Source organism: Mucilaginibacter sp. L196 (assembly GCF_009765905.1).
Lineage (GTDB): Bacteria > Bacteroidota > Bacteroidia > Sphingobacteriales > Sphingobacteriaceae > Mucilaginibacter.
The window spans coordinates 813,923-871,593 of record NZ_LMUO01000009.1 but is presented as its reverse complement, the minus strand read 5'-3'; the positions used below and the strand labels follow the sequence as shown (position 1 = coordinate 871,593).

Genomic DNA, 57,671 nt, shown 5'->3' with positions numbered 1-57,671 from the left:
CTTGTGCTCATTTTTAACAGACAAATTATTCATTTTTGAAATCAATAATTTGGTATCGACATTTTCCGGATCGATTTTCGAAGCTTTTTCAATATACTTTTCTGCACCATCCTGATTTTCCATCGATAAATAAGTGCCCGCAATCTGATTTAAAATTTTGACATTGGTAGAGTCTGCCAAATAGCTCTTTTTTAATTGTATAACATTCTCTGTATAGGTTTTAAGTCCGTTAAGGTTTAAACCTGAAGTATTATTTGAAATTCCATAATCGATATACGGTATCGCATTTTCAGGTTGATCGTACTTTAAATACAGTACCAAAATATACCTGGCTTTCTCAAATGAAGGAGATATGGCAAATGATTTTTTAAAATTGTATAAAGCGCTTTTATCATCTTTTAGCGTCCCATCCAGTGCGGCCGCTTTCTCATATAGATCATCATTACCCGGATCTTCCAATATCAAGTTCTCAACAACATCCTTCGCTTCTTTATATCGATGATAGCCAACATAATATATATATAAGGAATTCATTGTAACACTCCAGTTAGCTTTATTAAAAACCAGGTCATAGGCAAATGTTTGTTCCGCATTGTCAGCCTTTATCGAATCCTTTGCATTTGGGTCATTGTAAGGCCAATGAGATTTAAGGTTAAATATTCGATCCATCCCCGCAATTGAATCAGTCCTGCTAACAGGCATTCTTTGAAGTAATTGCGTAAAGGACATTTCGTTGGCCCGGTCACCATCCGGCAACATTTTAGTTTTCCTGAGTTCATTATAGAATGCATCAGACATAATCGCGTAACCTTTCAAATTAGGATGGACATGGTCCAGGATAAGTTCGTTTCCTATGATATGATGATCAGCATATGATTCAAATGCACCTTTAGTATCCACCAGGTGGGTGTTCGGATATCTAAGGCATAGCTTAGTAATAATGGCATTAAATTCCTCCGGTGCCCGGAACCTCAACCCGTCAAGATCCTGAGCTTTAAGAAAATATTGCCTGGCCCGATCAAAATCCCCTCTGGCAAAACACACCTTGCCCAGATAATAATTACAAAGGGCACTCTTGTTATATTGCTTTTCCGCTTGGTTTAAATAATGGTATGCTCCTGAAAAATCATTATTATTTAAGGCCTTTAACCCTATCAAATAATTTTTTTTAAAAGCTGAAGCTGATGAATCACTCGGTTCAATACTTATAAATGGTTTTAGGTCTTTCTCATTACTTACCAGATTACTTAAAAAAACCGGAATATGTTGTTTATTAAATAGACTGAGTACCGCATCCATATTTGTTTCGAACTGGTTTACCCCTTTCTTATATAAAGCCGACTGATAAGGAATTTCTTGTTTTGCAGCCATTAACTGCATACGAGTTTCACTATGCTCCGCTTTGTCGTCGTTATGAAAGCTAGTTAAGCTTCCATAAAGGTTTGTTATTAACTGAGCGAGCTTTAACTCCCGAAGATCAAGTATAAAATTTACAATAAAACGGTTGCTGCTTATATGTTGAGTGGATGCAGCACCTAAAGCGCCATAAAATTCGTTATGTCCGGTATAAACTAATACCGCATCAGGTTCATAATTGACAACTTCTTTGGCAAAACCTAAAACAGTATAAGAGTTAACCGCAGTTAAGGAGAGATTAATGATTTCAAAGTTCTTGTCAGGAAAAGTATGCATTAAGCGATATTGCAGCCAACGGTGGAAAGACCCATTATGAAAATACGGATAACCAATGGTGGTTGATTCGCCTAAAACAAAAATACGTATAGTATTATTATCCTTTTTTTTCTTAAATGGTTCAATATTTCCTGTTGTAGCAAAATCATTGTCTGTGAAATATCTTTTCGAAGCATCCGGGTTAAATACAAGGTAATTACTATTGTCCTTGTCCGTTATAAACAAATCCAGATTATTTCCATAGTTGAATATTCTTAAGCCCAGCTCAAATAAGAATAAAATGGTTAAAGGGACCAGTAAAATACTGATCCCTTTAAATAACCTGATTTTTCTTTTGGAAAGCGCCTCTAATGATTGGGTTTTATTTTTTTTTGTCGGCATAAATTATCCCTCACTGTGAGATTAAATGTAATTAATATCCGGGATTTTGTTTCCAACTAGGATTTAATATCATTTCACTATATGGAATTGGCGCTATATATTTCTCCTGGATATTTACCCCGGGAGGAATTGCATTTTCGGAAGGGTCTCTTGCGGCAACCACTGCTGGCAGTAATTGCAGGCGCACGATATCAAACCAGCGCACACCAAACTCCCCTGCGCATTCATAAGCTCTTTCGTACACAACTGAGTCACGGAATGCTAGTTGGGATAGGCCAGGGGTTAGCGGAGCCTCACCAGCTCGTGCCCTCACCATATTAATGGCAGCATAACCAGCTGCTGTTGGTGCCCCACCCGCCATATCTGATGATTCTGCATAGTTTAACAGTACTTGTGGATACCTCATTATATCATAGGCCTTATTTGTACTTGGGTTAATAGAAAGTATAGTAGTAGCCGTTTCGCTAACCCCATCTCCATTAAGCCCAGCCCGGAATTTTTTGTAATAAGGGTGCCTCGCGTGGGTATGGGAATCATCCCATGGGTACAGGGTAAATGTTACATTGTCGGCGTTCCTTATTTTGAGTGTAGTATAAAATGTAAGGTTCGTCCTGGTACAAACGGGCGCATTTCTAAAGAAATTAAGTTCAGGATAAACATCATCCCAGCCGCTTGATCCATTTAAAGCTACTTCATCCAAAGGGACGTTAGTTGATCCGTAACTGCGCTGCGGCAAACTGGCGGCAACGTTATATTGTAATGCAAAAATGGATTCAGAACTATTATTTGTGGTAAAAACCTGATCATATGGTGTATTTAAATTGTAAACACCTGCTTGCATCACTACATTAGCTTCTGCTGCTGCTAACGCGTAATTACTGGCTTGGTTTAGCGGCCACCCTCCCATTGTTTGATACACATCAGCTAATATAGCACTGGCAGAATAAGTGCTCGGTATACCCTGTTGCAGGGTTGTACTTAACATACCTTTAGCTGTTTTTAAATCACTTATTATGGAAGCGTAAACTGAAGCCACATCAGCTCTTGGCGGCCTTGAATTCGGGTCGATAGTTCCTAAAACCAAAGGCACTTCACCAAATGTGCGTACTAAATAATAATAGCATAACCCTCTTAAAAAATAAGCCTGGCCGGCAGAAGCTGCCTTTAAAGCATCAGTGGAGTTAACTTTCTGGTAGTTGGAGATTACATTATTGGCCTGATATATACACGCCCATGGGCCTTGCCACTGCGCTTCCATACTACTGTTATCACTACCTCCGGACAACCTGTCGAAATCCCTCGAATCTTGTTTATTTAGACCGGGGTCAGTTGTAAGATCATCTGAGCCGAAATAAGATGTTTCTTTGCTTGTAAATCCCCATGAACCATCTCTGGCAAGTACAACGTACATTGCACTTACTGCGCCATCAAGATCACTTTGTGTTTTAAAATACGTAGCCGGTGTTAGCGATGCTTTCGGATCCTCCTGAAGGATTTTGTTACATCCAGAGAACATCACTAATGCCACAGATGCAAACAACATCAATTTTATCGTTTTCATTTTTTTATATTTTTTAATTTATAACTATCATCTCTTTATTTACAAACCAAGCCTGAAACCAACTGTATAAGTTCTTGGATTTGGAATTACGCCGAATTCCTGGCCCTGATCATTAGTTGTATTTCCATTAAATACCTCAGGATCATACCCCGGGTACTTGGTAATGGTAAATAAGTTCTGCCCGCTTACATATACCTCCAGATTCCTGATATGCACTCTTTTTAGCAAATCCTCTGGTATGTGATAGGCAATTGAAAGGTTTTTCAACTTGGCATAACTTGCATTGTATACGTAACGGCTACTGTTATTGTAATTATGGCTTGTTGTGCTCCATGCGGGATTATTGGTTTGATGGGCAGGAGTCCACAAGTTTTCAGGAACAGCTGCCTCAAGCTCGGCATTATTATTATCGCCTAAACCACCCCACAAATAAGCCAGTGTTTGGGAATAGATCTCGTTACCCTGTTCGCCCTGGAACATAAAGCTTAATGTAAAACGATCATAGCTAAAATCATTAATAAATCCATAGGTATATCTAGGTGTAGCATTGCCAATCGGCTGATAGTCTGCCGAAGTGTAGGCATGATCACCATTAAGATCCTGAAACTTAGCATCGCCAGGTTTCATGCCATATAAAGCAGCTTGACTGGCTTCATCCGTTTTCCAGGTACCTAAGAATTTATACCCATAAAATTCTCCTAATGGCTGGCCTACTTTAATAATACCGTAACCGTCCGAAATATTATCTAAACCTTCCAAACTTAATACCTTATTACGGTTCATAGACACGTTAAAATTGGTAGTCCATTTAAATCTAGATGTTACAACAGGTGTTCCCCCAATGGCAAATTCCAATCCCTTATTGCCAATACTGCCTATATTTTTCTGAACAGTTCCCCCACCAAGATATTGAGGTATTGGAACAGCATACAAAAGATTATTTACCTTGTTGGTGTATCCATCTGCTGTAAACGTCAGTCTACCTTTTAAAAATGCCATATCAATACTCAGATCATAAGACGTTTTAACTTCCCACTTCAGTGAAGTAGGTGCAGGTGTTCCTAAAAATGTAGCATTACTTGCCGGGCCACCATAACCGCTAAAATAATATCCGGTTGACGGATTTCCAGCTGTTGTAATTTGAGCTATACTTGAATAAGCACCAACTGATTGATTACCAGTTTGGCCATAGGTAGCCTTTATTCTTAAGTCAGAAAAGATATTAGAATTTTTTAAGAAATCTTCCTTCGCCACATCCCAACTTAAACCCAGGGATGGGAAGGAACTATATTTGTCTATCAGGTGTGAAGACCCATCGTCACGTATACTGGCTGCTAATTCATACTTACCTTTATATGAATAAATTGCACGGGCAAAGTACGATATCAAAGCATCAGCACTATAACCGGATGAAGTTTGCTGAGTACCGCCCAGTGCCAGATTATAATAGCCTAAACTATACGTAGACAGGTTGGTTGATTTTGCCTGGAAGTTTACATTTTCATCCTGAGATTGTTCATATCCTGCTGTAATATTGAAGGAATGATCTCCAAGAGTCTTTTTATATGTAAGATAATTACTGGTTAAATATCCGTGAGACTTATTATAATTATCCTGGGCATAATCTGAACCGCTTACGTAATTAGCTGTTCCGGGGCCATAGACTTGTTGCTGAAGATCCGACCCAATTGAATACACGTCATTCGATGTAAAGGTTAAATCGTTAATGATACGATAAGTAAAGGATACCTGTCCGTTCAAATTTGTTTGGGAATCATCACTAGCCTGGCTAAGCGCCTGAGCAATTGGGTTAGGTTGTATAGATCCATATTGAGAACTTTGCACGAATGTACCATCCGGGTTACGAATCGGAGACAAAGGGCTCCATTCTGCTGCCTGATTGAATGGATCACCTAAACCACCACCATAAGTATTGTTATGGCTCTGAGGAAGACTTGCAGTTATGTAAATCTTCAGATCCATTCGGTCATTTATTTTGGTATCGAGTGTGCTTTTAAAGCGTGTTTGCTTATACCACTGGTTAAGAATAAGGCCTGGCTGGTCCAGATAATTCAGGGAAACACGATAGGTGGTTTTATCTGATCCTCCTGAAACATCCAGCTGATAATTCTCAACCGTTGGCTTCACCTGTAAAGCCCGCTGCCAATCGGTACCACCATTTGTCTTATACGCATCGAGTTGGGCCTGTGTAAACGGTTCAGCGGTGCCTACAGCAGCGTTTTGCGCATTAACTGAACGTGCAAAGTCATAGGCATCCATCAGATCCAGCTCTTTCGGGATCTCAGCCTTTTGTATCCAAGTACTAAAATTGATTTGGGTTTTACCGGACTGCCCCGTTTTTGTTGTGATCAGAATGACCCCATTTGACCCTCTAGATCCATAAATAGCAGTAGCAGCAGCGTCTTTTAATACTTCGACTGACGCGACATCATTTACATTCACATCACCACCAGCGCCAATGTTGCCATCGATGACAAACAAAGGCCCCGTTCCGCCCGTAATGGTATTAACACCACGGATAATAATACTTGGCCCCTGGCCCGGCTGCCCGCTTTGGCTAGTAACAGCTACGCCTGAAACCGTTCCCTGCAATGCCTGGGATACATTATCCAATGGCCGTTTTGCAATCTCTTTAGCGGATACACTGCCATAGGAACCCACAATATCGCTCCTTTTTTGCGAGCCATAACCTATTGCAACTACTTCATTTAAGGTAGTCGCCGCTTCTTCCATCACTACATTTATATTAACCTGTCCGTTGAGCGGGATCCTTCGTGGCGTATAGCCAACAAAGGTAAATAGAAGTACGGCGTCAGCATCCGCGTTCAATCGAAAATTACCCTGGCTGTCAGAAATAGTGCCTAGATTTGTTCCTTCAACCCTAACAGTTACTCCAGGAATGGGCTCTCCCTTACTATCTTTAATTTTTCCACTTATTGCAACCTGCTGATGAGGTGAAATTGATATTTCACTTTTTCCAAGCGCTAATGCTGCATAGCTTCCAAATGTCATGCACCATAGAAATAGCATAAATAAAAGTTTTTTCATTCTGTTTAAATTTGGTTAAGAAAATTGGTTAGTAATTGTTTATCGAAAGTAGAATTACCCAATTAATAAACTATTAACAAAAGATTAATGACTGCAATAATTAAAACAGAAATAACTAACTGAAAATAAGATAATTAAGTAAAACACATTTATAAATTATATTAATTTAATAGTTCGACATTATTAAAGCGTGAAGAGAATAAGTAAAAATCTATTAATTTACATATACTACATTCTTTTAATCTTGTAATAACACTTGTAAATATTGATATACGCTAATCTTAATACAGATTTGTAGCGCTGTATTTATTATAAATTATTGTTCAGATTTTAATAATAAATTCTTCTTTATCAAGCCCGGTCAGAATGATCCAACCAGGCTTAGCAACAGTAAACTTATATTATTATTAATGAGACTACTGACTGCCCCAATTTTTATTGGGCTTAGGCCCCATTTCTAATTCAAGATCGCCACCTGCAATTAATTGCTCATGTGTAAACCATGGTGTATTTAAGGGTTCCCCGTTAAATTTGGCGCTTTGTATGTATTTATTCTTAACTGAACAGTTGTTAGCAATCATAGTAAACTGCTTTCCATTAGGGAGAGCGATTGCAACTTTTTTAAATACTGGACTTCCGATAGTATACAATGGTATTCCAGGGGTAACAGGATAAAATCCCATGGAGGAAAACACTACGAACGCTGACATACCACCACCATCCTCATCACCAGGAATACCGAAGATCGTGTCCTTAAACCATACATCCAGAAGGAACCTGACACGGTTTTGAGTCTTCCAGGGAGCATTAGTGAAATTGTAAAGGTATGGTATCATAAAACTCGGTTCATTTCCCATTGAAAATTGTCCTACTAAGCCGGTCGCATCCGGAAATTTACTCCAAAACTCATACTTACTTCTTCCCAAACCTTCACGGTATAATTGGTCAAGCTTATTTTCAAACATGGTTTTGCCACCCATAAGTGTCATTAAACCTTTCACATCATATTGCACCTGCCATAAATATGTCCAACCATTATTTTCGTCATAATAATCTCTTCCCCCCATGCCACCATCAAATTTAGGGTCAATGTTTATCCAGTGGCCTTGGGCATCCTTTGGAATAAACATTTTCACCTTATCGTTCCACAGGTTTTTATAATTAAGCGCCCGCAAACTGAATTTTTTATAGTCATCATCTTTGCCCAAATCTTTTGCCATTTGTGCAACCGCCCAATCATCATAGCTACCGCCAAGCGTTACTGCTACCGCCTGTCTTTTCTCAAAAGGGTTTACCAATGCCACCGTTTCTCCCTCTCCGGGGCGCAAGGCTGGGTAATAACCATTTTTGTAATAAAAATCATCTAAAACAGTTTTTGGCCCGTTTCTCCAGGGAAGCATAGTTGCCTGGGTTGCATTTTTCAACATTCCCTCATATGCCTTTAAACTATCAAATCCTCTTATTCCTTTACGATAATCATCAAGGATCATAATAGATGAGTGAAAAGCATTCATACAGGGGTTATCGCCAAAAAGAACAGGAAAAGTTGGCATCCATCCCCCTTGTTCGTATTGTGTTACATATGAATTAACCATATCCTGCTCCATCCCAGGATCCAGTATAACCCTAAGTGGATGCAGCGCCAGGTAAGTATCCCAAATCCAGTCATCCACATAAAACGGGCGATTACTGGTATGTATTTCTTTATCATACCCACTATAGTATTTATTATTCTCAGATATATCAACCATTCGCTCATTACAACGATACAGAGCTGTGTAAAACGATCTCTTTTGCGCTTCGGTACCACCGATAACTGTTATCTGATTGATAACTTTTGCCCAAGCCGCCTCTGCATTGTTTTTAACATTTAAAAAAGATTTATCTTTTATTTCGTTGTCAAAGTTTTCCTTAGCTTGTTCAGCGCTTATATAGGATATCGCATATCTGAATTCAACTGTATCAGGCGAGTTTGCCGGAAACGATATCCAGGCTTTAACATTAATACCGCTTGCCGAATCATTTGTATCTAATTTCCCAGCTTTAACTGTGCCTGTTTTACCAGCTGTGCTAAAAACACCATACATGTAAACTTTTATATCATTATGATAAGTTTCCATTCCCTGCATTTCGTTGCCGGTAAAATGCCAGCTACCCACACCATCATTATACAGGTTAAAAAGAAGACTTTTATTAGCTGAATTATGCGGAAAAGCAAAGCGGAACACACCGGTTTTTTTACCAGCTGTAAATTCAACATTCATGTCGTCATCAACTAGATAAGTTGAATAGTACCAGGGCCGTGTTACTTCCAAATCATGATCAAAAGTTAATTTTTGATCCCATGCCGCTATTGAAAGTGGCTTTACCGATGGTTTAAGCGCAAATACCTGACCTAAACGATGAGAAACTATAGTTAACGGAAAGCTTGAGATCTGATCGTCAATGTAATCATTTCGTTGAGGGTACATTCTTATTAGCTGGTGAGGTAATTGTACTGTCGGCCTGGTGGGTTCCAGCAATTGACCAACGTTACCAATACGCGGATCAACGTATTTCAAATTACCACCGCCAGCATTTCCATCTTCATTTTGAGCATCCGCTGTTACACTATAACAGCAAACTAATACGAGGTGTAAAACAGCTATAAATAGCCGTAAATTGTGTTTGTTCATTTATTTTGGTTTATAGAATCCTCAAGATGATCATACAATTAAACATGTTATCAATAAATAAATCGTAGTGAATACATTCGGCACTTATAATCAATTGCCTGTACACTTCAGAAGTAATCTTTTTGTTTATAATCAGTTTTAAGTATGATCAGCCGCCACATTAATTGGTTGCTTTCAGGGTGCTAATTAAACCTCAAACAGTTAATAAAAGATTAATGAAAGCATTAATAAAAAATTATTAGACATAATAATTAATATTTATTGCTGTTTTCAGGAAATAAAAAGTGGAATAAAGAAGATTATGAATGTTGTATTAAGATATCATGAAAATCTTTTTTAAAATCTTCATCATAAGTTATTTTGTACTCTTTAACAAAACTCTCAAAAGTATTTTTGGCTAAAGAGCGTTTACCTAGTGTTAATAATGCATTACACTTTAATATCATCGATTCCTCATTAACCGGATCGAAGTAAAATATAAAGTTGGCTATCTCTATTAAAAATTCAGCGTTATAGGGCTGAGACGATTGTGCATAATGAAGAAACGTATCAATTACTTCGCTTGAAATCTCCGCTTTAAAGCTATCCAGCCACTCGTGATCACTGTTTGATAAGAAATTACCGCGACGGGTTATCTCGAAAAGTAACTTTATTTTTTCCTCGTCAAGTTTCTTTTTATCCCTAACTATATGCAGGTAGTTAAAATAATCAACATAAGTTTTGTCATAATCGATATCTATTTTCCAATAACCGGTATCTTTTGATAAATGGCAATATTCCACTTTATCCAATAGTGATTTAAGCTTCGCAATATTTACCGAGCGGTTATTCCTGGCACTTTTGGCCGACTTATCAAACCAAAGTATTTCATTCAATTTTTCGGAGCTTAACCCCCTGCCCCTTTTAATAGAATATAGCAAAATAAGCAAAAACAGTTCCTTTACTAAGGGTGAAAAATGCTTTGTTATATCTATTCCGTCAGCATCAAAAACCTGTAAATCACCAAATAACAGAATTGCGTTTTTAAGCGGAATATCACTTTCATATTCGGGCGCGTCGTTTAAAGAAGTTATATGTTCAGTATCCTGCGGTTGATGTTCAACAGCAGGAATTGCGGGTTCAAAAACGGGTAAAGATTCCTCTTGAACTTTAAGGAGTTGCATTTTTCGCTTCCTGATTTTATAATATATACCGCCAGCCACAGATAGTATTAAAACTATAAATATCAGAGGATATAGCAATTTATCATTTTTCGCGAGTGACAAATTTCCGGGCATATTAATTGGCGGGCCCAATAAAGTATAAATATTGACTTTAGTTTCATCATTATCCGTTCTGAGTAAAGTAACTACAACGAATTTATTGCTTAGCGGGCAATAGTATAGATCAGCAAAGGAATGTATATCATTAAAACTATACGGTATTGCACTCGTTAAAATTTTATATGAAGGCTTATTTAAGGAGCCGCTGATAAGCTGTAGGCTAGAGTTGTATTTATTTTGAGGAAATATTAATCCGTAGTATGTTTTTTCTTTGTCATTTATAATTAGAGAGCTGGCAAAGGAAAAATCCTCGTTGTTAACTTTCAAATCGAATAGCTTTTTAAACGTTTTATCTTTCGTAGTAAAACGCATCATGCTATAAATATTTTTCGGGTTTAATATTTGCAGCCCGCTTGAATTGCCATAACCACCTATAATATAAACTGTATCACCTCTAGGGTTTACGCCTAATGCTGATAGATAACGAGGCATAAAAAAATCGCCTTTATACTTTACCTGCTGCCATTTCTGCGTTTTAAATATATATTGCTGTACTGTATTCTTGTACTGCAGAAGTCCATAACCTCCGAACAGATATAAAGAAGTATCTGTGCCTGAAATCATTTTGTTGGCATGCCAAAAATCTGTTACCTCGTTAGGTGTAAACTTTTTATCCCACGTTTTCGTTTCAAAGCTGTACCTAGCTACTGTTTTTTGATCAGGGAAAAAGTTGTATAAACTATTGTCATACTGATTATACACCGATTGATTGCCTTGGTTAAGATTTGGCTTAACAATATTAGCGCTGCTTGTCATTACCGAACTGTTTACAGAATAGTTATAAACCGAATCTTTACTGACTATATACAATATTTCTTTTTTACTGTCAAAGGCAGTACTGGCGACACCATCCACTGTGATATCCTTTGTTTTTTGCCAATTGTGATGCATTTCTGATATCCATAAGGGATTTACTACGATACCATTTTGCTGTCCAATAATCTCATGAACTATATTTCCAGTCCCTTCATCCAGTGGCCAGCTGTATTTCAACACCTTATTTTGGGTTATACTGATATTACGCAGTTTCATAGGAGGAATATCAGTTGTTGCAAATTGTTGGTAGCTATTTGTTCCAAAAAGAATTTTATAATAGCTACTTTTTTTCAAATGCAAACCGCTCTCAATAAATGTGTGATGCCCATCAAAAAGCCTGAGCTGTCCCTTTTCTACATCAAAAGTAATTCGCAGCCTGTTCCATTGATTAAAAAGCGTATTTGAAGGTATATCGAATTTTATATCCGTTAATCTATCTCCGGCAATAATATTAAAATGATCTTTAGGATTATCGGGGCTATAAACCAGATCAAAATTCTGATTGTTATCATCGATTATTCGTACGATATACCCAAAATAAGTAGCACGATAAGGCAAAAAGGAAAGATCGAAAGAAATGTCAAAATTACCATTAAGAGAAACCCCTTTTTCAGAGCACAAATCAAGTGAGGTTCGCTTATCCTGTACAACCTCATGGCTTGAAAACCCCAATCCATAATTTTGCCCAAAACAATTGTTATGCAGAACGAAAACAAAAGCAACTAAAAAAATAATTTCAAAACCCGAGTAAAGTTTTCTCATACTTAATCTAATGCTCTATGTGTATATAACGGTTGTATACACAAATCTTTTTACAGGTTTACAATTCGTGCAACCAGGTTGCGATTTCAATTAATCCAAATTTAATATTTGATATAGTAATTTCAAACTATAATAATTAATTGTTATAGTTTCAATTGCAGATCAGTTTCATTTAAAAAAATTGTATAAAAGTATGATTATCTTACAAAATATAAGTCTACATTAAAAATGAGATCGATTGTTAATATTAAAAGCAGGTTTTCCTAAAACCATCGGTGACGATTTGTACAAAAAATCAACAATTATTCATTTAGAAAAGCGGAAAAATTCAGCGGCTCGCCAAATATAAGGAACAACCATTAAAATAGATTAACCTAACAAACACTCGAATAATGACAATCAGTTTTTTATTTTTTTGCCATTTGAAAGCTGAATAGATGCCTTATAAAATAAAGCTGTGCCAAAAACATAGGCTCCGATTGCCGGAAAAACCGGGTAAAAATCAAAGGATGAAAATATATACCACGCCGACATTGCCCGCAATCCTGGTTACCGCTAGTGCCATCAATGGAGCTGAGGTACATACATTATCAAACAATACTAACTTATAAGTTTTAAACTCATAAGTTAGTATTGCAGTTATTGCTGCATTATTTCACCACTTCTCTTTCAGGCATCTTATATACCAACGGCTTTTCTCTTCTTAATATTTGAGCTGCCTGCCCGGTTAACCATAAGTATTGGTCAGATGGTTCCCCATCCAGTTTCACAAATTCGGTTGCAGAACCAGGCGCTGTTACCGGCGGATTACCACTCACCTTAAAGATAGCGGTGCCCTCGTTTATCTCATCAAACATAGCTACATATATCATTGATGCCCCTGCCGATATTGCAGTTGATAACATTTGCCAGTAAAAACGGCCGCCTTCGCGTGGTATTGATGCCACAGGCTTTACATCATCAGGAAATTCATAACGGCTCAAATTATGCCAGCTGAAACCAGGATAAACACATGGCACATAGGCTACATTATTTTCGCTACACCATTTCATATCGCCAATAACGTCATCACGGTACCTATCCATATCGTTATGCAGTAATGGCGAATAACGTTGAACGCTCCATGGTAAAACAATATCACATTTTTTAATTAACTGGTGCAAATAAGGATCATTGGTACAATCGGCTTGTAGTGTACGCCATGAATTTGGTACGCCTATCATGATGGCACAACCTCCATAAACCGGATCATTCTTCAAAAAGTCTATTAGCCTTTCAAAGCCTATATTTCGGATATTATACGGCCTGTCGGGAAAACCCACCCCCCAAATAGCTACAACAGGCTTTCCGTTAAAATGGAGATATGTTTTGGTGCCGGGCTGGTTAGTTACCTTTAGCTGATCAACCAAATATTTCCAATCTTCAATGATGCTTGAACAATCCTGGCCTGATGCACTTAACCCCGATAGATCATACATTACAGCAATTGCCCTTTTATATTTTGAGGCCGCCTCAAGCGCGTTTTTTAAAACAACCGATTCTTTCTCTTTATCTTTTCCATTGGCATTGTTAAAAAAACGCTGCACAAATACGCCGTCAACACCATATTGTTGCATCCACTTAAAATGGAGGTCGACTGTACTTTTATCTATCGAACTAAAAAAGCGTGCCTGGTCACCATTTGGTAGTTTAAAAGGTGTTGGATACGTTTTTTCATATTCGCTTACATCCGGCCACATATCAATACCCGAACGAGTTTCATCGCCATAAACATATCGGTGAGATTGTGAACCATCCCCTTCTGCCCTAAACCATCCCTGATATCCGGCCATAATTAAACCCTTATAAGTTGGGTAAAGCGTTTCTGTACTATGCTTGTTTTGTCCGAACGTTATCGCGCTCAGCAATAATAAAATGCATGAAAAGGTAAATCTGGTTTGCATAATTGATTTATATTAAATTGGTATTGGTATGCAAATAAATTCACCTTCATTAATAAATCATTAATAACTGCTTAATGCCAAAACTTAATTTGATATTTTATCAAATTAAAATGATATGATATAAACAACTATAGCAACCATATCTTATACCCGTTTTCAAAGTATACTCAACATATATATGTTAATTACTTTTAAATTTCTTGGGCCATTAATTATTTGTTAATCTCTTATTATTCGTAATGGTATAGTTTTATGAAACCAATATATCTGCCTACATAAACTTATTCAAATCAGTTACCAGTAAAACCATCTTTATGAGATTAAAGAACAACCTTCTTATTATTCTTCTAACTGTTGCCTGCTGCTCCTTTACGGGGATAAAGCACGTTTATAAATATCCTTATCAAAACCCGGCTATGCTGGTAGATGAACGTGTTGCCGACCTGGTTAGCCGGATGACTTTGATCGAAAAAATAAAGCAGCTGGATATGTTTGAAGGCAAAACGGTATCAGATATGCCAGGGCATGATGCAAGTTCTGTTTCAGTCGAAAAAATAAAACAGACTATAGGTACAACCGGCATTGGCTCTATTCACGACTTTTATCCCTTGAGCGCTGACCTTACCAATCAGATACAAAAATACGCTACTAATAATACCCGGCTGGGCATCCCGGTATTATTTATTGAGGAAGGGCTGCATGGTTATTCAGGCCTTGGAAGCACCTCATTCCCGGTGCCTATAGCCTTATCTACCGCATGGGATACTGTTCTTATACGCAAAATTGGCCATGTAATAGCAACAGAAATGCGTGCCCATGGAATAAACATGATATTGGGGCCGGTATTATGCCTGCCCCGCGACCCACGATGGGGAAGGACAGAAGAAACATATGGTGAAGACCCTTACCTTGACGCATTAAACGGCGTAGCCATGGTTAAAGGCCTGCAGGGCCGAAAATTAACCGATAACGATGCCGTACTTGCTGAGCCTAAACACTTTGCCCTACATGGCATACCCGAAGCGGGTAGCAATATTGCTGCTGTAAATATAGGTGAACGGGAAGCCAGATCATCATTCTTATATGTTTTTGAAAAAGCGGTAAAACAAGGTGGCGCATTGGGTATGATGGCTGCTTACAGCGAAATGGATGGTATACCCTGTGTAGATAATGAATGGCTCTTTAAAAATGTATTACGTAAGGAATGGGGCTTTAAAGGATTTGTGCTGTCGGATCTTGGTGCTATAAGAATGACACTGAACAGCCACCATACAGCTGCTAATGCCAGCGATGCTTTAGCACAAACATTCTCAGCCGGAATGGATATGCAGTTCTATGATTTTCCGCACGATGATTTTATCGCAGCTATGAAACTGGCCATACAAAATAAAAGCTTATCAATGGCCGACCTGAACCGTGCTGTATCTGATGTGTTAAGAGTTAAATTTAAATTGGGTTTATTTGATAATCCATATATAAACCCATCACTAACGTCAAAGGTATTTCACTCGCAACAAAATCAGGATCTAGCCTTACAGGTCGCCAGGGAGGGCATCTGTTTATTAAAAAATGACCAGCATATACTACCTTTAAGCAGCAATGTACATTCGCTTGCGGTAATTGGGCCGCTGGCAAAAAGCACTTATCTGGGCGGCTATTCCAATAATGATGACAAGGCGATATCTATTTTAGACGGGCTAAAGCAACGCGCGGGCAATTCCATTAATATTGGCTATGCAACCGGCTATGCAATTGATTCTGCAGCTAGTTTACAGGCTGATTACTTAAAAAAAGCCGTTGAGTTGGTTAATCATTCTGATGCAACTGTAGTGGTTTTGGGTGAAGATGTAAAAGAAGTGGGTGAAGGGAAAGACAGGTCGAACCTGGAGATCAATAACCTGCAAAAAAATCTTATCGAAACCATTTACAAAACAGGCAAGCCGGTTACTGTTGTATTATCAAACGGCAGGCCGCTGTGTATCAATTGGGTGGCAAAAAACATCCCGTCGATAGTTGAAGCATGGTTTGGCGGCGAAAAAGGCGGCCTTGCGGTTGCCGATATAGTGCTGGGTAACTATAATCCTTCGGGCAAATTGCCTATTACATTCCCGAGATCTACCGGCCAAATTCCCTTTTATTATAACCATAAACCCTCATCAAGGCATATTTATGTTGATCAGGATAGTACCGCATTATTCAATTTCGGGCATGGGTTGAGTTATACTACGTTCGCCTATTCAGATTTACATATCAGCCCTTTAAAGTTACCCGCTAATGGTACGGCAACCATAACTGTAACGGTTAAAAATACAGGTAATGTAGAGGGAACAGAAGTGGCACAATTATATATAAGGGATGTTATATCAAGTGTTACTACACCTGTACTATCTTTAAAAGGCTTCGACAGGATCAACCTTAAACCAGGTGAAAGCGGTACAGTAACTTTTAAACTTAATATCGAAGAATTAGCGGTTTGGAACAGGCAAATGAAACACGTTGTAGAGCCCGGTGAATTTAAGATAATGGTAGGCAGCGCTTCTGATGATATCAGGCAAAATGGCAACCTATATGTTGTTAAATAGAATGAACACATTTAACTAATTATAATCTGAAATGAATATTTCTGCAAAAATTAAATTGCCAAGTTTTTTAAAACATGCGATAGCGTGTTTGGGAATAATTAACAGGGGTATTGTATGCTGCTTTTTGTTAAGCGTGACAATAGTTAACACGGCATCGGCACAAACAGAGTCCGGTACATTTGGCAATTTAAAAACAACGTGGCGGGGAGGTTATGACCGTTATGATTTTTTAATGGATACAGCAACCCTTATCATTAAGCCAATCAAAGCTACTGAAAATGAACAGTATGGCATGACTGATACTATTAAGGGACAAGTACGTTGTATTTTAATAATGCCTAAACATGCTGCGACGGGTAACCCATGGTGCTGGCGGGGCTTTTACTGGGATCATCAGCCACAATATGAGGTTGAGCTGCTTAACCGTGGCTTTTATATCGGCTATATTAATTGCGACCCGGGCAAACAATGGGATGCATGGTATAAATTTCTTATTGATCGTGGCTTATCAGCAAAACCGGCCTTTGGTGGTATGAGCCGAGGCGGGATAAATGCTTATGCATGGTCAACAACGCATCCTGATAAAGTTTCCTGTATTTATGGAGATAATCCGGCTATACGGCCTGAAAGCATGGCAAAAATGGGAGATTTGGCTAAACGTGATATCCCGCTGCTAAATGTTTGCGGCAGCCAGGATTTTTTATATGAAACCAATACCTTACCTATTGAAACTATTTATCATCAGCTAAATGGCCGTATTACCGTGCTGATTAAAGAAGGGACAGCACATCATCCCCATAGCCTGCAAAATCCAACTATAATTGCTGATTGGATAGAAAAGAATATTCAGCCATCAGCTACCGCACCTGATTTTATTGATTCAACATTCACTAAGTCGTACTATTATAGCCTGGCTAAAACTTATAAGTACTTAAAGGAAGAGAATACGTACGCAACCTGTAGCGGGCCCGGATTTACACCATGTTATGATCGTTATGATGTAAAGCACAAAAGCTTTTATGGCACATCAACCATGGTGATTATTATTCCCAATAACCCAGCACCGGGCAAGCCATGGATTTTCCGCTCTGACAGGATTGACAGAGATGCAGTTGTAGACCAGGAGCTATTGGCAAAAGGTTATTATATTGTTGTAACCCCGCTCACCGAACAATCTGGTGCTGACAGCAGCCAATGGAATGCCACATATAAAATGCTAATCGCACATGGCTTTGCTAAAAAAGCAATAATGGAAGGTACAGGTGCTTCGGCTGGTGAAGCTTATGCATGGGCCATACAAAACCCTGATAAAGTTAGCTGCATTTACACTATAAACCCTGTTATGCGCAACCTGATGAGTAAAACTGTTCTGTTGGATAATCTGGCTCCGCTTGCCAAAGCCGGGATACCCTTGCTGAATGTTTGCGGCAGTGAGGACCCCTGGCTACAGGATAACACCCGTATAATTGAAAAGCGTTACCAACAAATGGGTGGCCATATTACCATAATAGTAAAAAAGGGCGAAGGTCATTTTTTAACTATAGATCCACAACCTGTTGTTGATTTTATAACTAAGAAAAGTTAATTGTTATATGAGAGTGAAATCACTTACGCTGTTATTAGTGTTATGTTGTAGCCTGGGATATACCAAAAATTTCCCCAATAAAGGCAGGGGTTATAAATTTAGCCATACTATCTCAAGACCGGTACTTGAAAATTATCTGGACCGTTCCATTACTATGCAAAACTTGCTTACCAATCAAAATGATTTTGATGATAACCTGCGTATGATCAAAAATATTGGTGCAAAGTTTATAGGCAGGGCTGTATGCCAATGGGGTGACGAGGCCCGCTTAATGCAAAATTTTGAAGTAGAAAAAGCACTGGCGTTAAAAGTACACAGGGCTGATCCTGATATTATTTTGCAAGCGTGCATTTTCGAAAATATAACCGACGAGATAAACCAGATTGCCATACCGGCATGGGCGTTTATAGCTTTAGGCATCCCTGTTGAGCAAAGAAAATTCCGCTATGATGATATGCTGTATACTGATGGTAGATTCAAAAACAAATGGGGTAACGGGTCAGTGCCCGATGTAAGCAGGCCTGAAACCAAGCTGCTGTTCTATTTTCTTGCCGTCTCTTACATCAATGCCGGCATTGAAGGTATCCACTTTGGGCAGGTGGAGTTGATGAACAAAAATGATAAGAATTTAGATAATTATGCCCAGATACTTGGTTTGATCAGAGCCTATGCCCACCGGCATGCCCGGCGGGGAATGGTAATATGTGATGCCCACGTTCCCGGTGGTGGTTTTGTGCGTGATGGAAAATTGTTACTGGATGTTCATGCTTTCCCGTTAAGAATAATGGAAACTACTGAAAAACCACAGGAAGCCGCTTTAAAAGTGGGCTATACTGATGCGCTGTATCTGCGCAGCAAAGGTGGTATTACACCCAGCGGCTGGAAATGCGATCACCTACCCTATTTAGTTGAATTTGATAATTATGGCGGTAGCAACCAACCCGGCCACGCAAAAGCTGCCGGAAGTTTCTTTTGGGTTTGGGGTTATGATGAGATCAGTTGGTTTGCTAACCAAGATAAACCATACCGAACTTTCTGGTTACATTATGCTTATGACTGGATACACAAAACCGATATTAACGGTCACCTGGAAATGCCCGGCAGTCGGCAAACATCAAAACTTAAACAAATGAACTGGTATCATGCCAATAATAGAAGTGCAGTTATGCCCGGCGGCCTTAGCGATGAAGATACCATACGGGATATTTGGGCGGCAGCAGAATTTTTATAATGCATTTTATAAACTATAATATAATAAACATGAAAAAAATAAGAAGACTCATCATTCTATCATTATTTATAATAACATTAGCGCCATTTTCTGACACCTGTTTTGCTCAGGATTTAGCAGAAAATCCATTTGTGCGTGACATATATACCGCTGATCCATCAGCACATGTATGGGCGGACGGCAGGTTATATGTATATCCTTCACATGATATTGCTCCTGCCAGGGGATGCGATCTAATGGATCAGTACCATGTATATTCCACTGATGATATGGTACACTGGAAAGATCATGGGGAAATTCTGCGCGCAAGCCAAGTTCCATGGGGACGTAAAGAAGGTGGCTTTATGTGGGCACCCGATTGTGCATACAAAAACGGAACGTATTATTTTTACTTCCCGCATCCAAGTGATACCAAATGGGACAACAGCTGGAAAATTGGTGTCGCAACCAGCAAAAGCCCTGCAAGCGGCTTTAAAGTGCAAGGTTATATTGAGGGGCTGGAATCAATGATTGATCCATGTGTGTTTGTTGATGATGATGGGCAGGCTTATTTTTATTATGGTGGCGGTGGCATTTGCAAGGGCGGAAAGCTTAAGGATAACATGGTAGAAATAGACGGTGAAATGAAGACAATGGAAGGTTTGCAAGATTTTCATGAGGCAACTTTTGTTCATAAAAGAAATGGTATCTATTATTTATCTTATTCCGATAACCACGATGTGGGCAATGAGAAAAACCAGATGCGATATGCTACCAGTAAAAGCCCCTTAGGCCCATGGACGTATCAAGGTATATTTATGGATGCTACGGATAGTTATACCAATCATGGTTCAATAGTAGAATTTAAGGGTCAATGGTATTCTTTTTACCATAACAGCGCGCTTTCCCATCAGGATTGGGAAAGATCAATATGCGTAGATAAGTTATATTATAATCCCGATGGTACGATTAAAAAAGTCATTCCGACAGGAAAACAAAACTAAGTCAGTACTGAGGGCAATACAAGCACCTCCGGCTTCACTAAAAAAAGCCTTCAGATTAGTTTCTGAAGGCTTTTTTTATTCTTTAGTCTTAAGGTTACATGTATAGGTATTCGAAGTTGGGAACCAAGAGCAACAGGCGAATGAACAGTTGAAATACTTAATTAACGTATTGCATAAAATCATTCCGTTCTCAAACTCTTTATAGGATTAACAATTGCTGCTTTTATAGATTCATAACTAACAGTTAGCCAGGCAACCCCCAAAGCTGCCAGGGATGCCGTGAAAAACACTAACCAGCTAACGTTTATATGATACGCGAAACCAGACAGCCAGCTATTCACCGCATACCATGAAAGCGGTATGGCTATAACTATAGCGATCAGGATTAACCTGGTGATTCCGGAGGATAATAAATAGATGAGGTTTAACACGGATGCACCTAATACTTTACGTACACCAATCTCTTTGGTACGCTGCTCGGCCATAAAGGCAGATAAACCATATAAACCCAAACAGGAGATAAAAATGCCCAGAATGGCGAACAAGTTAAAAATGTTGCCCATCTGTTGTTCTCCTTTATAAAGATTGGACAGATCCTGATCAAGGAAATCAAATTTAAAGGGGTAAGCAGGGTTGAGTTCCTGGCTTATTTTTGATAAAACCTGTATAGTTGCGCTGGTATTTCCAGGTGATGTTCTTAACACTACAAAACCACCTATCTTATTAAAGGGCATAACCAATGGCTCTATGGCCTGCTGAACAGGCTTAAAATTAAAGTCTTTTACAACACCAACAATAGTGCCCTTATTGCCCCAAAGTGTTAATGGTTTACCAATTGCGGTATTAGCATTTAAACCCATAATTCCCGCCATTTTTTCGTTAATCATGTAGCTGTTTGAATCAGTTTTAAATGCTCTTGAAAAACTTCGGCCTGCCACCAACTTCATCCTGAATGTATAGGTAAAATCCTCATTTACTGCCATTACCGGTATGGATATTTGCGAATGAGGATCTTTGCCGTCCCAGTTTACACTAACAGTCCATCCCCCCAGGTCGGTGGGTAAATCGGTAATTATGGTAAAATCGCTGGTAAGTGGATTTCTTTTTAACTCGTTTTTAAGCGCTTGCTGCTTGCCCCAGATATCACCTGTCATCGGCATATACAAGAGATTGGCCTTCTCAAAGCCGGGATTTCTATCTCTGATAAATTTAAGCTGATTGTAAATAACCACTGTACCTACCAGCAATACAATGGATACCATGAATTGGGTTACTACCAATGTGTTGCGAAACAGTAAATTACCTCCCATTGATTTTACATTTCCCTTTAGCACCTTAACCGGGTTAAAGCTGGAAAGGAACAAGGCAGGGTAGCTGCCCGAGATGAGTCCGGTTAACAAGGCAATGCCAAAAAGGCTTAACCAAAGCTTCACATCCGATATATTGATGGTAAGCTTTTTGTCGGCCAGTTGATTAAATACCGGCAGGAATAAAAGGACAATCCCCAGCGCAAGCAATAAGGATAGGAAGGAAATAAATACCGATTCGCTTAAAAACTGGAGGATCAGCTGCCCGCGTACAGCGCCTGCAACTTTGCGTAAACCAATTTCTTTGGCCCTGCGGGCTGAACGTGCAGTAGCCAGGTTCATGAAATTGATACAGGCTACTATAAGTATCAAAATAGCGATAATAAAAAAGATATTTACGTATTGTGCATTCCCGTGGCCCGGCAAATCCCCCAGTTCTTCGGGCAACAGGTGAATTTTGGTTAAGGGCTGCAATTGGAATGTGGCCTTCATATCTGCAGCATGCTTATGAAATACCTGGTTTATTTGCTTTTCCAGGCTTAATAAATTGGCAGCAGAAGGATTAAAACTCTTGTCTAATTGCAAATAGTCATAAAAATTGAAATTAGTCCATACACTATTTTTTAAATCATCATTCGTTCTGGCTAACGAGGTCATCGGAAGAATAAAGTCAAATTGGAGGTCGGAGTTAGCAGGAATATTGGCCAAAACGCCCGTTACAACCATGTTTTCTTTATTGTCTTTTCTTATTACTTTGCCAATAGGATCTTCGTTTCCGAAGTATTTTGTTGCCATTTCCTGCGTTATTAAAACGCCATCCACCTGTTTTAATGCAGTGGTACGGTCACCCTTAACCAACGGAAATGAAAACACATCCATGAAACTTGGGTCTGCATAAAACACACGTTCTTCTTCAAATTTTTTGTTGCCTGCTTCCAGCAGAGTAGTATTGCTTGGCTGTATACGAACCGTGTTTTTAACAACCGGCATTTCTGCTGCCAATCCTGCTGGCATACCTGCCGGGGTTCCCACAGTTTTAGAATCAACCAGATTACAGCTTATACGATATATCTGGTTGGCATTTTTATGGAACTTGTCGTAGCTTAATTCATTCTGTACCCAAAGCAAGATCAGGATACTTGAGGCCAGCCCTATTGCTAATCCTGTTATATTAATAATAGAATAAGCTTTATCTTTTATTATATTTCTGTAAGCAAGTTTAAAATACGTCTGCAACATAATTATGCCATTTTAGTGTGAATGCTAACATACTATTTAAAATCCATGCCATATAATTAACTAACTGAAAATAAAAAGCTTACAAATATAACTTTATAAATACCGTACGGAAACGTTACAGCAGATGTGCGATTTTATTAATGTTATCACCTGTAATTAACTCCATATCCATCACATTCTCAAAGATAACCCTCGCCGGAATAAAAAGTAAAACATAAACAAGCGGGCAGATAAGTTTTATTTTTTAGTGGATTGACTTTTATCCGACTCGTAATTTTGATTGCTTAATGTGGATGAATATAGAATGGTGTATCCTAATAGCTTGTAATACCCAAGACAGGAAACATTTTGAATAATTTAAAAACATATCAGCGTATTTAACTATTTATATGGGAGTTAAAAACGAATTACAATGAAAACCACCGGGCTTTTTGGATTATTGTTCCTGTTATTCTGGGCGATTCCCTTTCCAATGATCATGTATTATAATTTATCCATGTTTTCGGATGGAAGTACCCCGGTTATGGCATTTATGTGGCTTGGGGTATCACTATTGCTGAGCATATTGCTCTTACGCGCCCTTTTTAACAGCCTGATATTAGGTCGATTTATTGCCATCCGCAGGCTGAATAACCTGATGCAGAATGGGGAATTAAAGACTGCTAAAATTATACAAAATACAGCACTCGCGCCCGACACAACCGGTATGAATAAATACCGCCTGGTGATGGAGCTACAAAATTTTGTAGGCACTACCATCCATGAAACAATGGATATGAATGATAATAATCCGGTGCTGCACCGTTTTGATACCGGAAAAACAATAAAATTGCGGGTTGATAAAACCCTTAAAAATGTACCTTACCTACAGCTGGATGGAGCTCAGTACAATGGGCCAACCACACGCGGTTTGGCTATAGGCTCTATACTATGGCTATTTTGTGCCTCAATTATAGCAGGTTATTACATGTACAGCTACAATCGTGAAAACAACGGTACAGGCTGGCGATTCCTGGTGTGGGACCATCCGTTGGTCTTATGTCCGCTGATATTAATGGGGATCACCTTATTTCTGCGACGCGGCAAGTTTACCAAAAACCAATTGCAGCATAAATATTATGGTTACGAAACCCAGGCCCAGGTTGTAGCCGCATCGCAAACGGGAGTATATATCAATAACCGGCCGCAGGTACGGTTTGACCTGCAGTATACCGACCATAATAATAAACTGAACAGTGTAAGTTTTAAAAAAACCATAGGCATATTAGACACAGGATTAGTGCAGCAAAAAACAATTGATATTTTTTATCTGGGTAGCGATCCGCAGAATATCTGCCTTGCCAGTGAACTGACTAAATGATACCGTTAATTACCAAACTGATGAAAAAATCACTCCCGTTATATCTCGCTGTCATTCTTTCAACGATATTACTATCAGCATGTAAGCAAATTACCAAATCCATCGATGATACGCTGAACGGGCGGCCCCGGCAGAATAAAATTGATGCTTTCATGTCGTCAGAAGACGATGGTAATAGCAACACCAGTAATTTTTTGACCGATGCCAATGCACTGGCGCAGGCCGAGGCAGCATTAAGGAACCTTCCTGAGCTAAAGGGTAAAAAGATAAACGTGTATAGCGACTTGCATATGTATGATGATGGCCGCATTATGATACAAATACAAGATCCGGACACGCTGCAAAATGTAAATAGCTATGACTACAGCAGCGACAAACAATGGGGAGCAAGACAGCCGGTAAATATTGGCGGGAATATTACTGCCGAAAGTGTAAGCAGCCAATCTATACCGCTGGATTCTATACATTTTAAAACTGTAGCCAAAATGGCCAAGACCTATGCCGATAGCGCCAAACATGTAGGAAGTACAACCAGTATTAATCATATTTATTATGAACCGCAGGTCAGGGAATGGTATTGTAACGATATGACCGGCGCACGCTCGAGTTATGAAATTTATTTTAACCCAGATGGTACGGTAAAAGAATTCAAAAAAGAATGACGGAAACGTTCACCTTATCAAATCACAAAAACAATTACTTTCTATATAAATCATTACTTATTTGACCATATCAATTAGTCACCATAATTTTTAATTATGTGTTTTAATTGGCTGGTTTAAAACTTGATTTAGGTATCCTAAAACCGATGGTTAACATATAAAGCATACCTATTTATTTAATGAATAGGTATTTGAACTTTTTAAGCAGCTTTCCCGCAGGAGAAAAGTACAGATCATACTGTTTGAGAAAATCATGATTTATAAAATCAATTTATTTCAAGAAAAATTTGCGCAAGCAAATACTTGCATTTATATTTGCAAGCAAATACTTGCACAATATGATAAGAAGAGATGTATTTCAGGCGATTGCCGACCCTACCCGCCGTCAGATCATTAATATGGTTGCTGATCAACCGCTAAATGTAAATGCAATAGCTGATAGTTTTGATGTTAGCAGGCAGGCCATATCCTTACATATTAAGATTTTAGTAGAGTGTGAACTCCTGAAAATAAATAAGCAGGGACGAGAAAGATATTGCGAAGCTAAACTTGACCAATTAAGCGAAGTATCCTCCTGGATAGATCAATATCGCCAGCATTGGGAAAGTAAACTTGATAATTTAGAAACCTATTTATATCAACTAAAAAAAGAAAGAAAACATGGAAAATAACACTAAAGACCGTGAGCTTTTAATTACCAGGGTGCTTAATGCGCCAATTGATTTAGTTTGGGAAGTATGGACAAAGCCCGAACACATTGCCAAATGGTGGGGTCCAAATGGCTTTACCAATACCATTACCACCATGGATATGAAACCCGGTGGCGAGTGGAACCTGGTGATGCACGGACCAGATGGTACTAATTACGAAAACCAAAGCATATTTAAAGAGGTCGTGCTTCACAAAAAAATTGTTTATCAGCATGTTTCGGCACCTTCCTTTACATCAACTATAGAATTTGATGCGCAGGGCGAGCAAACCCACCTGAAATGGCATATGATTTTTGAGAGCCATGAGGAATTTATACAAGTGGTAAAAACCTTTAAAGCCGAAGAAGGATTGAAACAGAATATTGAGAAATTGAGTAAATATCTTGCTGAAATGATAGCCTAAATACTTATGCTTTACACTACAGCATGTGGTTGGTATTTTCACCACAGGTGTTCGGAAAATTAGGGTTGCTTCTTTTCTAATGATTTTTCATGAAAATGATTTGTCATTCTGAGCATTGCGAAGAATCTGTAAAGTAGTTTACACCGTACAGATTCTTCGCAATGCTCAGAATGTCAATTTTGTTTAATCTTCCTCCCCCCATGGAAAATACCACCACAGCTAAATCTAAGAAGCTGTTTTAAGATGTCTACTATGCTACCGCCGGTAAGGTAAAATAAAACCGACTTCCTACCCCAACTTCACTTTCTACACCAATTTCACCGCCTTGCGCAGCTATAAATTCTTTAGATATAGCCAGCCCTAATCCCGAACCGGATTTATTTTGGCCGTCGGTTGGTACCTGGAAATATCTGTCGAATAATCGCGATTTATATTGATCATCAATCCCTTTACCCAAATCTTTTACAGAGAATTCTATCATATTGGCTTTCTTACTTACATCAACCGCTATTTTTGATTTAAGCGGACTGTAACGTAAGGCATTTGATAAAAAGTTGATCATTACCCATGCGGTTTTCTCCACATCGGCATTAACATCCGGAATATGGGCTGCTACACTCTGCTCTATGATAATACCTTTTTGGTCTGCTTCAAACTTTATGGCTTTTATCGCATAGTCTATTATTTTTTCAGGCTTGGCCGGTACAAAATTTAGCTGGATGTTTCCCGTTTCTACCTGCGACAGATCCAACAATTCATAGGTTATTTTAAGCAAACGCTCCGCATCGCCGCTGATGTGTTTTACTAATTGATTCTGTTCAGAATTTAATGCCCCCACGCGGGTATCTGCCAATAATCCCGCACTCATTTTAATGGCTGATATGGGGGTTTTAAGCTCGTGCGATATAGTGGCTATAAAATTACTTTTAGCCTCATCACGCTCTTTAAACTCAGTTATATTACGAAGAATATACACTATACCCACCGATTTTTTGGCAATGTTTACAGGCCCTTCTGTAGGTGATAGGTTTGGCACTAAAATTTCACGGGTTTCTAGCTGGAAGTATGAATCTTTACCCTCGGCAAAAATTTTAAACGCCCGGTCAGCTTTTTCTCCGTTGATAATGGATTTAAACAGATCATTATTTTTACTTACCTCCCCAACCAATTTTCCGGTCAGCTTATCCTCACCCAAATTCAAAATAGCTTTTGCTGTTGTATTGATGAAGAGTATTTCATGTTTTTCATTAACACCGATAATGGCATCGTGCATTTGCTCAATAATGGTTTCAATGCGCGATTTTTCCGACATTATTTTTGATAAGTTGCTGTTCTCCCATTCATTTAGCTTTGATGCCATATCATTAAAGGCATTGGCAACCTCGGCAAACTCATCACTCTTATCAAAATGAATGCGCTGCCCGTAATTTTTTTGACTGATCTCTCTTATCCCTTCTAAAAGCGCATTTAAAGGGTTTGATATAATTCCCGGAAAATTTACGCTAAAGCTAAACAGAACCAGGAAAGTAAACGCCCCGGCTAAACCCAGAAACACTACCGCATCCTCAACATTCTTATGCGCCTTTTCATTTTTAATAACAATAGCGCGCATATTTACCACCTCTATATCCCGCAGATATTTCCTGATACTTTTTTCGGTTTGTTTAAGCGTGGCAGCATCTGTTGTATTTTGCAACGCTGTAAAGGCCTTACGCAAGTTGCTTGCCATTACTCCCTCTCCCGGCTCAGTAATATTATGTTCTTCCAGTACTAATTGTTTATTAAAGCTATTCGCAGATGCAGCACTAAGCGGAAGTTCCTGATCATCCAAAACAGTTCGCATTTCCCTGCTATAATTGAGGGATTCGTAGTTATCTTTTAAAATAACCTTAGCGCTATTAGCTATTTGATTGATGTAGAATAAAGACACTGCGCCAAAAAACAGCACCACAATAAACAAAAAGCCAAAGCCTAAACGGAGTTTATTTTTTACTTTCATGATAGTATCACTAAATCAGTTTCTGTAGCTGCTAAATTTTTAAGCAGCTGGTTAAATACGGTTGTTCTCAAAATCACCTGGAACAGGTTTAAATGCGGTTTTCCAATACAAATGGTGGTTATTTCCCGTTCTTGGGCAACCTTCATAATAGATGCGGTTATCTTATCGCTTTTTACTTTCAATAATTCTGCCCCCAGTTCGGTGGCCAGCTTAAAGTTGTTTATCAAATGCCTTTGCTTATCCAGCTTTATCCTGTCCAAACTTTCGCTGCTGCTTTGTACATAAAGCACTATCCAGGGTGCATGGAAATAGGATGCTAAACGTGCAGTTTTTCGGATCACTATCTTCGAAGTTTCAGCATTTGATGATATGCAGGCTAAAAACCTTTCGGGTCTTAATTTTATTTGTTTGGGGATTTCAATGTCGATTTTTCGCTCTAAATGATGTGCCACTTCCTTTAGCGCTATTTCGCGTAACTGCAATATTTTATCACTTCTGAAAAAATTCTGTAGTGCGCGTTCAACTTTTGATTTTTCGTAGATCTTACCATCTTTTAACCGATCAATAAGTTCATCTGCGGTCAAATCGATATTGACTATCTCATCCGCCATCTCCAATACTTTATCGGGTATACGTTCAGTAATCGGGATACCGGTAATGGATTGAATTTCTTCATTCAGGCTCTCTAAATGTTGAATATTTACGGCTGATATTACACTAATGCCTGATTCCAGAATATCCAGCACATCCTGCCAGCGCTTACTATTTTTGCTGCCTTCGATATTACTGTGCGCCAATTCATCAACAATAACCACCTCGGGGTGGCGGTTCATGATCTGTTGCGCATCCATCTCCTCCAATTCTTTGCCTTTGTAAAATATCTTTCTGCGTGGAATGACTTTTAGTCCATCCAGCAAAGCATGGGTTTCCGCACGATTATGAGTTTCAATATAGCCTATCTGCACATCAATGCCATTACGTTGCAGGGCATGCGCCTCCTGCAGCATCCGGTACGTTTTGCCCACGCCGGCGCTCATACCAATATAAATCTTAAACTTTCCGCGCCTCGACCGCTTTACCAGATCAAGAAAGTGTTCAACGGAATGCTCTTTAATTTCTTCTTCACTCATAATTTAACGAACTAACCGGCTGTAGTTTTAGCTACAGCCGGAGTATTTTTTATTCCCCTCTTGAGGGGGCGCATTGGATGGTGTGATGGCAGGGGTGCGTTCATTAAGCGATGAACACACCCCTGCCCCCTCTCAAGAGGGGAACCGCACTGGCCTTTGCTTTTATTTCATCTCATCCAAAGCTACGTTCAATTTTAGAACGTTGACCTTAGCTGGGCCAAATAATCCTAACAATGGTTTTTCGGTATTCGCTGCTATCAGGCTGTTTATTTTATCTGCTGATATATTCCTGACTTTAGCAATACGGGCAACCTGAATTTGTGCCCCGGCTGGTGACAAGTCGGGATCTAAGCCACTACCTGATGAGGTAACTAATTCGGCAGGTATTTGCGAGCGGGTTACTGTTGGGTTGTGCTTTAAAAAAGTATCAATAGCCGCGCTCACCGTTTTTAAATAATCAGGGTTACTTGGGCCTTTATTCGTTCCGGAACCCGCATCAGCCTGATAATTAGCAGCTGACGGGCGTGACCAGAAATATTTATCCTTAGTGAACTTTTGACCGATGTTGGCAAAACCAACCACACGGCCGTTGTAAGTAACTGTTTCACCATCACCGTGCCCTGGTGCAAATTTACCTATTCCGGCTATGGCTAATGGATATATTCCTGCTAATAACACTATCAATATGATAGTTAGTTTTAGGGATGGTAAGAAAAACGCTTTCATTTTATTTAAAATTAATATTCTGTTATAAAAATACGCCTACTGCAAGATCAATTAATTTGATGCCGATGAACGGGATCAACACACCACCTAAACCGTAGATTAACAAATTACGGCGTAATAACGCGCTTGCTCCTATCGCTTTGTACTCAACGCCGCGCAATGCCAATGGTATCAGCATCGGGATAATGATAGCGTTAAATATTACCGCTGATAATATGGCTGATTGCGGGCTGTGCAAATCCATAATGTTCAACGACCTTAATGCAGGTATTGATACCATAAACAATGCAGGCACAATGGCAAAATATTTAGCCACGTCATTCGCTATTGAGAAGGTGGTTAATGTACCACGGGTCATCAATAATTGTTTACCAATTTCCACAATTTCAATCAGTTTGGTTGGGTCGTTATCCAAATCCACCATGTTACCGGCTTCTTTGGCAGCCTGGGTACCGCTGTTCATGGCTACGCCAACATCTGCCTGGGCAAGTGCGGGGGCATCATTTGTACCGTCGCCCATCATGGCTACCAGTTTACCTTGTTGTTGCTCAACTTTTATGTAGTTCATTTTATCTTCGGGTTTTGCTTCCGCGATAAAATCATCTACACCAGCTTTTTCAGCTATAAATTTTGCTGTTAGCGGGTTATCACCGGTAACCATTACTGTTTTAACACCCATGCGACGCAAGCGTTCAAAACGTTCGGCTATACCGGGTTTAATGATGTCCTGTAGTTCAATAACACCTAATATCTCTTCGTTTTGTGATACCACCAAAGGTGTACCGCCATTAGAAGCTATGGTTTTTACATTTGCTTCAACCTCTGAAGGAAATGCGTGACCAGCATTGATAGCCATGGTGCGGATAGAATCAAAAGCACCTTTACGTACACGTAAACCATCAGGAGTATCTAAACCACTTGAGCGGGTTTCAGCAGTAAATTTGATGAATACCGAATCTGCAGGTGCTTTGGTTACTACCATGCTTTTGTTTTGCTCGGCAAGTTCAACAATGGATTTACCTTCTGGTGTTTCATCTGCTAATGAGCTTAAAACACATGCTTTAATAAAGTCATGCTCGTTTACACCATTTGCAGGGTAAAAGTTGGTTGCTTTACGGTTACCTATGGTGATAGTACCTGTTTTATCTAATAAAAGCACATCAAGGTCGCCTGCTGTTTCAACGGCTTTACCCGATTTGGTGATTACATTGGCACGTAACGCTCTATCCATCCCAGCAATACCGATGGCCGATAAAAGGCCACCGATAGTTGTGGGTATTAAACAAACAAACAAGGATATAAATGCCGCTATGGTTATAGGCGTGTTCGCATAGTCGCCAAACGGTTTCAGCGTGATACAAACAATCACGAATATCAGCGTGAAACCGGCTAACAAAATTGTTAAAGCAATTTCGTTGGGGGTTTTTTGGCGTGATGCACCTTCAACCAACGCGATCATCTTATCCAGGAAACTTTCGCCAGGTTGTGTAGTAACCTGCACTTTAATTTTGTCGGATAATACTTTAGTACCACCTGTTACCGATGATTTATCACCGCCTGACTCACGGATTACCGGAGCAGATTCGCCAGTGATTGCAGATTCATCAATAGTAGCTATACCCTCGATGATCTCGCCATCGGTAGGGATGGTATCATTAGTTTCGCAGATAAACACATCGCCTTTTTTAAGTAGTGACGACATGATGATTTGTTCTTTACCATCCACCAATAAACGGGCAGGAGTTTCAGAACGTGTTTTGCGCAAGCTTTCAGCCTGTGCTTTGCCACGTGCTTCGGCAATTGCCTCGGCAAAGTTGGCAAACAGTACAGTTAAAAACAGTACTAAAAATATAGTGAAGTTGTAACCCCAACTCCCCTGCCCTGCATTAGAGAAAGAGAAGATAGTTACGATAAGCATTACAACTGTGCCTATCTCCACCGTAAACATTACGGGGTTACGTACCAGTATACGTGGATCAAGCTTGATGAAGGATTGCAAAAAGGCATCTTTCATCTGATCAGCCTGGAATAATGTATTTTTATCAGATTTCATGGTTGATATCTATTATTTGATTGAGAAATGTTCGGCTATTGGGCCTAAGGTTAAAGCAGGGAAGAAGGCTAACGCGGCAACAATAACTATTACAGCTAATACCATCACCCCAAAAGTGCCTGTATCGGTTTTTAAGGTTCCTGCTGATTCTGGTACGAATTTTTTGTTGGCTAAGATACCTGCAATAGCAACCGGGCCAATAATAGGCAGGAAGCGAGATATGAAGATAACCAGGCCGGTACTTACATTCCAGAATATATTGTTGGCGGTAAGCCCCGCATAGCCCGAACCGTTATTAGCCGCGCTGGATGTGTATTGATACAACATCTCGGAGAAACCATGGAAGCCAGGGTTATTTAACCATGCAGATGGCTTAGTTGCCCAAGCTGCACCAGCAAAGTGAACCAGCACATATGTTGCTATGGCTGTGCCTACTAATATTACAAATGGGTGCAACAAGGCTATCAGCGAAGCGATCTTCATTTCACGGGCTTCAATTTTGCGCCCCATAAATTCAGGTGTTCGCCCAACCATCAAGCCGGAAATAAATACCGCGATGATGATGAAAATATAGAAGTTAAGGAAACCTACACCTACACCACCATAAAAGGCGTTGATCATCATATCAAACATCTGTGCCATACCTGATACCGGCATCATGCTATCATGCATGGAGTTTACTGAACCATTTGAGGTTACAGTAGTAGTAATGCCCCAGTAAGCTGAAGCGGCAGCGCCGAAGCGTACTTCCTTGCCTTCCATTGAACCGCCGGGCTGACTAATCCCCATGTGTGCAATGGCAGGGTTGCCGCCAACTTCAGCATTCACCGACGGGTATAGCATAGCCAGGAAGCCGATAGTCATGACCCCGAAAATAACCAAGGCCAGTTTCCTCTTATTTAGATAATAACCTAACGCGAATACTAAAGCGATAGGAATTAATATAATGCTGATGTTCTCAACTATATTTGTTAAGTAGTTTGGATTTTCAAGCGGATGTGCGGAGTTAACGCCAAACCAGCCACCACCGTTTGAACCAACTTGCTTTATAGCAACCATGGCAGCAACCGGTCCACGCGAAACGTGCACGGTATCGCCTTGTAGTCCAATTACTGCAACCTTGCCTTTATAGCTGGTTGGTGTGCCATTGAAAGCTAATATAATAGCTACTACAAAGCTGATAGGTAATAACACACGGGTGATTGATTTCAGGAAGAAATCCCAGAAGTTACCAAGCTTGTCGGTAATCTTATCTTTCATTGCTTTAAACACTACCATCATGGCAGCTAAACCTGTTGCGGCACTAACAAAATGCAGGAACATAAACACAAAATGTTGTGTAAAGTAAGTTGCAAGTGATTCGCCTGAGTAATCCTGAAGGTTGGTGTTGGTTAGAAAGCTTAATGCTGTATTAAAAGCAAGATCAGGAGATTGGTTCGGGTTACCATCAGGGTTTAATGGTAAATGCGATTGGAACAACAAGCAAAAGAAAGCATAAAATAACCATATAACGTTAATGGTTAATAATGCTTTTAAATGTTGTTTCCAGTTCATCTCACGGTTAGGGTCGATGCCTGCGATTTTAAAGATGAACCTTTCCACCGGGGCCATAAAATCAAGCCAGGTGTGTTCGCCCTTAAATACTTTGGCAATGTATTTACCAAGTGGTATGGCCAGCGCTACGGTGGCCAGGTACATAAAAATTATACCTATGTATTCTGTATTCATGGTTTTTATAGTTTAAAATCTTTCGGGTTTAAGCAGTACATATACCATGTATATGAAAACTGCAATGGCTACAAAGAATAATGCGATCATGGTGTTTAAATTTTTTCGAAGTAATTAACGGATTTGAAAAAGAGCCAGAAGACGACTACAAATACAAGCAGATAAACGATGGTGAGTGTGATATCCATAATATGTTTGTTTTTTTATTTATATGGGCATATACCAAGCTGATGCCACAAAAAACAATTTACGTACAAAAGCCTTTAAATCAAACTATTATACAGTTAGTAATTAAAAACAAAATATCACCAACAAAAAAGACCCTACCAAAATGGAAGGGTCTTTTACCGTAATGGTAGGGTTATTACACTATTTTGTATTGATCGAGTTTGCGGTAAAGGGTGGTTAAACCAATGGCCAATAACCTTGCTGCTTCGGTTTTATTACCATGGGTATGGTTTAACACTTTATAGATATGTTGTTTTTCGATAGATTCCAGGTCGAGCGCATCTTTTTCAACATGAGCTGTTTTGAATTCTACCGGTAACAAGTCGGAACTGATCACACCATTTTCAGCCAGTATCACTACCCGCTCAATTACGTTTTTCAATTCCCGCACATTACCTTTCCAGGTGTGTTGGGTGAGCATGTATATAAACTCATCGCTCATGCGCTCAATACGCATATTTACTTTAGCGCTAAATTGCTTCAGGTAATGTTTGGCCAGTAATTCAATATCGGCCTTGCGATCATTTAGCGATGGCAGGTTGATGGTGAATACAGATAATCGGTAAAACAGGTCTAACCTAAATCGTCCTTCTTCAGCTTCCTGTTGCAAGTCACGGTTGGTTGCTGCCAGTATTCGGATATTTACTTTTGTGGTTTGCGTATCCCCTATTTTAATAAAACTACGGCTTTCCAATACGCGCAGTAGTTTGGCTTGCAGCTCCAGACTCATTTCGCCTATTTCATCTAAAAAAATGGTGCCATTGTTGGCCTCTTCAAATAAGCCTTTCTTGTCTTTTACCGCACCCGTGAATGATCCGGCCTTGTAGCCGAATAACTCACTTTCCAATAAATCGGGCGGAAAGCTACTGCAATTAACCGCAACAAAAGGCTGCAAATGGCGGGGACTATCATAATGGATTGCTTCGGCAAATACCTCTTTGCCTGTACCGGTTTCGCCAAGCAATAACACGGTTGTATCCGTAGGTGCTACTTTTTTGGCGATCTCTACCGCATCCAAAATAGCTTTTGAACGGCCAAGTATGTTATCAAAACTATACTTACCGCTTATACGTGCCTCTAAATTAAAAACCCGTAATTGTAGTTGCGCTTTTTCAGCAGCTTTATAAGTGAGCGGGATTATTTTGTGGTTATCGTCGCCTTTGGTTATGTAATCAAAGCCGCCATTTTTTATGGCCAAAACTCCATCGGCTATGGTGCCGTAGGCTGTGAGGCTAATCACCTCAACATAGGGCTTTTTCTCTTTTATAAGCTTTACTAGTTCAACTCCATTAATATCGGGTAGTTTAACATCGCTCAATACTACGTGAATCTCCTCAAGCATTAAAACTTTTAGTCCTTCCTTAGCTGTGTTAGTTTGAAAAACTTTAAATCCTTCCAGTTCCAGCGTCCTTGCAATTAGGGATGCCAGGTTTTTTTCATCATCAATGACGAGAACATTCGCCAATATCTTAATTTTATTCTCCACGGTTCATGAGGTTAGTGCCAACACGCAACAACTAAAAGGATGCCTGTTATTTTATATTGGATTAAATTGAATTATCTAACTGTAAAACAGCGTCTTTCTATTTCCTAACTCTGTTTGCTGGTTTATAAATACTTTCATATTGATAGGCTATTTTATCAATATGGTAGGGTTGATCAAGGTTTACCGTTGCTGATGTTTTAATTTATTCTTAATAGGCTTGTCATAAATACTGTGATAATTAATAAATGTTTTACTTATAACTTAAAACAACCCAATAAATTCACAAAATCCCGTTTAATATACGTACTTTCATACAAGATCCCACTCAATCCGGATAGATTGAACCATCCATTAGCAAGAAACTTTGAGCAAAAAAAATTATTCCATTATTATTGGAAGCGGGAGTTATATCCCTACACGCATAGTTAAGAATACAGACTTTATAAATAATGAATTTTATGGGCCTGATGGTTTAAAACTAACCAAAAGTAACCAGATCATCATCGATCAGTTTGAGCAAATTACGGGTATACAGGAACGTCGATATGTAACTGATGACCTGCTTACTTCTGATATTGCTTCCCTGGCTGCGCGTGAAGCTTTAACAGCATCAAAAATTGACCCGGAAACACTGGACTATATTATTGTAGCACATAATTTTGGCGATGTTAGCATTGGTAATTCATATACCGATATGGTACCGGCTTTAGCGTCAAGGGTAAAAAATCAATTGGGGATTACTAACCCTGATACTGTTGCTTACGATTTACCTTTTGGCTGCGCCGGATGGTTGCAGGGAGTGATACAGGCTGATGGTTATATCCGTTCGGGAGATGCCAAAAGAGTGTTGATTATTGGTGCGGAGACATTATCGCGTATTTGCGACCCACATGACCGTGATAGCATGATTTATGCCGATGGTGCCGGGGCTGTTATTTTAGCCGCTACCGAAAGTGAAGAACCTGTTGGTATAATATCGCATGCCACAAAATCATATGCTAATGAGCTGACTTATGTGTTAAAAATGTGCAAATCTGCCCATCCGGAATATACCGGCGACAGGCTATTTTTAAAAATGCAGGGGCGCAAGCTTTATGAACACGTGTTGAAGATTGTTCCGGGTGCTATTAAAGAGTGTATCACTAAAGCAGGTTTATCAATAGAAGATATGGACAAGCTACTTATCCACCAGGCTAATAACAAAATGGATGAGGCTGTGCTTAAACAATTATTTGAGCTTTACGATATTAAATCGCCATCAATTGATATTATGCCTATGACTATTGCGTGGCTTGGCAATAGCTCTGTTGCTACTTTACCTACTTTATATGATCTTATTGAACGTGGTCAATTTGAAGGCCAGGGATTCACTCCCGGTAAGATGATGGTTTTCGCGGCAGTTGGCGCAGGGGTAAATGTAAATGCGGTGGTGTATAAGATTCCGGCTAATTAATAGGCAAGCACAAACAAAGCGTCATTGCGAGGAACGAAGCAATCTCTACATAGGCAAGCGATTAGAAAGGTATTGAACCTACAGAACCGCCCTGTAAAGTATAGAGATTGCTTCGTTCCTCGCAATGACGGTAGCTTTTATTTGTTGGCTGCTTAAATACAGAATTTAACCAAACAAATTACTGCTTAAGTATCGGTCACCCCTATCACAGCAGATAAAAATTATCGTGCCGCTGGTTAATTCCTGTGCTAATTTTATAGAGGCGGATAAAGCTCCACCGCTGCTCATCCCGGCAAAGATGCCTTCTTCTTTAGCCATTCTTCGGGCCATTAAAGTTGCTTCTTCTTCTGATATATCCATCACTCGGTCAACTCTTTTTGGGTCGAATATTTTAGGCAGATAAGCTTCGGGCCACCTGCGTATGCCGGGTATGGATGAACCTTCAATTGGCTGGCAACCTACTATTTGTATATCCGGGTTAACTTCTTTTAGATATTTAGAACAACCCATAATTGTACCGGTGGTGCCCATGGCGCTTACAAAATGCGTTATCTCCTGATTAGTATCACGCCAAATCTCAGGGCCGGTGGTTTTGTAGTGGGCCATGTAATTATCATGGTTAGCAAACTGGTTCAGCATAAAATAATCATCGCCAGCTGCTTTTTCTTCGGCGTAGTCGCGGCAAACCTCAATATCCTTTAGCAGGGTAACTTTCGCACCGAATGCCTCCATGGTTAAGGTACGTTCGCGGGTAGAGTTTGCCGGTAATACCAGCTCAATCTCTAAACCAAATAATGAAGCTATTAAAGCCAACGCTATGCCTGTATTACCGCTGGTGGCTTCAATAAGCTTAACCCCGGGTTTAATATCCCCACGCTCCAAAGCGCTTTTAATCATGTTTAGCGCGGCGCGGTCTTTTACGCTTCCGCCGGGGTTATTACCCTCCAGCTTACCAAATATTTTAACGTTTGGGTTCGGGTTCAACCGTTTTATTTCAACCAGAGGTGTGTTGCCTATTAAATCTAATATACCAGCCATGTTAATCTGCTTTAATTGAAACTCTTATTGTAGGATCATGAAATACCCGTGAATTTGGCGACACACTGGCAGTTAACCATACGTTACCACCGATTACGCTATCATGCCCTATGATTGTTTCGCCACCTAAAATGGTAGCGCCAGAATAGATAACTACATTATCCTCTACAGTTGGGTGCCGCTTGGTATTTGCCATACTTTTAGCAACACTTAACGCCCCTAATGTTACACCCTGATATAGTTTTACATGTTTACCTATCTGTGTAGTTTCACCAATTACCGTTCCTGTACCATGATCGATGTAAAAATATTCATCAATAACCGCAGCAGGGTGAATATCAATACCTGTTTTTGAATGCGCATGCTCGGTAAGTATCCTTGGCAAAACCGGGATCTCATATTTGTAAAGCAAATGCGCTAACCGATAAAAAGAAATGGCGAAGAAACCCGGATAAGTACGTATAACCTCAAATTCGCTAATAGCAGCGGGATCACCTTTAAAAATGGCGTCTATATCGGTATTTAGCACCCGGTATATCTCGGGCAACTCATTGAAAAATGCTTCAGCAAGCTTTTCGTTATCACAATTGCAGCAGGCTTTAGTAGCATTCATAATGTTGCAAAGCTCTGCTTTAAGCTTTTCAAATTTTTCTTCTAACTGCTGTATCGATAAAAATATATGTTTCGACTGCTCGGGATATAGCAATCGTATTACTTGCAACGCCCACCTGGTAATTGTTTTATTAGAAGGTACGGCAGCCGAGTTTTGCTGTTTATTTAACAATTGCCATAGGAAGTCTTCGTCCATGAATACCGGTTTTTTATGCAAGTTTAGATAAAATATTGCTGTTGATGTAAAAAAGAGGATAAAGGTTATTTTTTAATGACACATTTTTTGATGCACACTGGGAATAATGGGTTGTTTAAACTCACTATTCCCATTGTATTACTATGCAGTTAGAGTGTAACCAATAAAATCAACAATGCGATAAGGCTGTATACATAATCAATAAACAGGTGGTTTAAACCCGGCAATCACATCCAGGTTACCTACGTAACCCCATCTAAGGCCTTTTATGTAATAATTAATAGCATTATTAAGCTGTTCAACGGTTACCATATTAACTAATTGGGGTAAATCATCGTCATATTGCCAATTGCCTAAAATTTCTGCACGGCCCAAGCTGTTTGTTATTTCGGCTGTACTTTGCTCATTTATATAACTGGTAGTAATATAAGTGTTTTTTATATGTTGCAGCCATTCATCATCATAACCCCTTATTTGCACTTGCTTTAATACGGTTAACATCGCCAGCATTACTTGTTGCGGGTTGGTGGTACTGGCCGTCATAATGCTTACCGGCATACGTAATTGCAACGCGCCTGCACCCGGATCATAAGAAAGCCCTTGTGTTGACCGTACATATGAATATAAATTACCGGAAAGCCCACTTAAAGCTAATCTGAATGGTACAAAATCAGGGCTGGTAAATTCCGGAGCATTCATAACTGCACCAACATAATTTGTTTTCAGATCTTGTGATTCGCTAAGTAATTTATTATCAATTAATGATGGCGTTGTTAAATTAGGCGTTGTATACGGTGCAGATTTAATATTATTAAAGGCAACTAAAATTTTCTCATACAATTCGTCCTTAGTTATATTACCTACTACTACTATAAACATCTGATTTTTATTCAATATTTTATTATAGTAGTCTTTTAAATCATCAGCTGTAATACCGGCAATAGTTTGTTCGGTGCCGATTGGATTAATGGCGTATGGCGTATTGGCGAAGGCGCTCTTCATTAATACATCAGAAAGGTTATTATTAGCAGTTGAATAATAATTTTTAATGTATGACAGCATCCTGCCTTTTAACAAATCTATTTGCGCGGCATCAAATACAGGATTATTTACCGCATCTGTAAACAGGCCCCAACCGGTATTAAAGTATTTAGCTATGCAATTAAGCTGGATAAATCCACAATCATAACTGGAATTACCGGATATCTTAATACCGTATTTATCGCAAGTATCTCTAAACGCATTCGCGCCATACTTTTTTGTACCACATTGGGTTGTGGCTTCGAGTGCGAAATTTTCAATCCCGGCTTTTATTATCGGGTAATTGGTAACGCCTCCCCTAAAATAAACCCTCACGTTAATAATCTTTTTTACAGATGGCTTGTAAATTACCTTAATGCCGTCAACAGTAAACGAGGTTGTGGTTGATTGTGCTAATAACTCATTAAACCCAACGCTTAAAACAACCAGGATTAGTAATAATCTTTTCATAATTCGAATAATTTTATTTGAAGAAACTGTCTGCATTTGATTGAGCTCTTAAATCAGGATTAATTAGCAGCCCCGCGCTGTATGGCCGGTTTTTAATGTACTTCTCTACATATCGTTTAAGTTCATCCTTTGTTACTTTCTTTAAGTTATCGTTATAACCTAATGTGTAATTTATTGAAGCGGCAGTCCACCAATATGATAAGGTATGCACATATGTGGTGGTTATTTCCTCTTCTCTTATGTTTGCTATCTCAAGCATTCTTCTGGAGGTTTCTATTTGCTCTTCTGTAAAATAATCATCGCTGTCCATCAAATCAATTTGTCGTTTAACCTCCTCTACACACTCTTTTATCTTATCCGGATTTGGGGTTATAAACAAACTTATTGGCCCAACATATTTACAGGTAAGGTATCCAATTTGCACAGTGGACGCCAGGCCCGATTGTATGAGCGCTTTATTTAGTTTTGATGAGTTTTGATTGATGATGTATGAAAACACATCGGCTGTATAGGTGGATGCTATATCATTACGAGTATCGGGACCCTGCCAGTAAATTGCGATATAAGGCACATGTGCTTGTTTAGATTCCACTATGGTGTAAGTTGATTTCCTGAGCGGTTCAAAAGCAGGAATAGGCCATTTGGTAAACGGATCAAAAGGTGCCGGAGCCCAATCGCCATATACCTGTTCAATCTCTTTAAAAACAACTTCATGTGCTACATCCCCCCCAACTATCATAATCGCGTTGTTTGGATAGAAATATCGTTTTTTAATAACATCAAGCGTAGCTGGTGTAGCGGCATTTATTACCCTAGGGTCGCCGGTCGGGTTTTTCCGGCTATACAGGCTGCCCCATAAATGCTTCCTGATAGAATCACCAAGTACATAATAAGGATTTGATTCCGTTTCGCTTTGTTGGTTGCTACAAATCTCCTTTGTCTTTTCCAGTTCATCCTCATCCATTTTAGGATACCTCACGGCTGAATTCATGAAATTTAATCCCTTAACCAGATTTGCAGCCGGCAGGGTAAAATAGGTAGTTGCATATTCATCGGATGTGGTAGAATTTCTTAATTGCATGCCCAATCCTCCGGCATGATAGCCTAAATCCTGTTGATTTACATAATCCCTGTTTCCCCTGCCAAGCATTGACAGATATAGTGACGTTAAGCCATTCATGCCATCGGGTTCGGTAAAAGCGCCAGCCTTAAAGGATAAAACAACTGTTGCCAATGGCACGCTGTGATCCTCAATTACCAAAATTTCGAGCCCGTTAGCAAGCTTTTTGCGAAATATGTTATCAGTTAATTTTTCCTGGGCATTACACAATAGTGCAGATACAGTTAATAAAATAATCAGGGAGTATTTTTTGGCCATAAGGTGTGGTTGAAACTGTTAAAATAGACAAAATTTTTAAATGAACAGCATTAACGATCAGAAACAATAACATTTCTCACGGTCGACCAAAACCGAGATTAAAAATCTGCAAGAGTAAATACCAAAATCAGTAGCTTTATAAACGCTATTTCGCGGTGTAACAACCCACAAATAACCTTGTCTTATTTAAACAATATGAAAAAAACGATATTCAGCTTTTTGCTTCTTGCGGGAATCATAAACCAAAGTTTTGCACAACAATTTAAGGTAAGCTATGCCGATAGCATTTTTAACAAACCTTTTACCGGTCGTGTTTTGCTATATCTATCCAAAGATAATAAAACACCTAAGGGCGGAGCGGCAGGAGAAGAGATTTTTCCGTGTTTCTCTGTGTATGTGAAAAATGTTAGGCCGGGTCAAAGTATTGTTTTTGATGATAAAGCAACAGCATACCCTGTACCCCTATCAGATATTGAGCGTGGTCAATATTATGTACAAGCCGTATGGGACCGCGATTTAGGCGGCAGGGCCATATCAGAAAGCCCCGGAAACTTGTATAGCGTTAGCCAAAGAGTAAACATTACAAAAGATTACAGTAGGATATTTAACCTAACTGCAACCAAAGTTGTACCTGAACCAACATTTACAGACAGGCAATACGCAAAAGAAATAAAAGCCCCATCGGCATTATTAAGCAGCTTTTTGAAAAAACCGATGACCGTTAACGGCACTGTGCTGTTGCCTAAAGAATATTATACAGAACCAAATAGAAAGTTCCCGGTGTTGTTTGTGGTATTTGGTTATGGCGGCGATTACCATCGTTTTTCAGGTTTCCCGAATCCATCCGCCCCGATTGATACTACCGCTTGTATCACCGTTTATTTAGATGGAAACTGCTCACTTGGGCATTGTGTTTATGCAAACAGCGACAATAATGGCCCCTGGGGTGATGCATTAACAACGGAATTTATCCCCTACTTAGAGAAAAACTACCGCTGCAATGGGGCACACTTGTTAACAGGCCATAGCAGCGGCGGCTGGACAGTTTTATGGCTACAAACCCATTACCCGAAGGTGTTTGATGGTTGCTGGTCGAGCTCACCTGACCCTGTTGATTTCAGGAACTTTCAGCGGATAGACCTGTATAAGGACCGCAACATGTATTATGGTAAAGACAGCACTTTAAACCTTACCGGTACTGTCGCCGGTTTTTTTCCATGGTTTGATATGAAGGACTGTTACCGTATGGAGCATGTTATTTATCGCGGCGAGCAAATGCACTCTTTTGATGCTGTTTTCAGCAAAAAAGGAAAAGATGGCGAGCCTGAGCGAATTTGCAACAGCGAAACCGGCGAGATTGATAGTAACGTATTCCAACATTGGAAAAACTACGATATATCCTTATATCTGCGCACTAACTGGGACAAAATAAAGCCCGATTTGGAAGGTAAAGTACGTGTAACAGTAGGTAAGCAGGATAATTTTTTACTTAACTACGCAGTAGTGATGCTTGAGGGAGAAATGAAGAAGTTAAATTCAACATTCGTATTTCAATATTATCCCGGCGACCACTTTACCATATCTACACCTGAATTCAGAAAAGATGGCTACAATTTTTTAGAAAAGAAGTATACTGAATGGCTGGCTAAAAATAATACAAGCAGCAAATAGCTTATGCCATCTTGAGTTTAGATGCTTCTTTCTCAATGGTATCTAAATGAAAAGAAATAAGCTCAGCAAATGAGGTAAAAAGTTCAATAGTCTCGGGGTTATTTACTTTGGCAGGTTTTGGGTCGATAGCGCAAAGCGTGCCAAAGAATGATCCATCCTGCCGCATAATAGGTACCGAGATATAACTTTGAAAGCCATATAATGCCGGGATTGGATGCTGCGCATAAAATTCATCCTGGCTAACATCATCAATTATCACGGCTTTGCTACTTTGGCGTATCTGGTTGCAAATAGTTGTTACCAGGTTTAATTCGCTGCCCGCCTCAAGGCCGAAACCTATTTTATCGCATACGCTGCAAGCGATCCATTTATCCTCGGTAACCCTGGCAACGGCGGCAAAACCCATGCCTGTTGAAGAGCAAATGATTTTCAGTATTTTGGGTACAATATCAATTTTGCTAATAGCTACAACATCAGGGTGCATTAAAGGGGGATCAATTAAATTACTGAGCGGCACCTCTAAAACTTCGGCAATAATAAGTAAGCTTTCCAGTTTTACCCTGATATAACCAAGTTCGAGTTTGCTGTAAGCGTTTTGGGAGATATTAAGTTTACTGGCAAGATAATCTTGTGAGTAGTTTCTGTAGAGCCTTGCGTTTTTAATGTTTGCTCCAGTGATTTTATCACTATACATGGGGTATCGGCTTAAAATTCATTGTTTAAGTAGAACATACTATCCTAAGTAATTGTTTTCAATACACTTACAACCTTAATGCATTAAATTGTGACATTATGAACCAGTATTTACAGGTAAATTGGTATGATTTATGCAACTGTACAACGCAAGAGCATTATTGAGCTAAAAAGCGCCTTTAAACCTGTTACTGCACACAATCACGTATGCAATTGCATACAAAACGTATTTATTTTAATATTTCTACCTAAAAATACATTCTATCTATCTATGAAAATAGCATATATCTCAACCTACCCTCCCCGCGAATGCGGAATAGCGACCTTTAATAATAACTTAATGCATGCTGTTAGTGCCAATTTCCCTAACAGAAAGAGTTTGCTTGAGGGTGGTTTTGTGGTGGCATTGAATGATTCTGAAAATTTGCATGAGTATGAATACCCGGAGGAAGTAAAATATATTATCCGCCAGGATCACCAAAAAGATTACATACGCGCAGCCAATTATATTAATACCAGTACCGCTGATGTTTGCATAATGGAGCATGAATTTGGTATTTATGGCGGCGAAAGCGGTATTTATATATTGCCATTGATAAACAGGTTGGAGAAACCTTTAATATCCATACTGCATACTATTTTAAGGGAACCAAGCTATGTACAGCGCATTATTATCCGCGAAATTGCCGAGCAATCATCCAAAATAATTGTGATGAGCAAAAGGGCGGTTGAGTTTTTAACCACCATTTATGAGATACCGATTGAAAAGATACAGATAATTGAGCACGGTGTACCTGATGTGGAAGCCCCAGAAGATAACCCGGTTAAAAACTTCCCGCAATTTAAAAACCACCGGGTACTGTTAACTTTTGGGTTAATAAGCCGCAACAAAGGCCTGGAAACCGTAGTGAAAGCCCTGCCCAAGATAGTAGAAAAACATCCTGATGTAATGTATGTGATATTAGGAAACACACATCCCGGCGTAATCAAAAATTCGGGCGAAGAATACAGGGATCACCTAAAAACGCTCGCGGCGCAGCTAGGTGTATCAAAGAACCTGGCCTTTATCAATAAGTTCGTATCAGAAGAAGAACTTGTTAACTACCTTACTGCCTGCGAGATTTATGTAACACCCTATTTAAACGAAGCGCAAATTACCAGCGGGACATTATCTTATGCAATTGGGTCGGGCGCAGCGGTGGTATCAACTCCGTACTGGCATGCTACTGAGTTATTGGATGATAACCGTGGCCGCTTATTTGATTTTAAAGATGATGACGCCCTGGCTGATATTGTAAATGAATTGCTTGATCAGGACAGATTACTAAACGAATTAAAAGAAAACGCTTATGAATATGGCCTGCACCTACGATGGCCGGTTACCGGTGCCGAATTTATTAAAGTTGCCCAGGAATCGTGCCGTACGCATGACTTTAGCGACAAGATTTTGCGTAACAGCATTGTTGACCCGGAGGTGTTGCCAAAATTCAGCCTTACCCATGTTAGACGCTTAACGGATGATACCGGTATAGTGCAACACGCTAAATATGGCATCCCCAATTTAAAAGAAGGTTATTGCCTTGATGATAACGCGCGTGCGTTAATAATGGCCTTAATGGCTTATCAGCGTAATAAAAGTCAGGAAGCATTTGAACTGTTACCTGTATACCTAAGCTACATTCACTACATGCAAACAGAGGATGGCAACTTCCGTAATTTCCTGAGTTTTAGCAGGCAATATTTGGATGAGGTTGGCTCTGAGGATTCCTTTGGCCGTACCATTTGGGCGTTGGGGCATTTAATCAGCTGCGCGGCAAGTAATTCCTACAGGGAGTTTGCTTTAGAGATATTCCAGCGATCATTTCCACATTTTAAGGCTTTGAAGCATTTGAGGGGAATGGGTAATACGATAATAGGTATTAGTCTTTATTTACAAGTATTCCCTACGGATGAAGGCATGGTAAACGAATTAGCTGAATTAACGAAACCGCTGATTGACTCTTACGAACATCACCGTGATACCGACTGGCATTGGTTTGAAGAAAAAATGACTTATGATAATGCGATATTGCCATTAGCGCTTTTGCATTCTGCTGAAATAACCGGCAATGAAAGAGCCAAAGAAATAGCATTGGAATCAATGGCGTTTTTGGATAAACTTACCTTATCGAATGGATACTTAAGTCCGGTTGGTAACGATGGCTGGTATTATAAAGGTGGCAAGTTCCCTGTTTATGATCAGCAGGCTATTGAAACTATGGCTATGGTGTTGATGCACTTTCAGGCATATCAAATTTTCCGCAAACCGGAATATATCGAGAAAATGTTCCTGTGCTACAAATGGTTTATGGGCGAAAACACCCTGCGCGCACCGTTATACGATCATGAAACAAAAGGCTGCTGCGATGGCTTGCTGCCAACTGGCATCAACCGTAACCAGGGTGCCGAAAGTACTTTAGCATATCTTATTTCGCACCTTACTGTATTGAAAGCCTTTGAGCTTGAATACGAATACAATAAGGTAAGCCAAAAACTGGAGATCTGCTAAGATGAAGATCGCTGTATTATCACCCGTTGCCTGGCGTACACCGCCCAGGCATTACGGGCCATGGGAGCAAATCGCATCAAACATTGCCGAAGGCATGGTTAAAAAAGGCGTTGAAGTAACGCTTTTCGCTACCGGGGATTCGATTACTTCAGGCGAATTGGATTCAGTTTGCGCGCAGGGTTATGAAGAAGACCGCACGCAGGACGCCAAGGTTTTGGAATGCCTACACATCAGTAATTTGATGGAGAAGGCTGGCGATTTTGATCTCATTCATAATAACTTCGATTTTTTGCCGCTTACCTATTCAGGCTTGATAAAAACGCCGGTAATAACTACCATACATGGTTTTTCATCGCAGAAGATCATACCTGTTTATAAAAAGTATAATTCGATAGGCCATTATGTTTCTATTAGTAACGCTGATAGGAGTCCGGAATTAGATTATCTCGCTACAGTTTATAATGGTTTGAATGTTGAAGATTTTGATTTTGTGGAGCAACCTGATGATTACTTATTATACTTCGGCAGGATACATTATGATAAGGGTTGTGCTGAGGCTATTGAGATCGCACAAAAAAGTAAGCGTAAATTGTTAATAGCTGGTATTATTCAGGATGAGAACTACTATCGCGAAAGGGTTAAGCCTTATTTAAATGAACAGATCCAATACATTGGCCACGCTGGACCAGAAAAAAGGAACGAATTATTAGGCAAAGCGACAGCGTTATTACATCCTATCAATTTTAATGAACCCTTCGGGATGAGTGTTGCCGAGGCGATGCTTTGTGGTACACCCGTTATTGCTTTTAACAGGGGATCGATGCCGGAATTGATACAAGCTGAAAAGACAGGGTTTTTAGTGAATACCATTGATGAGGCTGTTGAAGCAGTATCGAACTTAAAAAATATAAAACGGATTGATTGCAGTGATTGGGCAAAGTCCAAGTTTTCTAGCGAGAAGATGGTGGATGATTATTTTGATTTGTATAAAAAGGTATTGAGCCCTGCCAGATTTACGAAGTTTTAAAAACTTCGTAAATCTCTAATTCAGAAGCTGTTTAAAAATGATAAAACTATTGTCATTGCGAGGTACGAAGCAATCGCGAACTATGTATAATCCTTTTCTACGTGAGATTGCTTCGTTCCTCGCAATAACATTTTGCTTTAATGCCACTGGTTTAAGTTCAATTTAGATCACCCAAGGCCTTACCTTTTACCCTAAATTGTCGGAACGGTATCATTTCACATTTACAGCTAAAATAACTGACCTAAAAATTATACCTTACCTGCCTAAAAAACTTCAAAAAGTACAATGGCTGAAACTACGTCGACCCTTGAGCGTGGGTTATCACTAACACAGGCCAGCGCCATCAATATGATTGATATGGTGGGCATTGGCCCGTTCATTACCCTACCTTTAATAGTTGGTGCTATGCGGGGGCCACAATGTATTTTAGCCTGGGTGCTGGGTGCTTTGCTTGCTTTTTTAGATGGTTCGGTATGGGCAGAATTGGGCGCAAAATGGCCAATGGCAGGTGGTAGTTACGTTTTTCTGCAAAAAATATATGATAACAGATTCGGCAAAATGATGTCGTTTCTGTTAGTATGGCAAACACTTATACAAGCACCATTGGTAGTTGCCAGCGCGGCTATCGGCTTTTCAAAATATTTAACTTACCTGGTTGCATTAACCCCAATACAGCAAAAAATTGTAAGCGGGGCATTGGTAATATTAGTAACCATACTACTTTACCGTAATATAAAAAGTATAGGTAAAATATCCGTTTTACTATCTATAATAACAGGAGGTACTTTTATATGGCTGATTGGTTCAGGATTCAGGCATTTTAATCCACAGTTGGCATTTTCATTCAGTAAAGATGCCTTAGATTTTACTCCACTATTTTTTGTAGGGCTTGGGCAGGCATCCCTAAAAACGGTGTATTCCTATTTAGGTTATTATAACGTTTGCCATTTAGGTGGCGAAATTAAAAATCCTGAGATCAATATTCCACGCAGTATATTCCTCTCGGTTGCGGGCATTGCTATATTATATTTAGGCATGCAGATAATGATTTCAGGAGCCATGCCATGGCAGCAGATCGCTTCATCTAATTTTATTATAAGCACATATTTCCAACAATTATACAATCCATTTATAGCCAAATTAGCAACAGGGCTCATTTTAATTATTGCCAGTTCATCATTATTTGCGGTGATGCTGGGTTATTCACGTATCCCTTATGCCGCAGCAGTTGATGGAAATTTTTTCAAAATATTTGCCAAAGTCCATCCTAAAAAGAATTTCCCTAATGTCTCATTATTGTTTATGGGCGGTTTGGGATTTATTTTCAGCCTGCTATTTAAGTTAACAGATGTAATTATTGCCATACTTACTATGCGTATTATAGTACAATTTGTTGGGCAATCAACAGGCGTATTATACTGGCATTGGAGCAAGCCGAAAGAAGAAAGACCTTATAAAATGAAGTTATTTCCCTTACCTGCAATAATTGGTATAATTATATGGCTATTTATATTATTTACCAGCCCGTGGCCATTTATTGCAGGTGCAGCAGGCATTATTTTAGTTGGTGTGTTGATGTACTTTTTTATCATTGAGCCGCAAAAAGCCAAAAGACTTTCAGCGGCAGAATCAACTACTTAGTTTACCAATTCTTTCTTTTCTGTAATTTCCTGGTGAGAGATTGATGATCCATCCTGTAACAGTTTGTTCAACAGCTCATTTAGGTCAATCTCGGCAAAACCGGTTGATGAATCAGATATACCGTAAGGAATGATCAGTTTACCGTTGTGTACTATTGATCCGCAGGAGTATAGTACGTTTGGTACATAACCTTCGCGCTCATCACTGTTAGGTATCAACAAAGGTTCTTTTAAACGGCCTATCTCGATAGCAGGGTCATCCAGTTTCAATAAGCTCGCACCCAAAACGTAGCGGCGCATAGGGCCAACGCCGTGGGTTATCATCAGCCAGCCAAATTCAGTTTCAATCGGCGATCCGCAATTGCCTATCTGGATAAACTCCCAGGTAAACTTTGGTTGTTGCAGTAAAACAGGTTTTTCCCAGATGTTGATCTTATCGGAGTACATGATGTAGTTATTGCAACCATCAATCCTCGAGATCATCACATATTTACCGTTTACCTTACGCGGAAACAGGGCCAGGTTTTTATTCTGCGCACCATCACCATATAAAGGCATTATTTTAAAGTTATAAAAATCGTTGGTTTGCAGCAGCTTTGGCATAATCAGCGCACCATCATATGCAGTGTAAGTTGCATAATAAACTGATGTTCCATCCTCGTGCTTAAACTCCACAAAACGGGCATCCTCAATACCTTTACGCTCATATTCGGAAATTGGGAAGATGACACGATCGGATATATCGGTATCCAGCGAAAAAACAATCTCGTAGTAAGAATCCGCAAGCCATAAAACCTTGTCGTATTCCAGTTTCTTCATATCATCTTCCTGCAGTTTTTGCGAATCGATGATGATGCTACGCAGGTTTGAATATTCAAAATGATGATCGAGCTTGCCCTCCACCTCTTTTAAAACATCAATATTTATTTGGGTTGATACCGCTTTATCAAAAAACAGCTTTTTATTGTAAACCGCATTACGTACAATCTCGGCCTCGTCAATATAGCTACCGGCAGGCATTACGGTAATGTCGTTATTTTTATCGATCAGCGCACGACGGAAAGTGATTGACGAAATGTGCCCCTCGCCCACTGCCCTAAAGCTGATAATTACCCGCATTTCCCCGTCTTTTAGTTCGCTTTGATCCGGATCTTGAATAATAGATGGATTGAAAAACGCAGCCGACTCGATAGAGTATTCATGTGTGAAATAAGAACCGATCAATAATTTACGATATACCGTGAGTGTATCATAATCAATCTTCAGCTCGGCAATAAGAGGTTTTAGTTTGCTGCAATGACGATTTAAAACCCGGGTTATATTACGGTGGCGTTTGGAATATTCCTGCAAAAATGGTGAGATGATGCCAAATGCTTCATCCTCGCTGATGGTCATTACCCGCTGGATAACCTCCTTAGCACGTTCGTTACCATTAAAAAAGAACCTTGCAATAACACGTTTGGGATCGGGATATATTCTGATTGGTTTTCGCTCAACGGATAATCTCATAGAAAAAACTTCTTTATTCTTTAACACTAATACTGCTAAATTGATTTCAGCAATTTAAAATTGTACCGGGTATAGTTAGTAACTGTTTAAAAATGATAAGTAATCGTCATTGCGAGGTACGAAGCAATCTCTACATAGGTAGGTCGGACTTGTAAGTTTTCTCTGTATAACATAGAGATTTCTTCGTACCTCGCAATGACGCTTTGTTTTTGTGTTTATATAAACAACATTAAAGCATTTTCAGACAGTTTCTTACATTAATTAAACCTACGTATTTATTTGTTTATTCTTTAATCAGACTTATATCATCTTGTTTCGTTTAACCAGATATTGCTTTAAAATTTGGTGGTAGCCTTCATCAATATTGGCGTCAACTATATCAATTTTATATTGGGCGCACTTTAATTCTATTTGGTGACGGTAATGTTGTAACGATTCGCGGTAGGCATCTCGTATTTTTCCGGGATGTACTTTTATATTTTCGCCGCTTTCCATATCAATAAAGTGGTGTGGGCGGTTATCGAAATTAAAATCGAGCTCCTTTTGTTTATCAGTCACATTAAAAATAACTACCTCGTGCTTGTTGTATTTTAAATGCTGAATGGCCGCGAACAACGCTTGCAATTTTTCATCATTCATTCCATTCTCCAGCATATCGCTAAAAATAATAACCATTGAACGCTGATGGATTTCCTGCGCGATGTGATGCAGTACGCCCGTTATGTCGGTCGTAGTATTTTCTTTGGGTTCGTTATATGCTTTTTCCAGTTGCGCATACAAATAAAAAAGATGCGAGCCTGTTGATTTAGCGGCACTGATCCAATCGATCTTATCCGAAAACAGGCATAACCCGAATGCATCCCGCTGTTTTTTGAACAGGTACATGAGCGATGCCGCTGCGTAAATAGAAAACTCCAGTTTGCTGGTTCCTTTCTCAGGGAAATTCATGGATGATGAGGTATCCAACAGCAGGAAACAACGCAGGTTGGTTTCTTCCTCAAACTGCTTAACAAACAATTTATCGGTACGGGCAAGTAGTTTCCAGTCGATATTTTTTACTGATTCGCCGTTGTTGTACAGGCGATGCTCGGCAAACTCTACCGAAAACCCGTGAAACGGACTTTGGTGCAAGCCGGTAACAAAGCCTTCAACCACCTGGCGGGCAAGCAGTTCGAGGTTGGCTAATTGCCGTATTTGCTGATCGTTAGTTAGGCGCGACATTATATAAATATAAAAATTATTATTTAGCCCCCTCTAAATCTCCCCCGGTAGGGGAGACTTAGACTTTATCTTTCTAAAATCTTTCTGTTAATCAGTGGAATCCCTGATGGGGCCATAAAAAAAGCGTTACAGGTTATGTAACGCTTTTTCACAATAAATTATATTGCTTCTATATATTATAATTGCGCGGTTAATTTACCGGCAAGTATTGATTTTGGCACTGCGCCAATTTGTTTGTCTACAATTTCGCCGTTTTTAAAATACAATAAAGCGGGGATATTACGGATACCGAATTTCATTGATATACCTGGGTTGTTGTCAACATTTACTTTGCCAACAATAGCTTTGCCTTCATATTCTTTTGCAATTTCTTCAACAACAGGGCCAACCATGCGACAAGGACCACACCATTCGGCCCAAAAGTCAATTAATACTGGTTTGTCTGCTTTTAATACAAGCTCCTCAAAGTTTGCATCTGTTATTTCTAATGCCATGATATTTCCTTTTTTAAATTTTGTTATACAAATATATACTATTCAAATTGCTTGCCACAATTGGATTACTGCCAATGTGACAATGTGACAAATGAGTGAATATATTAACCCATTTTCAAGAATCGCCCAAATGATATTTCACGCCTCTTTGGGTTGAAATAGCTAAATTTCAAATTAACACTTTAAAGAAATATAGCTATATATGTAGCGTTTCTTTTATTTGTTTCGTAATATCTTATTATAAACAAATTCAATAACCCAAACCAATCATGAAAAAAATATTCCTTTCTCTGTTTTTAATCGCAGCTATTAGCCCGGCGTTCGCGCAAACTGTAAAATATGGCATTAGCGGTGGTTTAAATGAATCAATACTCAGTTCAAAAAGTGTAACAGGTGAAGATGATGTAAGGCTGACCGGTTTTCATGCAGGTATTTTTGGTGATATAGATTTTGGAAAAGTATCTATAGAGCCGGGGCTATTTTACACCACAAAAGGCCAGAGAGTTAATGAGACATTAATTGATGTACCTTATTATACAACCCAAGGCTCTAGTTATGGTTCAGGTTCTGCTTCAATTAAGGTGCACGATAATACTGTTTATAATTACCTGGAATTGCCTGTAAACGTATTATACAATATGCCTGTGAAATATGGTAAATTTTTTATTGGTGGCGGGCCTTATCTGGCTTATTGTTTATCTGCTAAATTAAAAACTGAAACAACCCCAAATGACAATACACAAGTAACAGAACAGGATACCCCACTTACTTTTGGCGGCGATAACGGATTACGCCGTTTTGATTTTGGCCTGGGTGCTTTATTTGGCTTAGCCTTAAAAAACGGGCTATCATTTAATGTGGGCTTTGAGCATGGCTTAACCAATGTGTATAAACCTGACACTGGCACTGCAGAAAACAACGTTTATACACTTTCGTTGGGGTATAGCTTTTTATAGCATATTTATCCATTAACATTAATAAAACAAAAAGCGATGAGGTTTTATTAACTGTACATGATCTCAATAGAGGAAATAACTATCCGGTTGGCCATTGCTGCCATATTGGGCAGCATAGTAGGCAGCGAGCGGCAACGGCACGAGTGGGCGGCAGGCCTGCGCACTCATATGCTGGTTTGTGTTGGCTCGGCACTGATTATGATCGTATCCATGTTTGGTTTTGGCGATGTGGTGAACCATCCGGGCATCGTGCTTGATCCTTCGCGGGTAGCGGCGCAAGTGGTTAGCGGCATAGGATTTTTGGGTGCGGGAACGATATTATTTTTGCGACGGGAGGTGGTACGTGGCCTAACTACAGCCGCAGGCTTGTGGACGGTAGCCGCCATTGGCCTGGCTTGTGGTGGCGGTTTATACTTTGCCGCATGCCTCACAACCGCCATCGTGTTTGTGATATTGGCGTTGATGAAGTCTGTGGAAACCAAGTTTTTCAATAAAAACAAGTTTAATGGCGTTACGCTAGTACTTGAACGGAAGCAAGTAAGCCTGGAGAATATTGAAACGGTGTTTAAAGATCACGGCATGAAATATACGCAGATCAGCCTATCGCCATCGCTTGAGGAAGATTTGGATGATATGAAAATTATGATTCAAAAAGTATCATTAGATAAAGGAAACCTATTGGTGATAATTGAAGACCTGCGCAAAATAAAAGGCGTTAGGGAAGTAAGTTTTACGGTTAACTGATTTTTTCATAAGGAATGGTTCATCTGTAAGCATCAATCTGAATCAGCGGTTCTCATTTTCGTTAAAATTCCTTTAATTTGCCAAAATATATAATTTACTGATGCAAGACCTTAGAAAACTAATTGAAGATGCCTGGGAAGACAGGTCTCTTTTACAAAATAACGATTACGCTACTGCTGTTGAAACCATAATTGAGCGCCTGAACAACGGCGAGATGCGCGTTGCTGAACCAAGCATCGGCGGCCGCTGGCATGTAAATGAGTGGATAAAAAAAGCGGTTATTTTATATTTCCCACTCAGGAACATGGAAGAAATAAAGGTTGGCCCTTTTGTTTTCCATGATAAAATGAAGCTAAAAACCGATTATAAAGAAAAAGGTGTTCGTGTAGTTCCTCATGGTATTGCCCGTTACGGCGCATTTTTAGCTAAAGGGGTTATTATGATGCCATCGTACGTAAACATTGGCGCTTATGTTGATGAAGGTACAATGGTTGATACCTGGGCAACCGTGGGTTCATGCGCGCAGATCGGCAAACATTGTCACTTGAGTGGTGGTGTTGGTATTGGCGGTGTTTTAGAACCTGTACAAGCTGCACCGGTTATTATTGAGGACAACTGCTTTTTAGGCTCAAGGGCTATTGTGGTTGAAGGTGTGCACTTAGAATCAGAAGTAGTATTGGGTGCTAACGTGGTATTAACCGCATCAACCAAAATTATTGATGTTACCCACGAAACACCAATTGAATATAAAGGCATAGTGCCTGCAAGATCGGTAGTGATACCGGGCTCATACCCTAAAGAATTCCCCGGTGGCGTATACCATGTGCCATGTGCCCTGATCATAGGTAAACGCAAGGAATCAACCGACAAAAAAACATCATTAAATGATGCTTTGCGGGTGAATAATGTAGCAGTATAGATAGATTGGAGATAGGCTAAGGCCTGTGCGATTCCCCTCTTGAGAGGGGTGTAGGGGTGTGTTATTCGCTTGCATAACACAGCCCTCCTGTTTCACAAGCCTTGCGCTCCCCCTCTCTCAAGAGGGGAATTATAATGAAACAATGAAAATAGGATACGATGCCAAACGTGCTTTTTTAAACAATACCGGGCTAGGTAATTACAGCCGGTGGTTGGTTAAGGCGCTGGCGCAACATCATCCTGAGAATACCTATTACCTGTATACTCCAAAGGTAAAGCCAAATCCAAGGCTTAATTTCCTGCAACAATTCAGCAATATTAAAACGGTTACCCCTGTTGGTAAGCTTATCAAATCGTGGTGGCGCAGTAAGGGTATTGTGGAAGATTTGCAGCGAGATGCTATCGATATTTATCATGGCTTGAGTCACGAATTACCAATAGGAATTGGCGAAAGTGGGATTAAATCAGTGGTTACGGTACATGATCTTATCTTTATGCGTTTCCCGGAGCAGTTTGGCAGGGTTAGTCGCAGTATTTACCGTTTAAAGGTTACCAAAGCTTGCGCTGTGACTGATAAAATCATCGCGATCAGCAAAAAAACAAAAGACGATTTGGTTGAATTACTTAATGTGGATCCCACCAAGATTAAGGTAATTTACCAGGGCTGCGACCCGATTTTCAAGATCGAACAATCTGCGGAGCAAAAAAAAGCAGTCGCCGAAAAATATAACTTGCCTGCCGATTTTATTTTAAGCGTTGGCACTATTGAAGAGCGTAAAAACTTATTGTTGCTTGTAAAAGCTTTGCCAACTATTGAGAATGAGATTCCTTTGGTTGTGGTGGGTAAGTCTACCAAATATTTAAAACTGGTTAAGGAATACCTATCAACCAATAACCTGAGTAACCGGGTTATTTTTTTGCACGGTGTGGAGTTTGCCGATCTGCCTGCTATTTACCAGCTGGCTAAGATTTTTGTTTATCCATCAAGATATGAGGGTTTTGGGATACCTGTTTTAGAAGCCATTACTTGTGGCACGCCCGTTATCGCGGCTAAAGGGTCATGTTTGGAGGAAGCCGGGGGCGATAGCAGCGCGTATGTTGATCCGAATGATCCTATTGATTTGGCGGATAAACTTAACGCGGTGATAAGCAACGAACAGCTTAGGAAAAAAATGATTACCAAAGGCAAAGAATATTCCCTTAATTTTGAAGACGCTAAGCTGGCCAACCAGCTGATGCAATTATATAAAAGCTTATAACATGCTTAAAGACGAAGTTGCCAAAGCATTTAAAATTATACAGGACGGCGGTATCATCCTCTATCCTACCGACACCATTTGGGGTATTGGCTGCGATGCTACCAATACCGAAGCCATACAAAAGATCTATCGCCTGAAACAGCGCGATGAAGCCAAAAGCATGATTATTTTGTTAGATACAGATAACAAGCTGCAAAGCTATATTGCCGAGGTTCCGGATGTTGCTTACGACCTGATTGAGTTTGCCGAAAATCCGTTGACGCTTGTAATGCCAGGTGCTAGAAATATTTCGCCAGCTATTATTAACAGCGATGGCAGCGTTGGCGTACGTATAGTTAAACACCAATTTTGCGAGCAGTTGATACAGCGTATGAAAAAACCTTTGGTATCCACCTCGGCCAATATCAGCGGCAAGGCATCACCTCAATATTTTTCGCAGATAGACCAGGAAATCATCGATGGGGTTGATTATGTGGTGGATATTGATCAGCATAGCATGGAGATCAAAAACCCGTCGACGATTATGCGGTTGGCGCCTAATGGTGGTTTTGAATTTATAAGGCGGTAGTGTTAGAATCAAGAGGGAAGAGTCAGGAATCAAGGCTCTTCCTTCCCCCCTCCCTCTCTACTGCTTGCGGAAGAGGGTGGTCGAGCGAAAATGCAATCTTCTAACACTCCGCAACTCACTCTTCGTACCCACCTAACACCTCTCCCCAATTTCTCAAAAAATAATATATATTTGATACAATGAAAAAGCTATTGGTAATGCTGATTTTATGCTCAAGTGCGGTGGCTTCCCGTGCGCAAAGCGTTTCCATGTCCGACCTAACCAACCTCGCTACCATTAACATGACCGATGCCAACTATTTTCTAACCACAGGCAAGCCATTTAAGCAGGAGTACAGTCAGGATGTAAATGGGTTAATGCTAAGGCACTATGTAGGTACAACGGCAGCCTCAAAGTGTGAAAGCGTAGTCATGGGCGATGGTATTAAAACAAGCACCCCGCTTGTATTACACATTGTTACTTACACCAGCACTAATACAAAATATATCCTCGAACTTATAGACCAGGTAAAATCCGCAGAATTAAAAAAGAGTTTCCAGGGAGCGGATCAGTTCAATCATATCTACATTTTTGATAATTTCTTGTACACTGTTCACGTTTACATCAAAACCGATAACAGCGG

42 protein-coding genes (2 of these 42 running past the window's edge) are annotated in these 57,671 nt (G+C 39.6%); 19 read left to right on the top strand and 23 right to left on the bottom strand.

What is annotated here, in order from left to right:
- From GSQ74_RS07290 to GSQ74_RS07260, 7 genes are all read right to left on the bottom strand, one after another.
- Positions 1-2,073, bottom strand: the 5' portion of a protein-coding gene (locus tag GSQ74_RS07290) for a tetratricopeptide repeat protein (protein WP_158991648.1). The gene continues 3 nt to the left of window position 1, outside the view; the window shows 2,073 of its 2,076 coding nt (coding positions 1-2,073); its start codon is at positions 2,071-2,073; its stop codon lies off the left edge, out of view.
- A 31-nt stretch (positions 2,074-2,104) separates the two neighbouring features.
- Positions 2,105-3,634 (bottom strand): RagB/SusD family nutrient uptake outer membrane protein, encoded by a 1,530-nt coding sequence (locus GSQ74_RS07285; protein WP_158991646.1) that lies wholly within the window; start codon positions 3,632-3,634, stop codon positions 2,105-2,107.
- A 39-nt stretch (positions 3,635-3,673) separates the two neighbouring features.
- Complete coding sequence (locus tag GSQ74_RS07280; protein ID WP_158991644.1) at positions 3,674-6,703, bottom strand: TonB-dependent receptor; 3,030 nt, start codon at positions 6,701-6,703, stop codon at positions 3,674-3,676.
- A gap of 416 nt (positions 6,704-7,119) precedes the next feature.
- Positions 7,120-9,378 carry a GH92 family glycosyl hydrolase gene (locus GSQ74_RS07275; RefSeq protein WP_158991642.1) on the bottom strand — a complete coding sequence of 753 codons (2,259 nt, stop codon included), beginning with the start codon at positions 9,376-9,378 and terminating at the stop codon, positions 7,120-7,122.
- Positions 9,379-9,677: 299 nt separating this feature from the next.
- Complete coding sequence (locus tag GSQ74_RS07270) at positions 9,678-12,278, bottom strand: galactose oxidase (RefSeq protein WP_158991640.1); 2,601 nt, start codon at positions 12,276-12,278, stop codon at positions 9,678-9,680.
- A gap of 399 nt (positions 12,279-12,677) precedes the next feature.
- Positions 12,678-12,812 carry a glycoside hydrolase domain-containing protein gene (locus GSQ74_RS07265; protein ID WP_216846689.1) on the bottom strand — a complete coding sequence of 45 codons (135 nt, stop codon included), beginning with the start codon at positions 12,810-12,812 and terminating at the stop codon, positions 12,678-12,680.
- A gap of 116 nt (positions 12,813-12,928) precedes the next feature.
- On the bottom strand, positions 12,929-14,221 hold the full coding sequence (locus GSQ74_RS07260; RefSeq protein ID WP_158991638.1) for a glycoside hydrolase family 71/99-like protein: 1,293 nt from the start codon (positions 14,219-14,221) through the stop codon (positions 12,929-12,931).
- Positions 14,222-14,535: 314 nt separating this feature from the next.
- On the opposite strand from GSQ74_RS07260, the gene GSQ74_RS07255 reads away from it, so the two are divergent.
- The 4 genes from GSQ74_RS07255 to GSQ74_RS07240 are packed head-to-tail and all read left to right on the top strand — an operon-like array spanning position 14,536 to position 20,602.
- Entirely contained in the window at positions 14,536-16,803 is a 2,268-nt protein-coding gene (locus tag GSQ74_RS07255) for a glycoside hydrolase family 3 N-terminal domain-containing protein (RefSeq protein WP_158991636.1), read from the top strand.
- Positions 16,804-16,834: 31 nt separating this feature from the next.
- Complete coding sequence (locus GSQ74_RS07250; RefSeq protein WP_158991634.1) at positions 16,835-18,388, top strand: alpha/beta fold hydrolase; 1,554 nt, start codon at positions 16,835-16,837, stop codon at positions 18,386-18,388.
- A gap of 7 nt (positions 18,389-18,395) precedes the next feature.
- Positions 18,396-19,619 (top strand): hypothetical protein, encoded by a 1,224-nt coding sequence (locus GSQ74_RS07245; RefSeq protein ID WP_216846688.1) that lies wholly within the window; start codon positions 18,396-18,398, stop codon positions 19,617-19,619.
- 29 nt (positions 19,620-19,648) lie between these two features.
- Positions 19,649-20,602 carry a family 43 glycosylhydrolase gene (locus tag GSQ74_RS07240; RefSeq protein ID WP_158991632.1) on the top strand — a complete coding sequence of 318 codons (954 nt, stop codon included), beginning with the start codon at positions 19,649-19,651 and terminating at the stop codon, positions 20,600-20,602.
- A gap of 179 nt (positions 20,603-20,781) precedes the next feature.
- Here GSQ74_RS07240 and GSQ74_RS07235 read toward each other — a convergent pair whose 3' ends face one another.
- Positions 20,782-23,148, bottom strand: coding sequence for an ABC transporter permease (locus tag GSQ74_RS07235; protein WP_158991630.1), 2,367 nt, complete (start codon positions 23,146-23,148; stop codon positions 20,782-20,784).
- A 412-nt stretch (positions 23,149-23,560) separates the two neighbouring features.
- On the opposite strand from GSQ74_RS07235, the gene GSQ74_RS07230 reads away from it, so the two are divergent.
- The 4 genes from GSQ74_RS07230 (at position 23,561) to GSQ74_RS07215 (ending at position 26,283) form a co-directional block, all read left to right on the top strand.
- Positions 23,561-24,508: a hypothetical protein gene (locus tag GSQ74_RS07230; protein ID WP_158991628.1), complete on the top strand. Its 948-nt coding sequence runs from the start codon at positions 23,561-23,563 to the stop codon at positions 24,506-24,508.
- Between the two features lie 20 nt (positions 24,509-24,528).
- A complete protein-coding gene (locus GSQ74_RS07225; RefSeq protein ID WP_158991626.1) occupies positions 24,529-25,170 on the top strand; it encodes a hypothetical protein in 642 nt (213 codons plus the stop codon).
- Positions 25,171-25,508: 338 nt separating this feature from the next.
- The gene (locus tag GSQ74_RS07220; RefSeq protein WP_158991624.1) at positions 25,509-25,841 is read left to right on the top strand and encodes a helix-turn-helix transcriptional regulator; all 333 of its coding nucleotides are present in this window, start codon (positions 25,509-25,511) and stop codon (positions 25,839-25,841) included.
- Entirely contained in the window at positions 25,831-26,283 is a 453-nt protein-coding gene (locus tag GSQ74_RS07215) for an SRPBCC family protein (protein WP_158991622.1), read from the top strand. The genes GSQ74_RS07220 and GSQ74_RS07215 overlap by 11 nt, the downstream gene beginning before the upstream one ends.
- 250 nt (positions 26,284-26,533) lie before the next feature.
- On the opposite strand, the gene GSQ74_RS07210 is transcribed toward GSQ74_RS07215, so the two are convergent.
- From GSQ74_RS07210 to GSQ74_RS07180, 7 genes are all read right to left on the bottom strand, one after another.
- Positions 26,534-28,282 (bottom strand): ATP-binding protein, encoded by a 1,749-nt coding sequence (locus GSQ74_RS07210; RefSeq protein ID WP_158991620.1) that lies wholly within the window; start codon positions 28,280-28,282, stop codon positions 26,534-26,536.
- A complete protein-coding gene (locus GSQ74_RS07205; protein ID WP_158991618.1) occupies positions 28,279-29,412 on the bottom strand; it encodes a sensor protein KdpD in 1,134 nt (377 codons plus the stop codon). Before GSQ74_RS07205 ends, GSQ74_RS07210 begins: the two co-directional genes overlap by 4 nt.
- A gap of 162 nt (positions 29,413-29,574) precedes the next feature.
- Positions 29,575-30,138 (bottom strand): K(+)-transporting ATPase subunit C, encoded by a 564-nt coding sequence (locus GSQ74_RS07200; protein ID WP_158991616.1) that lies wholly within the window; start codon positions 30,136-30,138, stop codon positions 29,575-29,577.
- Positions 30,139-30,160: 22 nt separating this feature from the next.
- Positions 30,161-32,191, bottom strand: a complete 2,031-nt coding sequence (gene kdpB / locus GSQ74_RS07195; protein WP_158991614.1) for a potassium-transporting ATPase subunit KdpB — start codon at positions 32,189-32,191, stop codon at positions 30,161-30,163.
- Between the two features lie 12 nt (positions 32,192-32,203).
- On the bottom strand, positions 32,204-33,919 hold the full coding sequence (gene kdpA, locus GSQ74_RS07190) for a potassium-transporting ATPase subunit KdpA (protein ID WP_158991612.1): 1,716 nt from the start codon (positions 33,917-33,919) through the stop codon (positions 32,204-32,206).
- A 12-nt stretch (positions 33,920-33,931) separates the two neighbouring features.
- The gene (locus GSQ74_RS22970; RefSeq protein ID WP_158991799.1) at positions 33,932-34,009 is read right to left on the bottom strand and encodes a potassium-transporting ATPase subunit F; all 78 of its coding nucleotides are present in this window, start codon (positions 34,007-34,009) and stop codon (positions 33,932-33,934) included.
- A 274-nt stretch (positions 34,010-34,283) separates the two neighbouring features.
- Positions 34,284-35,633 (bottom strand): sigma-54-dependent transcriptional regulator, encoded by a 1,350-nt coding sequence (locus GSQ74_RS07180; RefSeq protein ID WP_371724289.1) that lies wholly within the window; start codon positions 35,631-35,633, stop codon positions 34,284-34,286.
- Between the two features lie 364 nt (positions 35,634-35,997).
- Here GSQ74_RS07180 and GSQ74_RS07175 point away from each other — a divergent pair, with 364 nt between their 5' ends.
- The gene (locus tag GSQ74_RS07175; protein ID WP_158991610.1) at positions 35,998-37,086 is read left to right on the top strand and encodes a 3-oxoacyl-ACP synthase III family protein; all 1,089 of its coding nucleotides are present in this window, start codon (positions 35,998-36,000) and stop codon (positions 37,084-37,086) included.
- A gap of 165 nt (positions 37,087-37,251) precedes the next feature.
- Here GSQ74_RS07175 and cysM read toward each other — a convergent pair whose 3' ends face one another.
- The 4 genes from cysM to GSQ74_RS07155 form a co-directional block, all read right to left on the bottom strand.
- Positions 37,252-38,124, bottom strand: a complete 873-nt coding sequence (gene cysM, locus GSQ74_RS07170) for a cysteine synthase CysM (RefSeq protein ID WP_158991608.1) — start codon at positions 38,122-38,124, stop codon at positions 37,252-37,254.
- A 1-nt stretch (position 38,125) separates the two neighbouring features.
- Positions 38,126-38,932: a serine O-acetyltransferase gene (locus GSQ74_RS07165; protein WP_158991606.1), complete on the bottom strand. Its 807-nt coding sequence runs from the start codon at positions 38,930-38,932 to the stop codon at positions 38,126-38,128.
- Positions 38,933-39,130: 198 nt separating this feature from the next.
- Complete coding sequence (locus GSQ74_RS07160; protein WP_158991604.1) at positions 39,131-40,423, bottom strand: pitrilysin family protein; 1,293 nt, start codon at positions 40,421-40,423, stop codon at positions 39,131-39,133.
- A gap of 13 nt (positions 40,424-40,436) precedes the next feature.
- The gene (locus GSQ74_RS07155; protein ID WP_158991602.1) at positions 40,437-41,801 is read right to left on the bottom strand and encodes a pitrilysin family protein; all 1,365 of its coding nucleotides are present in this window, start codon (positions 41,799-41,801) and stop codon (positions 40,437-40,439) included.
- A gap of 195 nt (positions 41,802-41,996) precedes the next feature.
- Between GSQ74_RS07155 and GSQ74_RS07150 the strand changes: the two genes are divergently transcribed.
- Complete coding sequence (locus tag GSQ74_RS07150) at positions 41,997-43,472, top strand: alpha/beta hydrolase-fold protein (protein WP_158991600.1); 1,476 nt, start codon at positions 41,997-41,999, stop codon at positions 43,470-43,472.
- Between the two features lies 1 nt (position 43,473).
- Here GSQ74_RS07150 and GSQ74_RS07145 read toward each other — a convergent pair whose 3' ends face one another.
- Positions 43,474-44,166 carry a GAF domain-containing protein gene (locus GSQ74_RS07145; protein ID WP_158991598.1) on the bottom strand — a complete coding sequence of 231 codons (693 nt, stop codon included), beginning with the start codon at positions 44,164-44,166 and terminating at the stop codon, positions 43,474-43,476.
- A 270-nt stretch (positions 44,167-44,436) separates the two neighbouring features.
- Here GSQ74_RS07145 and GSQ74_RS07140 point away from each other — a divergent pair, with 270 nt between their 5' ends.
- From GSQ74_RS07140 to GSQ74_RS07130, 3 genes are all read left to right on the top strand, one after another.
- Entirely contained in the window at positions 44,437-46,713 is a 2,277-nt protein-coding gene (locus GSQ74_RS07140; RefSeq protein ID WP_158991596.1) for a glycosyltransferase family 4 protein, read from the top strand.
- A 1-nt stretch (position 46,714) separates the two neighbouring features.
- Positions 46,715-47,740: a glycosyltransferase family 4 protein gene (locus GSQ74_RS07135; protein WP_158991594.1), complete on the top strand. Its 1,026-nt coding sequence runs from the start codon at positions 46,715-46,717 to the stop codon at positions 47,738-47,740.
- A 285-nt stretch (positions 47,741-48,025) separates the two neighbouring features.
- Positions 48,026-49,381, top strand: coding sequence for an APC family permease (locus tag GSQ74_RS07130; protein WP_158991592.1), 1,356 nt, complete (start codon positions 48,026-48,028; stop codon positions 49,379-49,381).
- On the opposite strand, the gene GSQ74_RS07125 is transcribed toward GSQ74_RS07130, so the two are convergent.
- The 3 genes from GSQ74_RS07125 to trxA all read right to left on the bottom strand — a co-directional run bounded on the left by GSQ74_RS07125 (position 49,378) and on the right by trxA (position 52,604).
- Positions 49,378-50,889, bottom strand: a complete 1,512-nt coding sequence (locus tag GSQ74_RS07125) for a glycoside hydrolase family 130 protein (RefSeq protein ID WP_158991590.1) — start codon at positions 50,887-50,889, stop codon at positions 49,378-49,380. The genes GSQ74_RS07130 and GSQ74_RS07125 overlap by 4 nt on opposite strands.
- Before the next feature lie 300 nt (positions 50,890-51,189).
- The gene (locus GSQ74_RS07120) at positions 51,190-52,110 is read right to left on the bottom strand and encodes a DUF58 domain-containing protein (RefSeq protein WP_158991588.1); all 921 of its coding nucleotides are present in this window, start codon (positions 52,108-52,110) and stop codon (positions 51,190-51,192) included.
- A 176-nt stretch (positions 52,111-52,286) separates the two neighbouring features.
- Positions 52,287-52,604 carry a thioredoxin gene (trxA, locus tag GSQ74_RS07115; protein ID WP_158991586.1) on the bottom strand — a complete coding sequence of 106 codons (318 nt, stop codon included), beginning with the start codon at positions 52,602-52,604 and terminating at the stop codon, positions 52,287-52,289.
- Between the two features lie 269 nt (positions 52,605-52,873).
- Between trxA and GSQ74_RS07110 the strand changes: the two genes are divergently transcribed.
- From GSQ74_RS07110 to GSQ74_RS07085, 6 genes are all read left to right on the top strand, one after another.
- Positions 52,874-53,560, top strand: a complete 687-nt coding sequence (locus tag GSQ74_RS07110) for a porin family protein (RefSeq protein ID WP_158991584.1) — start codon at positions 52,874-52,876, stop codon at positions 53,558-53,560.
- A gap of 57 nt (positions 53,561-53,617) precedes the next feature.
- The gene (locus GSQ74_RS07105; RefSeq protein WP_158991582.1) at positions 53,618-54,304 is read left to right on the top strand and encodes an MgtC/SapB family protein; all 687 of its coding nucleotides are present in this window, start codon (positions 53,618-53,620) and stop codon (positions 54,302-54,304) included.
- Positions 54,305-54,404: 100 nt separating this feature from the next.
- Positions 54,405-55,223, top strand: a complete 819-nt coding sequence (locus GSQ74_RS07100) for a 2,3,4,5-tetrahydropyridine-2,6-dicarboxylate N-succinyltransferase (protein ID WP_158991580.1) — start codon at positions 54,405-54,407, stop codon at positions 55,221-55,223.
- 142 nt (positions 55,224-55,365) lie between these two features.
- Positions 55,366-56,481 carry a glycosyltransferase family 1 protein gene (locus tag GSQ74_RS07095; protein ID WP_158991578.1) on the top strand — a complete coding sequence of 372 codons (1,116 nt, stop codon included), beginning with the start codon at positions 55,366-55,368 and terminating at the stop codon, positions 56,479-56,481.
- 1 nt (position 56,482) lies between these two features.
- Positions 56,483-57,049, top strand: a complete 567-nt coding sequence (locus GSQ74_RS07090; protein WP_158991576.1) for an L-threonylcarbamoyladenylate synthase — start codon at positions 56,483-56,485, stop codon at positions 57,047-57,049.
- Positions 57,050-57,228: 179 nt separating this feature from the next.
- On the top strand, positions 57,229-57,671 hold the 5' portion of the coding sequence (locus tag GSQ74_RS07085; RefSeq protein WP_158991574.1) for a hypothetical protein. 40 nt of this gene lie beyond the right edge of the window; 443 of the gene's 483 nt are visible here — the first part of the coding sequence; it begins with the start codon at positions 57,229-57,231; its stop codon lies off the right edge, out of view.

What these genes read in the sequence shown, in the direction of transcription:
- GSQ74_RS07285 (WP_158991646.1), bottom strand. Translation starts at nt 3,634, where the DNA reads ATGAAAACGATAAAATTGATGTTGTTTGCATCTGTGGCATTAGTGATG.
- GSQ74_RS07280 (WP_158991644.1), bottom strand. Translation starts at nt 6,703, where the DNA reads ATGAAAAAACTTTTATTTATGCTATTTCTATGGTGCATGACATTTGGA.
- GSQ74_RS07275 (WP_158991642.1), bottom strand. Translation starts at nt 9,378, where the DNA reads ATGAACAAACACAATTTACGGCTATTTATAGCTGTTTTACACCTCGTA.
- GSQ74_RS07270 (WP_158991640.1), bottom strand. Translation starts at nt 12,278, where the DNA reads ATGAGAAAACTTTACTCGGGTTTTGAAATTATTTTTTTAGTTGCTTTT.
- GSQ74_RS07265 (WP_216846689.1), bottom strand. Translation starts at nt 12,812, where the DNA reads ATGTCGGCGTGGTATATATTTTCATCCTTTGATTTTTACCCGGTTTTT.
- GSQ74_RS07260 (WP_158991638.1), bottom strand. Translation starts at nt 14,221, where the DNA reads ATGCAAACCAGATTTACCTTTTCATGCATTTTATTATTGCTGAGCGCG.
- GSQ74_RS07255 (WP_158991636.1), top strand. Translation starts at nt 14,536, where the DNA reads ATGAGATTAAAGAACAACCTTCTTATTATTCTTCTAACTGTTGCCTGC.
- GSQ74_RS07250 (WP_158991634.1), top strand. Translation starts at nt 16,835, where the DNA reads ATGAATATTTCTGCAAAAATTAAATTGCCAAGTTTTTTAAAACATGCG.
- GSQ74_RS07245 (WP_216846688.1), top strand. Translation starts at nt 18,396, where the DNA reads ATGAGAGTGAAATCACTTACGCTGTTATTAGTGTTATGTTGTAGCCTG.
- GSQ74_RS07240 (WP_158991632.1), top strand. Translation starts at nt 19,649, where the DNA reads ATGAAAAAAATAAGAAGACTCATCATTCTATCATTATTTATAATAACA.
- GSQ74_RS07235 (WP_158991630.1), bottom strand. Translation starts at nt 23,148, where the DNA reads ATGTTGCAGACGTATTTTAAACTTGCTTACAGAAATATAATAAAAGAT.
- GSQ74_RS07230 (WP_158991628.1), top strand. Translation starts at nt 23,561, where the DNA reads ATGAAAACCACCGGGCTTTTTGGATTATTGTTCCTGTTATTCTGGGCG.
- GSQ74_RS07225 (WP_158991626.1), top strand. Translation starts at nt 24,529, where the DNA reads ATGAAAAAATCACTCCCGTTATATCTCGCTGTCATTCTTTCAACGATA.
- GSQ74_RS07220 (WP_158991624.1), top strand. Translation starts at nt 25,509, where the DNA reads ATGATAAGAAGAGATGTATTTCAGGCGATTGCCGACCCTACCCGCCGT.
- GSQ74_RS07215 (WP_158991622.1), top strand. Translation starts at nt 25,831, where the DNA reads ATGGAAAATAACACTAAAGACCGTGAGCTTTTAATTACCAGGGTGCTT.
- GSQ74_RS07210 (WP_158991620.1), bottom strand. Translation starts at nt 28,282, where the DNA reads ATGAAAGTAAAAAATAAACTCCGTTTAGGCTTTGGCTTTTTGTTTATT.
- GSQ74_RS07205 (WP_158991618.1), bottom strand. Translation starts at nt 29,412, where the DNA reads ATGAGTGAAGAAGAAATTAAAGAGCATTCCGTTGAACACTTTCTTGAT.
- GSQ74_RS07200 (WP_158991616.1), bottom strand. Translation starts at nt 30,138, where the DNA reads ATGAAAGCGTTTTTCTTACCATCCCTAAAACTAACTATCATATTGATA.
- kdpB (WP_158991614.1), bottom strand. Translation starts at nt 32,191, where the DNA reads ATGAAATCTGATAAAAATACATTATTCCAGGCTGATCAGATGAAAGAT.
- kdpA (WP_158991612.1), bottom strand. Translation starts at nt 33,919, where the DNA reads ATGAATACAGAATACATAGGTATAATTTTTATGTACCTGGCCACCGTA.
- GSQ74_RS22970 (WP_158991799.1), bottom strand. Translation starts at nt 34,009, where the DNA reads ATGATCGCATTATTCTTTGTAGCCATTGCAGTTTTCATATACATGGTA.
- cysM (WP_158991608.1), bottom strand. Translation starts at nt 38,124, where the DNA reads ATGGCTGGTATATTAGATTTAATAGGCAACACACCTCTGGTTGAAATA.
- GSQ74_RS07165 (WP_158991606.1), bottom strand. Translation starts at nt 38,932, where the DNA reads ATGGACGAAGACTTCCTATGGCAATTGTTAAATAAACAGCAAAACTCG.
- GSQ74_RS07160 (WP_158991604.1), bottom strand. Translation starts at nt 40,423, where the DNA reads ATGAAAAGATTATTACTAATCCTGGTTGTTTTAAGCGTTGGGTTTAAT.
- GSQ74_RS07155 (WP_158991602.1), bottom strand. Translation starts at nt 41,801, where the DNA reads ATGGCCAAAAAATACTCCCTGATTATTTTATTAACTGTATCTGCACTA.
- GSQ74_RS07150 (WP_158991600.1), top strand. Translation starts at nt 41,997, where the DNA reads ATGAAAAAAACGATATTCAGCTTTTTGCTTCTTGCGGGAATCATAAAC.
- GSQ74_RS07145 (WP_158991598.1), bottom strand. Translation starts at nt 44,166, where the DNA reads ATGTATAGTGATAAAATCACTGGAGCAAACATTAAAAACGCAAGGCTC.
- GSQ74_RS07140 (WP_158991596.1), top strand. Translation starts at nt 44,437, where the DNA reads ATGAAAATAGCATATATCTCAACCTACCCTCCCCGCGAATGCGGAATA.
- GSQ74_RS07135 (WP_158991594.1), top strand. Translation starts at nt 46,715, where the DNA reads ATGAAGATCGCTGTATTATCACCCGTTGCCTGGCGTACACCGCCCAGG.
- GSQ74_RS07130 (WP_158991592.1), top strand. Translation starts at nt 48,026, where the DNA reads ATGGCTGAAACTACGTCGACCCTTGAGCGTGGGTTATCACTAACACAG.
- GSQ74_RS07125 (WP_158991590.1), bottom strand. Translation starts at nt 50,889, where the DNA reads ATGAGATTATCCGTTGAGCGAAAACCAATCAGAATATATCCCGATCCC.
- GSQ74_RS07120 (WP_158991588.1), bottom strand. Translation starts at nt 52,110, where the DNA reads ATGTCGCGCCTAACTAACGATCAGCAAATACGGCAATTAGCCAACCTC.
- trxA (WP_158991586.1), bottom strand. Translation starts at nt 52,604, where the DNA reads ATGGCATTAGAAATAACAGATGCAAACTTTGAGGAGCTTGTATTAAAA.
- GSQ74_RS07110 (WP_158991584.1), top strand. Translation starts at nt 52,874, where the DNA reads ATGAAAAAAATATTCCTTTCTCTGTTTTTAATCGCAGCTATTAGCCCG.
- GSQ74_RS07105 (WP_158991582.1), top strand. Translation starts at nt 53,618, where the DNA reads ATGATCTCAATAGAGGAAATAACTATCCGGTTGGCCATTGCTGCCATA.
- GSQ74_RS07100 (WP_158991580.1), top strand. Translation starts at nt 54,405, where the DNA reads ATGCAAGACCTTAGAAAACTAATTGAAGATGCCTGGGAAGACAGGTCT.
- GSQ74_RS07095 (WP_158991578.1), top strand. Translation starts at nt 55,366, where the DNA reads ATGAAAATAGGATACGATGCCAAACGTGCTTTTTTAAACAATACCGGG.
- GSQ74_RS07090 (WP_158991576.1), top strand. Translation starts at nt 56,483, where the DNA reads ATGCTTAAAGACGAAGTTGCCAAAGCATTTAAAATTATACAGGACGGC.